This window comes from Corynebacterium sp. ACRQP, assembly GCF_022345915.1.
GTDB classification, from domain to species: domain Bacteria; phylum Actinomycetota; class Actinomycetes; order Mycobacteriales; family Mycobacteriaceae; genus Corynebacterium; species Corynebacterium lehmanniae.
The window spans coordinates 1-57118 of the sequence record NZ_JAKRMZ010000013.1; the positions used below are offsets into that span (position 1 = coordinate 1).

The 57118-nt window shown below is 67.0% G+C and carries 51 protein-coding genes (1 of these 51 cut by a window edge); 12 read left to right on the top strand and 39 right to left on the bottom strand.

From position 1 onward, the window contains the following. Window positions 1-475 precede the first annotated feature (475 nt). From MHY23_RS06425 to MHY23_RS06465, 9 genes are read right to left on the bottom strand one after another with little or no spacing between them, the layout of a single operon-like run. A complete protein-coding gene (locus MHY23_RS06425) occupies window positions 476-2887 on the bottom strand; it encodes an excinuclease ABC subunit UvrA (RefSeq protein WP_239306873.1) in 2412 nt (803 codons plus the stop codon). A gap of 18 nt (window positions 2888-2905) precedes the next feature. Then, entirely contained in the window at window positions 2906-4330 is a 1425-nt protein-coding gene (gene pyk, locus MHY23_RS06430) for a pyruvate kinase (RefSeq protein WP_239306874.1), read from the bottom strand. Further along, window positions 4323-5282 carry a prolipoprotein diacylglyceryl transferase gene (lgt, locus tag MHY23_RS06435; protein WP_239306875.1) on the bottom strand — a complete coding sequence of 320 codons (960 nt, stop codon included), beginning with the start codon at window positions 5280-5282 and terminating at the stop codon, window positions 4323-4325. Before lgt ends, pyk begins: the two co-directional genes overlap by 8 nt. 17 nt (window positions 5283-5299) lie before the next feature. Then, window positions 5300-6118 carry an indole-3-glycerol-phosphate synthase gene (locus MHY23_RS06440; RefSeq protein ID WP_239306876.1) on the bottom strand — a complete coding sequence of 273 codons (819 nt, stop codon included), beginning with the start codon at window positions 6116-6118 and terminating at the stop codon, window positions 5300-5302. A gap of 43 nt (window positions 6119-6161) precedes the next feature. Next, entirely contained in the window at window positions 6162-6842 is a 681-nt protein-coding gene (locus MHY23_RS06445) for a TIGR02234 family membrane protein (protein WP_239306877.1), read from the bottom strand. Window positions 6843-6845: 3 nt separating this feature from the next. Beyond that, a complete protein-coding gene (locus MHY23_RS06450; RefSeq protein WP_239306878.1) occupies window positions 6846-7649 on the bottom strand; it encodes an inositol monophosphatase in 804 nt (267 codons plus the stop codon). Between the two features lie 4 nt (window positions 7650-7653). Then, window positions 7654-8283, bottom strand: coding sequence for an imidazole glycerol phosphate synthase subunit HisH (locus MHY23_RS06455; protein WP_239306879.1), 630 nt, complete (start codon window positions 8281-8283; stop codon window positions 7654-7656). A 27-nt stretch (window positions 8284-8310) separates the two neighbouring features. Continuing rightward, window positions 8311-9609, bottom strand: a complete 1299-nt coding sequence (locus tag MHY23_RS06460; protein ID WP_051106356.1) for an MFS transporter — start codon at window positions 9607-9609, stop codon at window positions 8311-8313. Window position 9610: 1 nt separating this feature from the next. Further along, window positions 9611-9790, bottom strand: a complete 180-nt coding sequence (locus MHY23_RS06465; RefSeq protein ID WP_239306880.1) for a hypothetical protein — start codon at window positions 9788-9790, stop codon at window positions 9611-9613. Window positions 9791-9891: 101 nt separating this feature from the next. Here MHY23_RS06465 and MHY23_RS06470 point away from each other — a divergent pair, with 101 nt between their 5' ends. After that, window positions 9892-10938 carry a YbjN domain-containing protein gene (locus tag MHY23_RS06470; RefSeq protein WP_239306881.1) on the top strand — a complete coding sequence of 349 codons (1047 nt, stop codon included), beginning with the start codon at window positions 9892-9894 and terminating at the stop codon, window positions 10936-10938. Here MHY23_RS06470 and MHY23_RS06475 read toward each other — a convergent pair whose 3' ends face one another. Together MHY23_RS06475 and MHY23_RS06480 are read right to left on the bottom strand one after the other, a co-directional pair. Beyond that, the gene (locus tag MHY23_RS06475; RefSeq protein ID WP_239306882.1) at window positions 10939-11394 is read right to left on the bottom strand and encodes a hypothetical protein; all 456 of its coding nucleotides are present in this window, start codon (window positions 11392-11394) and stop codon (window positions 10939-10941) included. It abuts the gene before it with no gap. 53 nt (window positions 11395-11447) lie between these two features. After that, window positions 11448-12158: a hypothetical protein gene (locus tag MHY23_RS06480; RefSeq protein WP_239306883.1), complete on the bottom strand. Its 711-nt coding sequence runs from the start codon at window positions 12156-12158 to the stop codon at window positions 11448-11450. 268 nt (window positions 12159-12426) lie between these two features. On the opposite strand from MHY23_RS06480, the gene MHY23_RS06485 reads away from it, so the two are divergent. The 6 genes from MHY23_RS06485 to MHY23_RS06510 are packed head-to-tail and all read left to right on the top strand — an operon-like array spanning window position 12427 to window position 20609. Beyond that, on the top strand, window positions 12427-13005 hold the full coding sequence (locus MHY23_RS06485) for a TetR family transcriptional regulator (RefSeq protein ID WP_239306884.1): 579 nt from the start codon (window positions 12427-12429) through the stop codon (window positions 13003-13005). Further along, a complete protein-coding gene (gene glgX / locus MHY23_RS06490) occupies window positions 12998-15166 on the top strand; it encodes a glycogen debranching protein GlgX (RefSeq protein ID WP_239306885.1) in 2169 nt (722 codons plus the stop codon). The genes MHY23_RS06485 and glgX overlap by 8 nt, the downstream gene beginning before the upstream one ends. After that, window positions 15166-16554, top strand: a complete 1389-nt coding sequence (locus MHY23_RS06495; RefSeq protein WP_239306886.1) for an exonuclease domain-containing protein — start codon at window positions 15166-15168, stop codon at window positions 16552-16554. Before glgX ends, MHY23_RS06495 begins: the two co-directional genes overlap by 1 nt. Window positions 16555-16607: 53 nt before the next feature. Then, a complete protein-coding gene (locus MHY23_RS06500) occupies window positions 16608-17189 on the top strand; it encodes a hypothetical protein (RefSeq protein WP_239306887.1) in 582 nt (193 codons plus the stop codon). Between the two features lie 10 nt (window positions 17190-17199). Beyond that, window positions 17200-19557, top strand: coding sequence for a malto-oligosyltrehalose synthase (gene treY, locus MHY23_RS06505; protein WP_239306888.1), 2358 nt, complete (start codon window positions 17200-17202; stop codon window positions 19555-19557). Window positions 19558-19571: 14 nt separating this feature from the next. Further along, window positions 19572-20609 (top strand): GTP pyrophosphokinase family protein, encoded by a 1038-nt coding sequence (locus MHY23_RS06510; protein WP_239306889.1) that lies wholly within the window; start codon window positions 19572-19574, stop codon window positions 20607-20609. Between the two features lies 1 nt (window position 20610). Here MHY23_RS06510 and MHY23_RS06515 read toward each other — a convergent pair whose 3' ends face one another. From MHY23_RS06515 to ilvA, 4 genes are read right to left on the bottom strand one after another with little or no spacing between them, the layout of a single operon-like run. After that, window positions 20611-20979 (bottom strand): RNA-binding S4 domain-containing protein, encoded by a 369-nt coding sequence (locus MHY23_RS06515; RefSeq protein WP_181889609.1) that lies wholly within the window; start codon window positions 20977-20979, stop codon window positions 20611-20613. Between the two features lie 16 nt (window positions 20980-20995). Continuing rightward, window positions 20996-21229: a hypothetical protein gene (locus MHY23_RS06520; RefSeq protein ID WP_181888708.1), complete on the bottom strand. Its 234-nt coding sequence runs from the start codon at window positions 21227-21229 to the stop codon at window positions 20996-20998. Between the two features lie 19 nt (window positions 21230-21248). Next, window positions 21249-21890, bottom strand: coding sequence for a YigZ family protein (locus MHY23_RS06525; RefSeq protein ID WP_181888709.1), 642 nt, complete (start codon window positions 21888-21890; stop codon window positions 21249-21251). Continuing rightward, window positions 21891-23192 carry a threonine ammonia-lyase IlvA gene (gene ilvA, locus MHY23_RS06530; protein ID WP_239306890.1) on the bottom strand — a complete coding sequence of 434 codons (1302 nt, stop codon included), beginning with the start codon at window positions 23190-23192 and terminating at the stop codon, window positions 21891-21893. It lies immediately after the preceding gene. Window positions 23193-23318: 126 nt separating this feature from the next. On the opposite strand from ilvA, the gene MHY23_RS06535 reads away from it, so the two are divergent. The 3 genes from MHY23_RS06535 (at window position 23319) to MHY23_RS06545 (ending at window position 26406) form a co-directional block, all read left to right on the top strand. Continuing rightward, on the top strand, window positions 23319-25169 hold the full coding sequence (locus MHY23_RS06535) for a choice-of-anchor I family protein (RefSeq protein ID WP_239306891.1): 1851 nt from the start codon (window positions 23319-23321) through the stop codon (window positions 25167-25169). A 154-nt stretch (window positions 25170-25323) separates the two neighbouring features. Next, window positions 25324-25863, top strand: coding sequence for a hypothetical protein (locus tag MHY23_RS06540; RefSeq protein WP_239306892.1), 540 nt, complete (start codon window positions 25324-25326; stop codon window positions 25861-25863). A 36-nt stretch (window positions 25864-25899) separates the two neighbouring features. Beyond that, complete coding sequence (locus tag MHY23_RS06545; RefSeq protein ID WP_239306893.1) at window positions 25900-26406, top strand: hypothetical protein; 507 nt, start codon at window positions 25900-25902, stop codon at window positions 26404-26406. 73 nt (window positions 26407-26479) lie between these two features. Here the strand turns inward: MHY23_RS06545 and dnaE are convergent, their stop codons facing one another. The 7 genes from dnaE to lspA all read right to left on the bottom strand — a co-directional run bounded on the left by dnaE (window position 26480) and on the right by lspA (window position 35798). Continuing rightward, the gene (gene dnaE / locus MHY23_RS06550) at window positions 26480-30040 is read right to left on the bottom strand and encodes a DNA polymerase III subunit alpha (RefSeq protein WP_239306894.1); all 3561 of its coding nucleotides are present in this window, start codon (window positions 30038-30040) and stop codon (window positions 26480-26482) included. A gap of 57 nt (window positions 30041-30097) precedes the next feature. Then, the gene (locus MHY23_RS06555) at window positions 30098-31366 is read right to left on the bottom strand and encodes an ABC transporter permease (protein ID WP_239306895.1); all 1269 of its coding nucleotides are present in this window, start codon (window positions 31364-31366) and stop codon (window positions 30098-30100) included. Further along, on the bottom strand, window positions 31367-32104 hold the full coding sequence (locus tag MHY23_RS06560) for an ABC transporter ATP-binding protein (protein ID WP_370645825.1): 738 nt from the start codon (window positions 32102-32104) through the stop codon (window positions 31367-31369). Further along, window positions 32105-33760 carry an efflux RND transporter periplasmic adaptor subunit gene (locus tag MHY23_RS06565; protein ID WP_239306896.1) on the bottom strand — a complete coding sequence of 552 codons (1656 nt, stop codon included), beginning with the start codon at window positions 33758-33760 and terminating at the stop codon, window positions 32105-32107. 114 nt (window positions 33761-33874) lie between these two features. Further along, the gene (locus MHY23_RS06570) at window positions 33875-34369 is read right to left on the bottom strand and encodes a hypothetical protein (RefSeq protein WP_239306897.1); all 495 of its coding nucleotides are present in this window, start codon (window positions 34367-34369) and stop codon (window positions 33875-33877) included. After that, entirely contained in the window at window positions 34370-35251 is an 882-nt protein-coding gene (locus MHY23_RS06575; RefSeq protein ID WP_255713928.1) for an RluA family pseudouridine synthase, read from the bottom strand. Window positions 35252-35288: 37 nt separating this feature from the next. Beyond that, window positions 35289-35798 carry a signal peptidase II gene (lspA, locus tag MHY23_RS06580; protein ID WP_239306899.1) on the bottom strand — a complete coding sequence of 170 codons (510 nt, stop codon included), beginning with the start codon at window positions 35796-35798 and terminating at the stop codon, window positions 35289-35291. Window positions 35799-35870: 72 nt separating this feature from the next. On the opposite strand from lspA, the gene MHY23_RS06585 reads away from it, so the two are divergent. Further along, complete coding sequence (locus tag MHY23_RS06585) at window positions 35871-36809, top strand: hypothetical protein (protein WP_239306900.1); 939 nt, start codon at window positions 35871-35873, stop codon at window positions 36807-36809. Here MHY23_RS06585 and MHY23_RS06590 read toward each other — a convergent pair. Further along, a complete protein-coding gene (locus tag MHY23_RS06590; protein WP_239306901.1) occupies window positions 36806-37384 on the bottom strand; it encodes a hypothetical protein in 579 nt (192 codons plus the stop codon). The genes MHY23_RS06585 and MHY23_RS06590 overlap by 4 nt on opposite strands. 74 nt (window positions 37385-37458) lie before the next feature. On the opposite strand from MHY23_RS06590, the gene MHY23_RS06595 reads away from it, so the two are divergent. Then, complete coding sequence (locus MHY23_RS06595; RefSeq protein ID WP_239306902.1) at window positions 37459-38349, top strand: asparaginase; 891 nt, start codon at window positions 37459-37461, stop codon at window positions 38347-38349. Here MHY23_RS06595 and MHY23_RS06600 read toward each other — a convergent pair. The 16 genes from MHY23_RS06600 to murF all read right to left on the bottom strand — a co-directional run. Beyond that, window positions 38338-39720: a DNA polymerase IV gene (locus MHY23_RS06600; RefSeq protein ID WP_239306903.1), complete on the bottom strand. Its 1383-nt coding sequence runs from the start codon at window positions 39718-39720 to the stop codon at window positions 38338-38340. The two genes, MHY23_RS06595 and MHY23_RS06600, sit on opposite strands and share 12 nt — an antisense overlap. A gap of 43 nt (window positions 39721-39763) precedes the next feature. After that, window positions 39764-41062, bottom strand: a complete 1299-nt coding sequence (locus tag MHY23_RS06605) for an HNH endonuclease signature motif containing protein (RefSeq protein WP_239306904.1) — start codon at window positions 41060-41062, stop codon at window positions 39764-39766. Window positions 41063-41510: 448 nt separating this feature from the next. After that, the gene (gene ileS, locus MHY23_RS06610; RefSeq protein WP_239306905.1) at window positions 41511-44687 is read right to left on the bottom strand and encodes an isoleucine--tRNA ligase; all 3177 of its coding nucleotides are present in this window, start codon (window positions 44685-44687) and stop codon (window positions 41511-41513) included. 241 nt (window positions 44688-44928) lie between these two features. Next, window positions 44929-45894: a DivIVA domain-containing protein gene (locus MHY23_RS06615; protein ID WP_239306906.1), complete on the bottom strand. Its 966-nt coding sequence runs from the start codon at window positions 45892-45894 to the stop codon at window positions 44929-44931. A 126-nt stretch (window positions 45895-46020) separates the two neighbouring features. Then, entirely contained in the window at window positions 46021-46332 is a 312-nt protein-coding gene (locus tag MHY23_RS06620; RefSeq protein ID WP_239306907.1) for a YggT family protein, read from the bottom strand. 18 nt (window positions 46333-46350) lie between these two features. Next, on the bottom strand, window positions 46351-46863 hold the full coding sequence (locus MHY23_RS06625; protein WP_181888727.1) for a cell division protein SepF: 513 nt from the start codon (window positions 46861-46863) through the stop codon (window positions 46351-46353). Between the two features lie 38 nt (window positions 46864-46901). After that, window positions 46902-47600 carry a YggS family pyridoxal phosphate-dependent enzyme gene (locus MHY23_RS06630; protein WP_239306908.1) on the bottom strand — a complete coding sequence of 233 codons (699 nt, stop codon included), beginning with the start codon at window positions 47598-47600 and terminating at the stop codon, window positions 46902-46904. Continuing rightward, window positions 47593-48318: a peptidoglycan editing factor PgeF gene (gene pgeF, locus MHY23_RS06635; protein WP_239306909.1), complete on the bottom strand. Its 726-nt coding sequence runs from the start codon at window positions 48316-48318 to the stop codon at window positions 47593-47595. The genes MHY23_RS06630 and pgeF overlap by 8 nt, the downstream gene beginning before the upstream one ends. A gap of 14 nt (window positions 48319-48332) precedes the next feature. Continuing rightward, window positions 48333-49517: a cell division protein FtsZ gene (gene ftsZ / locus MHY23_RS06640; protein ID WP_181888730.1), complete on the bottom strand. Its 1185-nt coding sequence runs from the start codon at window positions 49515-49517 to the stop codon at window positions 48333-48335. Window positions 49518-49650: 133 nt separating this feature from the next. Further along, on the bottom strand, window positions 49651-50298 hold the full coding sequence (locus MHY23_RS06645) for a cell division protein FtsQ/DivIB (protein WP_239306910.1): 648 nt from the start codon (window positions 50296-50298) through the stop codon (window positions 49651-49653). A 2-nt stretch (window positions 50299-50300) separates the two neighbouring features. After that, on the bottom strand, window positions 50301-51722 hold the full coding sequence (gene murC / locus MHY23_RS06650) for a UDP-N-acetylmuramate--L-alanine ligase (protein WP_239306911.1): 1422 nt from the start codon (window positions 51720-51722) through the stop codon (window positions 50301-50303). Then, window positions 51719-52801: an undecaprenyldiphospho-muramoylpentapeptide beta-N-acetylglucosaminyltransferase gene (murG, locus tag MHY23_RS06655; RefSeq protein ID WP_239306912.1), complete on the bottom strand. Its 1083-nt coding sequence runs from the start codon at window positions 52799-52801 to the stop codon at window positions 51719-51721. Before murG ends, murC begins: the two co-directional genes overlap by 4 nt. Before the next feature lie 7 nt (window positions 52802-52808). Beyond that, window positions 52809-54209, bottom strand: a complete 1401-nt coding sequence (locus tag MHY23_RS06660; protein ID WP_239306913.1) for an FtsW/RodA/SpoVE family cell cycle protein — start codon at window positions 54207-54209, stop codon at window positions 52809-52811. A 51-nt stretch (window positions 54210-54260) separates the two neighbouring features. Beyond that, window positions 54261-55685: a UDP-N-acetylmuramoyl-L-alanine--D-glutamate ligase gene (gene murD, locus MHY23_RS06665; RefSeq protein ID WP_370645826.1), complete on the bottom strand. Its 1425-nt coding sequence runs from the start codon at window positions 55683-55685 to the stop codon at window positions 54261-54263. Continuing rightward, on the bottom strand, window positions 55661-56761 hold the full coding sequence (mraY, locus tag MHY23_RS06670) for a phospho-N-acetylmuramoyl-pentapeptide-transferase (protein WP_239306915.1): 1101 nt from the start codon (window positions 56759-56761) through the stop codon (window positions 55661-55663). Before mraY ends, murD begins: the two co-directional genes overlap by 25 nt. 36 nt (window positions 56762-56797) lie before the next feature. Beyond that, a protein-coding gene (gene murF / locus MHY23_RS06675) for a UDP-N-acetylmuramoyl-tripeptide--D-alanyl-D-alanine ligase (protein ID WP_239306916.1) crosses the window boundary here: on the bottom strand, window positions 56798-57118 show its end. It continues 1200 nt past the right edge of the window; the window shows 321 of its 1521 coding nt (coding positions 1201-1521); the start codon falls outside the window, past its right edge; the stop codon is at window positions 56798-56800.

The window sequence follows — 57118 nt, forward strand, 5'->3', positions numbered from 1 at the left end:
ACATGAGACTGGAAGCTAACCAGTAACCCCACAAAACGCTTGAGTGGAGACCGCTACCGGATCCCCACTCAAGCGCTACCACGAACTCACCACACCGCTACCATTTCGATCTTCTAAACACTATGCCGCTGCATAGCCAACGAGGCCGAACCAACCTCCCCCGAGACGGACCAGGCATCGCCAAAAACTATGCAGCTGCATAGCGGAATCAGCCCGAAAGACTATGCCGCTGCATAGTGATTCGAGCCGCTTGCCCGCTCGGTTTTGTACGAATTTACATGCGACAATACTTATACGCTTCTGACCTGCACCTTTAAATCTGGACAACCGTCCCAATTGTCAACTTTTGCAGGTTTCGTTTAGGCAACCGATCTAACGAACCATAGAAAACGGAGGCTCCGCGACTATGCAGCTGCATAGCGAAGGACTACCCCCACAGCACTATGCAGCTGCATAGCCCCCCACCGACGGCGACCTACGCCGAACGCTCGGCCAGCACCTTTCCGGTTGCGGTATCACGCTCCGCCAGCTCGGCGGGGGTGCCGGTGGCGACCACCTGACCGCCGTCGGCGCCGGCGCCGGGGCCCATCTCGATCACGCGGTCTGCCTGCGCGATGACGGACAGGTCGTGCTCGACCACGACCACGGTTTGGCCCGCGTCGACAAGGCTGTTGAGTTCCTTGACCAAGAGCGCCACGTCGGCCGGGTGGAGGCCGGTGGTGGGCTCGTCCAACAGGTACACGGTGTGGCCCCGGCGCGAGTTGCGGGAGCGCTGCAGCTCGGTGGCCAGCTTGATGCGCTGCGCCTCGCCGCCGGAAAGCTCCGGCGCGCCCTGGCCCAGGCGCAGGTAGCCCAGCCCCACCGCCTGCAGGGTCTCTACGGCGCGCAGGATCTTGGGCTCGTCGGCGAAGATGTCCGCGGCTTCGTCGACAGTCAGCTCCAGCACCTGCGCGATGGTGAGGCCCTCCCAGGTCACCTCGAGGGTCTCGTCGTTGTAGCGCGCGCCGCCGCAGTCCGGGCAGGTGGTGTACGAGCCGGGCAGGAACACCAGCTCCACCTCGATTTTGCCGGCACCGCCGCAGGTCGGGCACTGCCCCTGCTTCACGTTGTAGGAAAAGCGCGACACGGTCCACTTGCGCCGTTTCGCCTCGTCGGTGCTGGCGAACAGTTTGCGCACGCCGTCGAACAGCCCGGTGTAGGTCGCCAGCGTCGAGCGCGGGGTGCGCCCGATGGGCTTCTGGGTGATCTGCACGACTCGGCTGACCGCGTCGAAGCCTTCTTGCCTATCGACGGTCCATCCGGCCTCCCCCGCCAAGTCGTCCTCTTCCTCGACAACGGTGGACGCGGCGTCGCGCAGCACCCCGGCGAGGACGGTGCTGACCAGCGTCGACTTGCCGGAGCCGGACACACCGGCCACGGCGGTGAACTGGCCCATCCCGAAGGACACATCCAGTCCCTCGATGGAGCGGGCCGACACACCGGACAGACGCAGTTCGCCGGTGGCGGACCGTGGGTCGTCGTTAAGCGAAAGTGCCCGGTTCGCCAGCGCCTTCGCGGTGGGTGCGTCGCCGGTGTAGTCGCTGGTGGGGCCGGAGTAGACCACCTCGCCGCCGCGCTCGCCGGCGAGCGGGCCGACGTCCACGAGCCAGTCGGTCTGGGCGACGAGTTCCATATCGTGCTCGACCAGCAGGACCGAGTTGCCGGCGTCGATGAAGCGGCGGCAGATGTCCAGCACCGCGCCGCGCTCGGCGGGGTGCAGGCCGGCGGACGGCTCGTCCAGCACGTACGCCACGCCGAACAGTCCCGAGCGCAGCTGGGCGGACAGGCGGATGCGCTGCAGCTCGCCGGCGGACAGGGTCGGCGCGGGTCGGTCCAAGCTCAGGTGCGCAAGCCCCAGGTCAAGCGCGGACTGCAGCGCGGGCAGGATCTGCTTCAGCAGCAGGTCCTCGGCCGAACCCTCGGACGGCTCCTGCGCGGCCAGCACCTCGTGGACTTGGTCGAGCGGCAGGGAGCCGAGCTCGTCGATAGGCATCCCCGCGTAAGTGACCTTGAGCGCCTCCGGGTTGAGGCGGCGGCCGTGGCAGGTCTCGCACACGCGCGACTCCATGTAGGACAGCACGCGTTTGCGCAGGGTGTCGGACTGGGTCTCGGCGAGCGTGTTGGTTAGGTACGACGCCACGGAGCGCCACGTGCCCTTGTAGTTGCGCTGGATCTGGTCCTCGCCGCGCAGCGGCTTGACGGTGACCACGGGGCGCTCATCGGTGAACAGGATCCACTCGCGGTCTTCCTTCGGCAGGTCCTGCCAGGGCGAATCCAGGTCGTAGCCCAGCGTGGCAAGGATGTCGTGGAAGTTCTTGCCGGCCCACGCGCCCGGCCAGGCCTGAATTGCGCCGTCCTCGATGGACAGTGTCGGGTCCGGCACCATCGATGCCTCGGTGGGCTCGTGCACCACGCCGGTGCCCTGGCACGTCGGGCACATGCCCTCAGGCGTGTTCGGGGAAAACGAGTCGGAGTACAGCCCCTTCGGGTTGTCGCCCGCGCGCGAGTACAACAGGCGGATGCTGTTGGACAGCGCGGAGACGGTGCCCACGGTCGAGCGCGCGCCGCCGCCGGAGGTGGACTGCTCCAGCGCCACCGTCGGCGGCAGGCCCTCCACGGAGCCGACCTGCGGGTCCACCGCCGAGCCGATCAGGCGGCGGGCAAACGGCGCCACCGATTCGAGGTAGCGGCGCTGGCCTTCGCCGTGGATGGTGCCGAAGGCGAGCGAGGACTTGCCGGAGCCGGACACACCGGTCACCGCGACGAGCGTGCCGCGGGGGATGTCCACATCCACGTTGCGGAGGTTGTGCAGGTGGGCGTCGCGAACTTCAATTCCGGTTTCAGGCATGCCCACCAGCGTAACCACTTACGGGTTGCGCGTGTCCTCGCCGAGCTGGTGCACGTGGATGGTGTTAGTCGTGCCTGCGACACCCGGCGGGGTGCCAGCGACGACGACCATGGTGTCGCCCTCCTTGTACTGCTCCATCGCCAGCAACTGGCGGTCCACCACCTTGATCATGTCGTCGGTGCTGTGGACCTGCTCGCACAGGAACGTCTCCGCGCCCCACGTCATCGCCAGCTGCGAGCGCACCTGCTGCACCGGCGTGAACACCAGAAGCGGCAGGTCCGGGTGCAGGCGCGCCACGCGGCGGGCGGTGTCGCCGGAGGTGGTGAAGGTGACAATCGCGCGCGCGTTGAGGCGGTCGGCGATGTCGTGGGCGGAGTAGGACACCACGCCGCGCTTCGTGCGCGGGATGTGGTTCAGCGGCGGCACGTTGCCCATCTGCTCCGCGGAGCGCACGATACGGCTCATGGTGCGCACCACGTTGTGCGGGTCCACGCCCACGGACGTCTCACCGGAGAGCATGACGCCGTCGGCGCCGTCGAGCACCGCGTTGGCCACGTCGGAGGCCTCGGCGCGGGTCGGGCGCGAATTCTCAATCATGGAGTCGAGCATTTGCGTGGCGACGATCACCGGCTTGGCATTCTCACGCGCAATCTGGATCACACGCTTCTGCACCGCCGGGACCTGCTCGAGCGGGATCTCCACGCCCAGGTCGCCGCGGGCAACCATCACTGCGTCGAACGCGAGGATGATGGACTCCAGCGCGTCCACAGCCTCGGGCTTTTCAAGCTTTGCGACGACAGGCACACGCCGGCCGACCTCATCCATGATTTCGTGGACCAGCTCCACGTCAGCCGGGGAACGCACGAACGACAGGGCGATGATGTCCACGCCGAGCTCGAGTGCGAAGCGCAGGTCCGCCTTGTCCTTCTCGCTCAACGCCGGAACGGAAATGTCCATGCCCGGAAGCGACACGCCCTTGTTGTTGGACACCGGGCCGCCCTCGGTGACGCGGCAGACCACGTCGTTGCCGTCGACCTCGGTGCAGACCAGGCCGACCTTGCCGTCGTCCACGAGCAGGCGGTCGCCCGGCTTCGCGTCCTGGGCGAGCTGCTTGTAGGTGGTGGACACGCGGTCGTGCGTGCCCTCGACATCGTCCACGGTGATGCGGACGGTCTCGCCGGTCTCCCAATAGGTCTTGCCGTCGCCCTCGAAGCGGCCGAGGCGGATCTTCGGGCCCTGCAAGTCGGCCAGGATGCCCACGGCGTGGCCGGTCTCGTCGGTGGCCTCGCGGACCCAGCGGTAGTTCTGCTCGTGGTCCGGGTAGTCGCCGTGCGAGAAGTTCAGGCGCGCCACGTCCATGCCGTCGCGCACTAGTCCCAAAATCGCATCCTTGCTGGCCACTGCCGGGCCGAGGGTGCAGACGATCTTTGTCCTTCTATCCACGTGTACCAACCTCACCTTCGTAGGTGCCATTCGTGTTCTCCAGCGCCCCACGGTACTCCCGATCCTGGGAGTCTGCCGTGGACGAACGGTTGTACTCCGGGTCCACCTCCTCCGGGGTCTCCCTCCCCTTGTGCAGCATGAAGAAGATCACCACAGCGACGATGAACAAAATCGCGGAGACCCACGTGTTCACGCGCAGGCCGAGGATGAGGTTCGCCTCGTCGCGGCGCATGAACTCGATGAAGAAGCGGCCCAGCGTGTAGCCGGCCACGTACAGCCAGAACACGCGGCCGTGGCCGAGGCGGAAGCGGCGGTCCGCCCAGATGAGTACGAAGAACACCGCCACGTTCCAGATCAGCTCGTAGAGGAACGTCGGGTGCACGCTCGCGACCACCTCGCCGGTGGAACGTCCCGTCAGCGGGGCGTACTGGCCGGCTTCGTTGACGCGGTAGTAAATGTCCAGCGCCCACGGCACGTCGGTCTCCGCGCCGTAGAGCTCCTGGTTGAAGTAGTTGCCCAACCGGCCGATGCCCTGGGCGAGGATCACCGACGGCGCGATCGCGTCCGCAAGCGGGGCAATCGGCAGCCCCTTGCGCCGCATCATCACCCACACCGCCAGCGCGGCGAGCGTCACCGCGCCGATGATGCCAAGGCCGCCGGCGGTGATGTTGAACGCCTGCCAGGGGTTTTTGCCCTCGCCGAAGTACTTCTGGTGGTCCGTGATCACGTGGTACAGGCGCCCGCCGATGATGCCGGCGGGGATGATCACGATCGCCGCGTCCCACACCGTCTCCGGGTTGCCGCCGCGGGCCTTGTAGCGCCGCAGCGAGACCGCCATCGCGACGATGATGCCGGTGATGATGCACAGTGCGTAGGCGCGGATGGGAATGGGACCGAGGTGCCACACGCCCTGCGGCGGCGACGGGATGTTGGCCAAGTTCAGCGTTTGCACGCCAAACAGTGTGCCATTTAGCGTCGCGACGGGCACGCGGGGTGCTGGCCCGCGGTGGCCAGCGAGCGCGTCGCGGAGAGCACGTCCCCCGCCGCCATGACGGCCTCCGCCGCAAGCACCGCGTCCGCGCCGCAGGAGGCGGCGTTGATCAGATCGCGCGGGGTGGCCACGCCGCCCAGGCTGATCTTGATCACCTCGCTGGGAAGACCCGGCGCGATCTCGGCGAACGCGTTGCGGTTGAGGTTGTTGGTGTCGAAGGTCCAGGAGTTGACCGCCACCACGGACACGCCCGCGCGCAGCGCACGGTCCGCCTCCTCCGGGGTGCGCACCTCCGCCACGGCGGCCATGCCGAGCGACTCGGCGCGGTCCAGCAGCGCCTCGAAGCGCGCCTGGTCCAGGATGCCCACCTGCAGCGGGATGGCGTCGGCGCCGTAGCAGCGGGCTTCGTGGATCTGGTACGGGTCCACGATCACGTCGCGGCACACCATCGGCAGCTCCACCGCTGCCCTGGCCTGGGCCATGTCTGCCAGGGAACCGTCGAAACGCAATCGCTCCGTCTGGCACGCGATGAGGTGGGCACCGCCCGCTTCGATGTTCTGGGCGAGCGTCTCGACGCTCGAATGCCCGGCGCCAGTGGGGCCGAAGACCGGAGAGTTGCGCTTAATCTCCACGATCACGCTGCAGCCATGACGCAAAAGCGCCGCCCGGGCATCCCGGGTCGGCGCCATATCGCGCGAGCGCGCTTTAATCTCTTTGAAGGAAACGGCGGCCTCACGCTTGGCAACGTCGCGAAGCACACCAGCGACAACGTCGTCGAGTGTGCTCGGAGCCGGCATGGCTACCTCCCAGTTGCAAGGGGTGGGCCTGTCAGGGATAAGGCTAGCGGGTGCCCTTAGAGGATCGGAAATCCGGATCAGTCGGGTCGATGTCCGCGCTGATCGCGTCCCACAGCACGCGGCCGGACTGGGGGTCCTCCTCCAAGTCCTCGCGCACCTTCTCCCGGCGCACGGTTTCCTTCTCGTACTTGTTCTGCCGCGGCGAATCCTCGCCCGGCCGCGCGACCAACAGCACCCCGCCAGCCAGGCCCAGCAGCGCGGCCGCGAGCGCCAACCCGGGGCCGGCAACAATCGTGGTGGCGGAGGTGATGTCCGCCCACTGCGCGATCGCCGGCGCGGAATTGCCCTGCTGCGCCTCGTCCGCGCCAGCGGTCAGCAGCGCGTGCACACGCTCCGGGTCCGCCCCGCCGAGCAGCAAGCGCACCGCCGGCACCGCCAGGCCAACGGACGCCGCGGTACAGATGGCGCCGATGACGCGGCGGCCGAGGCGTCGCAAAGCAAATGCTGCGACCATGCCGGCGAGCAGCAGCACCGCAATCGCGCCGGTTTCCGTGGACCAGTCCGCGCCGTTGACGCTGGCCTCGCCGCCGCCGGAGATGTCGTCGACGAACTCCGCGCGCACCCACGCCATCCGCGAGCTGATCCAGCTCAGCGTGCCCGCGACACCGAGCGCGAGAGCCCCTTTGCGGGCGGCCTTCTTGTCGGGTTTTGCGGCTGTAGTCATGCGTTAGTCCTCCTCGCCCGCATCAATTCGTACATTCCGGACCGCCTCCATCACCGCGGCGTGGGCCTTGGCGGTGCCCACCACCGCCCCGACTTTGCCAGGCTCCCACGGCGTGCCGTCGCCGGCGGTGGCCACGGCCCCTGCGCTGCGGGCCAGCAGGATGCCCGCGGAGTTGTCCCACACGTGCGGCGAAAAACTCACCGCGGCCTGGTAGATGCCTTGGGCGGCGAACGCTAAGTCGATGCCCACCGAGCCGGAAATCCGCGGGCGCAGGTGCGCCCGGGTCAGCTCCCCTGCCAGATCCAGGCGCTGGTTGGACGGCATGCGCCTGCGGTCGCGGGAGAACAGGGAGCCGACGCCGACGTGCGGCGCGGACGCGGCCTCGTTCACCGGCGGCAGCGCGGCGCCGTTGAGGTGGACCGGCTCACCGTCGATGGCCGTCATCCGCATGTCCAGCAGCGGCGCGTCCACCACCGCCACCACAGGCTGCCGCTCCACCAACAGCGAGACCAGGATCGCGCAGTTGGGGTTGCCGGTGGAATAGTTCGACGTCCCGTCGATGGGGTCCACCACCCAGCAGGCGTGCTCGTCCAGCTCTCCGCCTTGCTCCTCGCCGAACACGCCGATGCCGGTGGCGCCGGTGAGCTTGTCGCGCAGCAGCTCTTCCACCGCCAGGTCCGCTGCGGTGGCGAAGTCGCCGGAGCCCTTGTGCAGGGCGGGTGCGGCGCCGAGCTCGTTGACGAAGATCTCGCGGGCGGCGTCAACCGCCGCCTCCGCGGCCTTGAGGTGCTCCGTCACATCTGCCATCGTGCTACCCCAGCTGCGCGATCCAGTTGCGCAGCACGCCGGCGCCGGCCGCACCGGAGGCTTCGGGGTGGAAACGCGCCGCCCACAGCGGGCCGTTTTCCACCGCGGCCAGCACTTCGCCCGCCCAGCTCAGCTTCGGATAGGCGATGAACTCGTCTTCTTTCAGCTCGAAATCGCGTGCCCCGGTCGCGGCGTTGAACACGAATTCCTGCGCGCCGTCGAGCATCTGCGAACCGTCCGCGGCCGCAACTGCTGTGCGCTCGACGGAAGCATCAAGCTTTACGACGCCTCCCGGCCACTCCCCGAACCCGGCCGCGCCGTCCGCGGCGCGCTCGAACAGCGCGTCCATCGCGGCGCCGACGACAAGCACGGGGCGCGAACCGGCGAGGCGCTGTCCCACCACGCGGTCCACCTGGGTGTTGCGCAGCACCCGCAGCGCCTCGGCGGCGTCGCCGGAGGCGGCCACCACCAGCCCGTCGGCGGCGACGGCGCTCGCCGGGTCCGACGTGATCTCCGCGTCAACCCCCTCAGCCCGCAGCGCGTCACGCAGCGCGCTGACGGCGGGGTCCGCGCCCGCAAACGGGTCGAACACTGCCACAGCCGCGGCTTGTTGGCCGGAGGATGTCTCGCTCATAGGTGCGTAGTCTAGCTCCCGCGCCGGTTACTGGCGCTTGCGCGGGTAGGGCCGCGGCACCTGCACCGACTTCAGGCGCGCGGACAGGTTGTTCACTTCCACCACGCGGTGGCGGCCCAGCTGCCGGTCCAAAAGCGTGATAGCCAGGCCGATGGTGATCACCGCAGAGGCGATGCCGAACACCGGGGCGAACGCCATCTGCGCCACGAGCATGCCGTAGAACGTGGAGCCCAAGCCGGTGCCGCCGTCGAAGCCGATGTTCCAGATCGCAGAGGCCTCCGACGTCTTGTGGCGCGGCAGGCGGTAGAACAGCATCGTCAGCGCCTCGTTTTGCACCCCGCCGAAGCCAGCACCGTAGAACAGCGCGGCGATGAGCATCGTCCACGCCGGCAGCTCCATGGACAGGATCATGGCCATCAGCGCCACACCGACAGCCGCGATGATCTGGCACGGGATGACGACGGAGCCCGGGTAGCCGCGGCGGTCCATAATGCGGCCGGCGACGTAGCGCGCGACCATCGCAGCAAAGTTGAGGACGGCAAGCATCACGCCCGCCAGCGCAGCGCCCGACACCGGGTCGAGCTCGCGCATGGACACCGGCAGGAAGTTCGTGATCGCGCCGTATGCGGTGGTGACAAACATCAAGGCGAGCGCCGGCACGAGCGCGAGGTGCCACATGGGCACGCGCACGCTTTGCTGCGTTTCAGCGTCCGGGTCCGCCGGTGGGATGGGCGGGATAGCCAGGCAGGCCACCAGCGAAACCGCGCCGATAGAGGCGGCGATCACGTACACCGCGTCGTAGCCGATTTTGTCCACCAACGCCAGGCCGGACGGCAGCGCCACCATCTGCGCCAGGCCCACGACCATGCCGAAGATGCCGGTGGCGCTGCCCAGCAGGCGTAGCGGCACGAGCTCGGCGATGATGGCGGCTTCCGCCACGGACAGCGCACCGAAGCCGATGCCGCGGATCGCGCTGACGGTCAGAAGCGGTACGGCGTCCATGCCGAGCATGTAGCCGAACGCCGGGATGCCCAGCAGCAGCGAGGAGATGGCCAGCACCCAGCCGAAGCCGAACGTCTTCAGCGCCTTTGGGGTGAAAATTTGGGTGATCACGGTGGCGAACATGAACACGCCGGTGGACAGCCCTGCCAGGGAGGCCGGCTGGCCAGCGTCGATCACGGCTGTGGGGACCACAGGCAGCAGCAACGCCCACGCCGCGAAGGCCGAGGCCACCGCAACGAGCACCGGGATCAGGCCCCGGGCGCGCCACACATTGGTCAGCGATTCAACTTCCCCACGGGTCAGCGGCTGTTTGGACCATGCCATCTCACATCACCTCCATAAGCGCGAGGGCTGCGAAGAGCAGGGCCATGACAGCCAGAAGCGCTAACACGGCGGTAACCGCGCGCGGTGCTCCGCGTTGGTAGCTGGACCACACTCCGCCGACGAGAATCCCCGCCACAAGGCTGAGCACCACCACCAAAATCGGATTCCCGACAGCGGACACCGCAATGACCTCCTTCACAACCGAGTCGATTCCGCCGACATTGTAGACGCTGCATCGAAATCCACAGCCGCTGCCGTCGGGCGGGGCGTTATGCTCGCTGTATGGGAAAGCACGCTGCACCGGTGGGCCGCCAGCGCCCCGGCGAGGTCACACTCGAGCGCGCCGCCGCCGTATTGGAGGGCCTCGGTTTCAATCCGCTGGTGCGCCCCGACCGCCTGGTTATCGGCGCGCACGCTTTCACCGTTGCGCTGTGGATTGACTACGCCCGCCCGATGGCGCTGGTCATCGACACCGCAGAGCGCATCCCCACCGACTTCGAGCACTCTGCGGCACTCGCCCGCTTCATCAACACGTGGAACCACGACCGGGTGGGCCCGTGGGCAAGTTTCCGCCTCATGGAGTCCGGGGATTTGTGCGCGCGCATGCGCCGGGGCGTGCACATCAAGCATGGGCTTAGCGACGATCAACTGGCCGCCGAACTCGCCGACACCCTCGAGCACGCCGCCGCGTTTTACCGGCAGCTGCGCGAGCGCTTCTTGGACGCGAGCCTGGACCAGCCGCTGCCGCCGCAGCTCATGCGTGCCCAGGACACGGAGGTGCTGCTGGGGCGGCACTCGTCGCTGCGTCACCTGCCCCGCGGGGGACGTCGCGAGGTGTCCACAGCACCGGAGCTCTTCAAAGACGTGGACGGACCCGCCGGCGTGATCGCGCCGGTGGACATACGTGATCTGACCGCCGCGTTGGACGAGTTGGAGTTCCGCTACGGCGTCGGCGAGGACGGCGTGATCGCCACCGGTGTCAACGGTGTGGCGTTCGCGCTGACCATCGACGGCGAACCGGGGCCGCGCTACGCCCGCGTGACCGGCATGTGGGACACCGGCCGCGACGCGCTCGAGGCGTTCTTGCCGCTGTGGTTGGTGTGCAACGACGTCAACGAGCGCACCTGCGCCACCGCCGCCTACCTGCACGAGTTCGACGGCGCCGCCCACATGCACGCCGAATCAACCATGCTCGTGGCGGAAGGCGCAGCGCCGGAGCAGGTCGGCGAGTTTGTCGTTTCGGCGATGGCGGCGTGCCTTGCTGCCATCGACCACGTCAGCCAGCAGACGGCTGGCCATTCCGTGGTGGATTGGCCGGGCAGGCGCTAGCTAGCGCTCTTCTTTGGCGTAGGCCAAAAGGTTGGCGGTCCAGTACACCAGCACTGCCGCGAACGGGCCCGCCGCCCAGGCAGCACCTGGGCGCACGGGCGGCACCATGGTCAGCGTGTCGCCGTCCGAAAGCGCATCGGGCGACGGGAGGGGGTGCACAAGCCCCACTAACCAGCCGCCGAAGATGTAGAGCGCGACCGCGGCTACAGCGCTGACGATGCCGGCCCAAAGCAGCCACGCCACCGACCCGCGGACTTTCCCGCGCTTCGCGGCGATCAGCGCGACTGCCGCCACGACAACACCGGCCAAGGTGGTCAGCAAAGCGAACGAGCCGAAGCCCGCGAACTCGGCGTTGACGGGGCTTTCCGCCTGGTCCACGCGCAGCCCGCCGCCTTCGACCACGCCGATGTAGGCCGGGCGCACCAGCGCCCACACCCCGCCGCCGAGGATGCCCAAAACGCAACCGAGCGCCAGGAGCCCAGCTCCGGCGCTCAGTGCGGATCTACGGATTAGTTGCACAGCTTCCAGCGGCCGTCTTCCTTCTGGAAGATCATGGTCGAGGTTTCCTCGCCCTGGTCGCTCTTCGCGGTCAGGCTTGCGGACGCGCGGTCGCCGTCGATACGCACATCGTCCAGGCTGACCTCGGTCTCCGGCAGGTCGATGCCCTGGCCCTGCTCCTCGGCAAGACGGCTGGCTTCCTGCACCTGCTCCAGGCTCATGCCCTGGCGCTCAAGCTCCTCGAGCATCGGCTCGGTCACGGCCTTGCAGGAGTTTTCCAAGATGGTCGGGGTCCAGTCCGCGAACGAGCCCGGGTTCAGCACGGCACGGGCGGTGTCTTCCATCTCCCGGCGGTCGTCCTCGCTGCCTTTCTCACCGTTAGCCAGCGGCTCGTTGGTGTTTTCCGGCATGCCGTTTTCAAACGGGTTGGCCAGTGTCGGCGGCTGCTCCTCGCCGTCCTGCGCCTGGTCGGACTTCTTCTTGTCGTCCTTGCTTTCCTTCTTCTTTTTTTCCGTCTCGGAGCTCTTCGAAGTCTTTTCCGTCTTCTTCTCGGACGCGTCAGACTTCTCGGATTTTTCCGCAGAGGCTTCCGTGGAAGAGTTCGCGGCGGATGCCTCAGGTGCCTCGGCGGCGGTGGAAAGGCCGCCGGAGGTGCCTTCGTCATCAGACCCGCACGCGGCGAGCGGGAGCACGAGGGCGAGCGCCGCCGTCGTTACTGCCATGCTCTTCTTCGTTTGCAACTTCACGGTATACCTGTACCTCTCGTTGTCGGACCCGCCCGGTAATTCGGCACGGGTTGGCACCAGCGACTGTTTCCTTCTTCGTTTTTCGGTATCAACAATGCAGTCGCGGTGAAGACCTGTCAGAAATAGTACCAACTACTCACTGTCGCTCCCGTTGGACATCTATACAAGCATTCTGGAGGGTTTCTGTGAGTCCGCGTAAAGCCTTTTTGGTCACTCGAAGACGTCACGCGTCTATGTTGGAGGAATGCAGTTAACCCGTGAGCGCATCACCGGCGCGGCGTTGGCAATCCTCGCCGAGTACGGGCTCGCGGACGTGTCCATGCGCCGGGTGGCCACCTCACTTTCGGTCGCGCCCGGCGCACTGTACTGGCACATCGCGAACAAGCAGGAACTCATCGCCTCCATGGCGGAAGAGATTGTGCAGGAGCTTTTGTGCGGCCCCCTGCCGGACCCCGCACGCTTAAGCGGCGAGCTGCGCGAAGCGCTCCTTTCCACCCGCGACGGCGCGGAGGTCGTGGTCGCGGCGGTCAGCCAGCCCGGCTCGCAAGTGCAAAAAGAGTTGGAAACCAGGTTCGCGGCGTCGGTGAGGTCGTGGCTGGGCGAAGCTGCGTCGACAAGCGATGTGCGCGTCGCAGCCCGCGGGTTGCTGCGGCTGACCCTAGGCGACGCGGCGGTGCAGCAAGCCGCCGCGCAGCTGGCGCAGGCGACCGGGGCGGATGAGGAGTCGGACGGCGCGGACGAGCACGCCGCGGCGGTGGCCTTCCTGCTCGACGGCCTAAAGCAAAGTGTCTCAGCGGGCACTAAGCTGTGGCCCCATGAATGAGACCATCGTCTGGCCCGGTTCCTCCTACCCCCTGGGCTCCACGTTCGACGGCGCAGGCACGAACTTTGCGCTGTTCTCCGGTGTCGCGGAGAAGGTGGAGCTGTGCCTCATCGACGACGACGGGGCGGAGACCCGCATCCCGCTGGAGGAAGTGGACAACCACGTCTGGCACGCCTACCTGCCCGGCGTGAGCCCGGGCCAGCGTTACGGCTACCGCGTACACGGGCCGTGGGACCCGCATAACGGTAAGCGCTGCGACCCGAACAAGCTGCTGGTGGACCCGTATGCGCGCGCCTTCGACGGCGAGTTCGACCAGCACTCCTCGCTGTTTTCCTACGACGTGCACGCGGACGAGCCGGGCACGGGTCGCAACGAGGAGGACTCGCTGGGCCACACGATGCTGTCCGTGGTGATCAACCCGTTCTTCGACTGGGGCGACGACCGCGCGCCGAAGATCCCCGAGGGCGAATCCGTCATTTACGAGTGCCACGTCAAGGGCATGACGCAGACTCACCCCGGCATCCCGGAGGACCTGCGCGGAACCTATGCCGGCATGGCGCACCCGGTGATGGTGGACTACCTCAAAGACCTGGGCGTCACCGCGATTGAGCTGTTGCCGGTGCACCAGTTCCTGCAGGACGACCGCCTCAGGGACCTAGGCCTGCGCAACTACTGGGGCTACAACACGTTCGGGTTTTTCGCCCCGGAGAACAACTACGCCTCCTCCACCGCCCCGGGCGACGCGGTCGCCGAGTTCAAGCAGATGGTGCGCGCGTACCACGAGGCGGGCATCGAGGTCATCCTGGATGTGGTGTACAACCACACCGCCGAAGGCAACCACATGGGGCCCACCATCGCGTTCCGCGGCATCGACAACGAGGCGTACTACCGGCTGGTGGACGAGGACAAGTTCCACTACATGGACTACACCGGCACCGGAAACTCCTTCAACGTGCGCTACCCGCACTCGCTGCAGCTGATCATGGATTCGCTGCGCTACTGGGTCACGGACATGCACGTGGACGGCTTCCGCTTCGACCTCGCCTCCACGCTGGCCCGCGAGTTTTCGGACGTGGACCGCCTGGCCACCTTCTTCGACCTGGTGCAGCAGGACCCGGTGGTCAGCCAGGTCAAGCTCATCGCCGAGCCGTGGGATGTGGGCGAGGGCGGCTACCAGGTGGGCAACTTCCCCGCCCTGTGGAGCGAGTGGAACGGCAAGTACCGCGACACCATGCGCGACTTCTGGCGCGGCGAGGACTCCACGCTCGGCGAGTTCGCCTCGCGCCTGACCGGCTCGTCCGATTTGTACCAGCACAACGGCCGCCGCCCCACCGCCTCGATCAACTTCATCACCGCCCACGACGGGTTCACCCTCAACGACCTGGTCAGCTACAACGACAAGCACAACGAGGCCAACGGCGAGGACAACCGCGACGGCGAAAGCCACAACCGTTCCTGGAACTGCGGCGCGGAAGGTGACACGGACGACCCGGAGGTGCTGGACCTGCGTGCGCGCCAGCGCCGCAACTTCCTCACCACCCTGCTGTTGTCCCAGGGCACCCCGATGCTCGCCCACGGCGACGAGATCGCGCGTACCCAGGGCGGCAACAACAACGTCTACTGCCAGGACAACGAGATCGCCTGGATGGACTGGTCCACGCTGGAGGAAGCGTCCGACCTGCACGACTTCACCCGGCGGCTGATCGAGCTGCGCCGCGAGCACCCGGTGTTCCGCCGCCGCCGCTTCCTCGCCGGCGGCGCGCTGGGCGACGATGAGCACGACCGCGAGATCGCGTGGCTCACCCCTGAGTGCACACTGATGACGCAGGACGATTGGAATACCCCGTTCGGTCGTGCTCTGATGGTGTTCTTGGACGGCGACGCCATCGCCGAGCCGGATGCGCGCGGACAGCGCGTGGTGGACGATTCCTTCCTGCTGATGTTCAACGCCCACTACGAAGACATCGACTTCACGGTGCCGGGCGCCGAGTTCGGCGACGAGTGGGAGGTTGTCGTGGACACCACCGAGCCGCTCGGCGTGCGCGAGAACGCGGAGCCGGTCCAGCCCGGCGCGGCTGTGACCGTGGGCCAGCGTTCCACCGTGGTGCTGCGCCGCACCCAACCACCCGCAGGCGAAGGAAATTCGGAGGCCAGCCACTAATGATCACTGCGCACGGCGCAACGTTGACCGTGACCAACGAGGCACTGACCCTCACCCCCACCCCGCTCGCGGCGTCGCTGCGCGGTGGCATTGTGTCCCGCGAGGTGGCCATCGCCGACATCGCCGGCACCACCTCCGTTACGGGTGACGCGTGGACCCGCTCGCGCGTGGACATCGACACCGGCGGCGACACCATGGCCATCTGGTTCGCCCCCGGCGACGATGAGGGCCCGGCCGAGCTTTTAAAGCTTCTCGACGACGCAAGGCACGGCCACGCCCCCGCCACCGGCACCGTGGCCGGCGGCGCCGGCATCCCGGGCTTTTCCTTCGTCGGCTTCGACGTGGAGACCGCGAACCGCCGCTGGGGCTCGATCTGCCAGATCGGCCTGGTGAAGATCGTCGACGGCGAAGAGGTGGACCGTGCGTCCTGGCTGTGCAAGCCGCCGGCGTCGCTGTCGCAGTTCGAGGAGGGCAACGTGGCCATCCACGGCATCACCGAGCAGGACGTCGCCGACGCGCCGGACGTGTGCGACTGCATCCCGAAGATGGCCGAGTTCGTCGGCGACCTGCCACTAGTGGCGCACAACGCCCAGTTCGACGCGTCCGCGCTGCGCGACGCCTGCCAGGCCTCCGACATCGAGGTGCCCCAGATGCTGTTCGCCTGCACGCTCGCCCAGGCGCGCGCCACCAAGCTGGACGTGGCCAACCACCGCCTGCCCACCCTGGCGGAGCACTTCGGCATCACGCTGGACAACCACCACGACGCCTGCGAGGACGCCGCGGCCTGCGCCGGCGTGATGGTGGGCCTGGCGCGCCAGGCCGGCCACACCGGCAGCCTGATGAGCTTCGTGCACGACTCCGGCTTCACGCTCGGCTCAATCGACGCCGCGCGCGTGACCCCGGTGTTGCGCGACCGCTCCGGCGCGGGCCGCGCGATGCAGGCGGAGAAGGCGGCCCAGGGCGGAGTGTCCGCTGCCGTGGCTTTCTCGGCGGCGCCGCAGGGGTCGAATCAGGCGGGACCGGCGAAGCCGTCGCAAAGCAAAGGCTCCCAGCGGCCCTGGCAGTCCGTGGCCACCCCGGACACCGTGCCGGAGCCGAACGCCGACGCGGACCCGAACGCGCCGCTCTACGGCAAAAACGTCACGCTGACCGGCGAGTTCGAGCCGCACGACAAGGGCGAGCTGTGGCAGAAAATCGCCGAGCAGGGCGCGCAGGTGGGCAAGAACGTGACCAAGAAGACCACCGTGCTGGTGGTCGGCGAATGGGCGACGGTGACCTCGAAGGAAAAGCGCGCCCGGGAGCTGCAGGACAAAGGCCAGGACATCCAGATCTGGCAGGCCAGCCAGCTGCTTGAGGCGCTGGGGCTAGACGAACAACCGCCGTTTTAAAAAAGTTTCGGCCTCGAGGGAACCGGGGCGGGTGCGGCTGCGTCTAAGTAGCCATGCAGCTTCTTCAACCAGCACCCGTATCCGCCACGGCGGTCACCTTGCGGCTTGCACGTTTGGACAGCGCGGAAACCCGCGCGTGCATCGCCGCCGGCTTCGGCGCCTCCACCGCATTCATCAGCCTGTCGCCCGGCCTGGTGTGCGTGTTCGACTCTCCCACCGCCACCGGGCTGACGCACCAGGAGGTCGGCGCCGCGGGCGTGAGTGCCCACCAGCTGTGGAACGCCGCGGCGGCCCAGCTGGTCTCGCGCGCGCAGCGCGAGCACGGCGTGGAGTTTCTAGTGCGCTGCCCCAGCGCCGCGCTGGACTTTGAGACGCTCCCGCGCGGCTTCGAGGTGGACGGCCACGGCGCCCCCGCTGCCTGGTGGCTTGCCCACCCGCAGCCGTTTACCCTGCTGCACCGCCACTTCGAGGCCGTGCTGCGTCCGGAGACTGGGCTGACCTACGCCACCCGCGACGGGCGCGAGCTGTTCGTCTTCGACGCTCACGCCGAGGATGTGGCGCGGTGCCTGCCCGGCGCGGACGTGCTGAGCTACTCCGTGGGCTTTCCCCTGCTGTACGGCGACCAATCCCGCTAGGGTGTGGGGCGTGAAGCGCCCGATCACCTCCACCTACCGCCTGCAGCTGCGCGGCCCGCACGCGGATCCGCACGGCCGCGAGTTCGGCTTCGCCCAGGCCGCCGAGCTCGTGCCCTACCTGGCCGAGCTCGGGGTCTCGCACCTCTACCTCTCCCCGATCTTCGCCTCCGCGCCGGAGTCCAACCACAACTACGACGTGATCGACCCGACCGTGGTCAACCCGGAGCTCGGCGGCATTGACGGGCTGCGCCTGCTCGCCCGCGCCGCCCACGACGCCGGGCTGGGTCTGGTGGTGGACATCGTGCCCAACCACCTCGGCGTGGAGGTGCCGCGGCGCAACCGGTGGTGGTGGGACGTGCTGAAACACGGCCGGGCCTCGGACTTCGCGCACTTCTTCGACATCGACTGGGCCGATGACAACGGCGCGGGCGGCAAGATCGCGCTGCCGGTCCTCGGCGCACCAAGCGACACGGATGCGCTGAAGCTGGAACACATCGACGGCGAGGACGTGCTCACCTACTACGACCACGTCTTCCCGCTCGCCCCCGGCAGCTACGCGGGGCTTTCCGACGACCCTGCCGCCGTGCACGAGAGACAGCACTACCGCCTGGAGTTTTGGCGCGACGGCATCATCACCTACCGCCGTTTCTTCTCCATCAACGGCCTGGCCGGCGTGCGCCAGGAAGACGAGGACGTCTTCAACGCCACCCACGCCTGCCTTAGGGAACTTGTGGGCGAGGGGCTTATCGACGGCGTCCGCGTCGACCACCCCGACGGCCTGACCGACCCGTTCGGCTACCTCACTCGTCTTCGCGAGCTCATCGGCCAGGACACCTGGCTGATCGTGGAGAAAATCCTCGCCGCGGACGAGCCCCTGGACCCGCGCCTGAACATCCACGGCACCACCGGCTACGACGCGCTGCGCGAGTTCGACGGCGTCTTCGTCGATGCCGGCGCGGCGGACAGGCTTGGCGAGCTGGCGCGTGAGTACTCGGGCTCCGCCTGGGACGCCGACGCGGTGGAGGCAGCCGAGTGGGAGCTCAAGGCCCGCATCGCCGAGGAGGAACTCGCCGCGGAGGTGCGCAGGCTCGCCCGCGCCGTACGCCGCGACAGCCGCGCAGATACCGAGCTTGCCGAACTCACCGAGGTGCTAGTGGCGCTGGTGTCGCGCATGCCGGTCTACCGCGCCGACTACCGCTCCCTGTCGCGGGTCACCGCAACACTCATCGCGCAACTGGCAGAACTCGGGCACAACCCGGCCGCGCTGGACACGGTCGCCGCAGCGCTCGCCGCCCGCGGCGAGGCCGCCCACCGCTTCGCCCAGGTCTGCGGCGCGGTGATGGCCAAGGGCGTGGAGGACACCCTGTTCTACCGCGCGTGCCGCCTGGTGGCGCTGCAGGAAGTCGGCGGCGCGCCGGGGCGTGCCGGGGTGAGCCAGGCCGAGTTCCACCTGCTGCAGGAGGAGCGTGCCTCGCTGTGGCCGCGCACCATGACCGCGTTGACCACCCACGACACCAAGCGCAGCGAGGACACCCGCGCCCGCATGCTCGAGATCGCGGAGCTGCCCGACGAGTTCGCCCGACTGGTCCGCGACGTGTTCGCGCTGACCCCGCCGCCGGACGAGGCCACCGGGTACTTCCTCATCCAGAACATCCTCGGTGCCTGGCCGCGAGACGGCCGCGCAACCCAAGCATTCACCCAGCGCCTGAAGGCCTACGCCGTCAAGGCCGCGCGCGAGGCGGACCGGTTGACCAGCTGGTACGACAACAACGAAGCGTTCGAGGCCGAGCTGACAGGCTGGGTCGCCCGCCTCACCGACGGCCCCGCCACAGCCCTGCTCGCCGACTTCGCCCGCGAACTCGACCGCGGCGGTGTGGCCGTCTCCCTCGGCCGCAAACTCCTGCAGCTCGTCGGCCCCGGCATCCCGGACATCTACCAGGGCACCGAATTCCTCGACTTCTCGCTGGTGGACCCGGACAACCGCCGCTTCGTCGACTACCAGGCGCTTGGTGCTGGTGAGGGGGCACCGGAGGACGTCGATAAGCAGCGCATTGTGCGCGCCGCCATGCACCTGCGACGCGAGCGCCCGCAGCTCTTCCTCGAAGGCGGCTACCGCGCGATCTTCGCCGCCGGTCCCGCGCGCGAGCATGCGGTGGGCATGGTGCGCACACTTGACGACGCACCACAGGTCATCGCCGTAGCCACCCGCACCCCACTCGCCTTAGAGCGCGCCGGCGGCTGGCGCGGCACCACCCTCACACTACCCGAGGGCACCTGGACGGACCGGCTGACCGGGCGGGAATACTCCGGCACGGTGGAAATGGCGCAGCTGTGCGCCGAACTGCCCGCAGTGCTTCTGACCATGTAAGCTAACCCGCCGTTATGAGCACAGCAAAGCCCGCGAAGCCCCGGAACAAGGCGATGGACGACACCATCGCCCGCCTCGGGTCGACCTACTTTGCCTGGATGCGCGAACACGAGGACGCCGCGACGACGTTTAGGCACGCACTGCACGAACTCATGCGCGACGCCGGCATCAACTTCGACCGCGTGGACGCGCGCGTGAAGTCCTGGACCTCGCTGAAGGAAAAGGCGCGCAAGACGCGCGACGACGGCGAAATGGTCTACCCCGACCCGTGGCACGACATCAAGGACATCATCGGCGCGCGCATCACGGTGCTGCACTCCACCGAAATCCCGGCCGTGCAGCGCCTGCTCGCGGACCAGTTCGAGGTGCTGCGCAGCGTGGACAAGGCCGAGGAAACACGCGTGGCCGGCGGCTTCGGCTACGGCTCCCACCACATGATCATGCGTGTCCAGGAGCAGTCCGAAGGGCTGGAAGAGTACGTCGGCCAAGTCTTCGAGGTGCAGATCCGCACCGTGCTGCAGCACGCCTGGGCGGAGTTCGAGCACGACATCCGTTACAAGCGCGCCACCAAGGACCTGGACCCGCAGGTGGACCGCGCCTTCACCCTGGCGGCGGGCCTGATCGAACTGGCGGACCAGCAGTTCGACCAGATCGCCGCGCTGGCGAACCCGGAGGACCCGGCCGACAAGGTCAACACCGAAGTGGACGCGGAGATTTCGCCCGAGACCTTGCCAGGCATCCTCACCGTCCTGCTGGGCAACCAGTTCCCGCTCTCACGCGCCGGCGACTACCGCTTCTGCACCGAACTTCTGCGCGCCCACGGCATGGAGCACGTCTCCGACGTCGCGGAGCTGACCAACCCGGCGGACATCGAGGCGATCTCGAACTCGCTGTCCTACCCCTTCGTGCCGGGCCAGGTACGCATTGTCGACGACCTGCTGCTCAACCGCTACGGCACCGAGCACATCGAGCGCACCTGGGACGCCGGCAACCGCCCGCAGGTGCGGCGCAAGCGCCTGACCAGCCGTTTGGGTCTGCTGCGCGGCGAGTAGGTCAGCTGCGCCGGCCCATCAGCCGGTCGATCTCGCGGCGCTCCTTCTTCGTCGGCCTGCCGGTGCCGCGGTCGCGCACCGGCGGGGCGGCGAACAGTTCGCGCGGCGGGGGCGGCGGCGAGTGGTCGATGTAGCAGGAGCGGGCAACGGGCGCACCGACGCGCTTGCTCACCGTCGCGGCCACCTCGAGGATGTACTCGCGGTGGTCCTTCCACACGCGCACAGTCTCCCCCGGCACGACCTGCTGGGCGGGCTTGACGGCCTTGCCGTCGATTTTCACGTGCCCGGCGCGCACCGCGTCCGCGGCTTGGCTGCGGGTTTTGAAGATGCGCACGGCCCACAGCCAGGCGTCGATGCGCACCGCCGCCATGGTTGGCTGGGTCAAGCTAGTACTGGTCCTTGTGGTTGACGATTCGCTGCACCTTGTTCCAGTTGGTGAACCCGCCGGCGACAGCCACGACGAGGCCGAGGAACAGGAAGGTCCAGGAGCTGAAGATAAGGCCGAACGCGATGCCTCCGGCCACGCCGCCGCCGGCCCACAGGACGGCGTTGCGGGAGTACTGGCGCACGGCGGCCTTGCGCTGTGCGATCGGGTCATTGGGGCGCGGCTGCATCGTCATGAGGCCTAAGTGTAGCGCCTTACGCGCCGCGTTCGACCCAGCGGTAGCCGGCCTCTTTCATCTCGGCGCCGCCGTGGGTGACGGCGGCGAGCAGCGCGTCCACACGCTCGCGCTCCCCCGGTGCGAACGCCAGGGTGTAGGCGGCGGCGCGTCCGTATTCCACGTCCACGACGTCGATGCCCGCGGTGCGCAGCTCGGATTCGATGCGGCCGGCTTCGGCGTGCGGGAAGTCCACGGTGCCCAGCTCGCGGACCTCGCGCGTGACGCGGGTGACCTGCTCGAGCGTGTCGGCCACGGATTCTGTGTAGGCGCTGACCAGCCCGCCGGTGCCGAGCTTGATGCCGCCGAAGTACCGGATCGCAACCGCCACCACGTCTTGCATGCCGGAGCCTTTAAGCACCTCCAACATGGGTTTGCCGGCGGTGCCGGAGGGCTCGCCGTCGTCGGAGGAGCGCTCGATGGGCTGCGCGCCGTCTTGGTGCACGATGAACGCGGAGCAGTGGTGGCGCGCGTCCGGGTACTCCTCGCGCGCGGCGGCGATCACCGCACGCGCTTCTTCTTCAGTGGTCGCGCGGGCGACCCAGCCGATGAAGCGGGAGCGCTTGACCTCGAACTCGTGGGTGACCAGCTCCGCCGCGGGGCGTACGTATGCCTGCTCCATCTAGCCCGCCACGATGTAGTCGTACTCCGGCGTGCCCGGCTCCAGGCGGCGGCAACCGATCGGCGAATCCTCCATGCGCTCCAGCAGCGGGCCTAAGTCCTCGGCGTGGGCGAGCTCGATGCCCACGAGCGCGGCGCCGGTTTCTCGGTTGTTCTTTTTCAGGTACTCGAACAACACAATGTCGTCTTCCTCGCCCAGGATGTCGTTGAGGAAGTGGCGCAGCTGGCCTGCCTCCTGCGGGAAGTTGACCAAGAAGTAGTGGCGCAGCCCCCGGTGCACCATGGAGCGCTCCATCACCTCGGCGTAGCGCAGCACGTCGTTGTTGCCGCCGGAGATGATGCACACCACGGTCGAGCCGGGCGCCAGCTCCCCCAGCCCCAGGCCGGCCACGGACAGCGCGCCGGCGGGCTCGGCGATGATGCCTTCGTTTTGGTACAGCCCGAGCATCTCCGTGCACACGGCACCCTCGTCCGCGGTATAGAGCTCGGTGGCGTCGCGGTGCGCGTTGAAGACCTGCCACGGGATCTCGCCGATGCGCTTGACCGCGGCGCCGTCCACGAACGGGTCGATGGTCCCCAGGGTGACGGGCTCGCCGGCCTCGCGCGCTGCGCCTAACGACGCCGCGCCTATCGGCTCCACCCCAACCACCTTCGTCGCAGGCGACATGTCGGCGAGGTAGGACAGCACGCCGGAGAGAAGCCCGCCGCCGCCCACCGGCACCAGCACCGTGTCCAGCTCTTTGCCCAGGCTGGCTAGCTGCGCCACGATCTCGGCGGCGACGGTGCCCTGGCCGACGACGGTGTCGCGGGAATCGAACGGCTCAATCACTGTCGCCCCGCGTGCCGCGGCGTCCTCGCGGGCGGCCTGCGCGGCCTCATCGAACGTGTTGCCCGTGACCACAAGCTCGATGGCGTCGCCGCCGTGGACGCGGATGCGGTCGCGCTTCTGCTTCGGGGTGGGCTTGGGCACGAAAATCTTGCCCTGGATGCCCATCGCGCGGCAGGCGTAGGCCACGCCCTGGGCGTGGTTGCCTGCGGACGCCGCCACCACCCCGGTGGCGCGGGCCTCCTCGCCCAAGCGGGAGATGCCGTAGTAGGCGCCGCGAATCTTGTACGAGCGCACGTCCTGCAGGTCCTCGCGCTTGAGGTAGACCTCCACGCCGTACTGCTGCGACAGGCGCGGGCAGTACTGCAGCGGGGTCGGCGAAATCACCGATGAGATCCGGCCCTGCGCGAACCGGATGTCGGCTGCGTGGACTTCCTCGAAGGCGGAGTCGGACGTGTTCGGTGTGGCTGTGCGCATGGTTAGCGAGTCTACAACTGCCCCGCTCGTTCACTCCCCCTTCACCTCGCCGTTACTTCGTGCCCACCTTCAGGCTGTACACAAGAACGCGTACTCGTTTTTGCAGCGTCCCCGAAAGGTCCACCCATGTCTGGAAACCGTATGTCCCGCACCGGCCTCGCCGCCGCGTGCGCTACTGCCCTCACCCTCGGCCTTGTCTCCCCGGCAACCGCCGCCGTTGTTGCGGAGCCGGTGAAGGACCTTGCCGACGGCGCCACCGCCGATATCTCTGTGCTGGGTTCCTACGGTGCGGGCGCGTTTAATGAGTCCGCCGCCGAAATCGTCGCCTTCCACGCCGACTCCAAGCGCATCCTCACCGTCAACGCGCTGTCCGGCAAGATCGACGTCCTCGACGCGGCAGACCCCGCCAAGCCCACCAAGGTCGGCGAGGTCTCCGGCGGCGAGAACACCACCATCAACTCCGTCGCAGTGCGTAACGACGGCCTCGCGGTCGCCGCCGTCGAGCCAGAGAACAAAACCGACGCCGGTGAGCTGATCTTCTTCGACGCCGGCGCCGAGAAGCCCGGCACCGTGCTTGGCCGCGTGGGCGTCGGTGCCCTGCCGGACATGGTGACCATCACCCCGGAGGGCGACTACGCGCTGGTGGCGAACGAGGGCGAGCCTGCTGAGGATTACTCGGTTGATCCGGAGGGCAGCGTATCCGTCGTAAAGCTTCCTGCTTCTGTTGAGGCCGCAACGCAGGCCGACGTGCGCACCGCAGACTTCCGCGCCTTCGAGGGCACCCTGGCGGACAAGGGCGTGCACATCTACGGCCAGGTGGGCGCCTCCACCACGGAGGCGCAGAACCTCGAGCCGGAGTACATCGCCGTCGCAGGCGGCAAGGCATACGTGACGCTGCAGGAGAACAACGCCGTCGCCGTGGTGGACATCGCCTCTGCCACCGTCGAAGATGTGTGGCCGCTGGGCTACACCGACCGCCGCGAGGTGCCGATGGACATCTCCGACAAGGACGGCAAGATCAACATCCGCACAGCGCCGGTCAAGGGCATCCTGCAGCCGGACTCCATCGCCGCCTACGAGGTCGACGGCACTACCTACCTGGTCACGGCCAACGAGGGCGACGCGCGCGACTGGGAGGCCTACTCCGAGGAAGAGCGCATCAAGAAGCTGGGCGGCAAGAAGCTGGCCCCGATCTGCGAGGGCTACGCGGGCATGACCGCCGACGAAATCGAAGAGTTCCAGGCCGACGAGAACGCGGGCCGGTTGAAGATCACCACCGCATTCGGCCTGAATGAGGAGAAGAACTGCTACGAGGACCTCTACACCTACGGCGGCCGCAGCTTCTCCATCTTCACCGCGGACGGCAAGCGCGTGTTCGACTCCGGCGCTGAGTTCGAGGAAATCACCGCGAAAATTCTTCCGGAGTACTTCAACACCAACCACACGGACAACGAGTTCGAGTCCCGCTCCGATGACAAGGGCCCAGAGCCGGAGGGCGTCACGCTCGGCGAGATCAACGGCCGCACCTACGCCTTCATCGGCTTCGAGCGCCTCGGCGGCGTGATGGTCTACGACATCACCGACCCGGCGAAGCCGGCCTACACCGCCTACATCAACAACCGCGACTTCTCCATCAACATGGAAGAGCTCGCAGAAGAGGGCGACGACGCCGTGAAGGCCGGTCTGGAGAAGGTCGGTGACTTGGGCGCCGAGGGCCTCACCTTCGTCCCGGCGAAGGATTCCCCGAACGGCGAGAACCTTCTCATCGTGGGCAACGAGGTCTCCGGCACCACCACCGTGTTCCAGGTGGACTCCCTCATTGAGGCACCCGCCGAGCCCGCACAGCCGGGCACGAATGGTGAGGGCAGCTCCCTTTCCAAGGGCGGTGTGATTGCCATCGCACTTGCTGCCGTGGCCCTTGTCATGGGCGCACTCGGCGCACTGGGCAACGTTGTGAACTCGATGTTTGCCAAGTAAACCCAAAGCGGCGGCCGACTGTTGTCCATGAAATTAACGCCGCCGCTTCACTACATTTTTAACGATAAACCTGCTAGGTTCATCGGGGTGTCATGTCGGGCACAGCGCCCACATCGACTGTTTTGGATCTTCTACGAGGAGAATTAGAGAACATATGAAGCGTATTTCCACCGCAGCCGTGGCTGCCGCTACCGCCCTGTCCCTGGCCACCGTCCCGGCTATGGCTCAGGAGAACACCGCAGCTGCAACCACCACCCCGGCTGCAGCCACCACCTCCCCGGCAGCCACCACCTCCCCGGCAGCCACCACTCCGTCCCAGCCGTCTGAGACCACCACGCCGGCTACCACCCAGCCGTCCCAGCCGTCTGAGACCACCACCCCGGCAACCACTGAGCCGTCTCAGCCGTCTGAGACCACCACCCCGGCAACCACCCAGCCGTCTCAGCCGACGACCACCACCACGAAGCCGCAGCAGCAGAAGCAGAGCTCCGGTTCCTCCCAGGGCACCCTGGTCGGCATCTTCTCCGGCACCCTCGGTGCCGTGCTGACCACCTCGTTGATCGTGTTCTCCGACCCGCGTGGCGCGAACAAGATCATCGACATGGTCAACGCTCAGTTCGGTCTGGGTCTGCCGCACCTGCACACCCCGAAGGTTGAGCTGCCCAACTTCCAGCTCCCGAACCTCCCCTTCTAGCCAATCCGCTCTCTTTCGCCTGAGGAAGGTCAATCAATGAAGTCCCGTTTCGTAGCCGTGTCTTTCGCGGCAACCGCAATCGCAGCCGGCTCCCTCGCGGGTGCCGCAGCCGCCGCCGAAGCTGATACTTCGACGACGACCACGTCCACCACTGCCGAGCCGTCCACCACGGCTACGCAGGATTCCAAGACGACCACCACGGCGCCCTCTACGACCAACGAGCCGGCCCCCACCAAGAAGTCCCCGGCGGTGGTTGAGCCGTCCGGCACCGCCACCACCCCGGCTACTACCACTACGCCGGCCACCACGACGGCCACCACCAAGGTGACCGGCCCCGACGCCCTGACCAATACCACGACGCCGACCTACACCCCGCCGGCATGGCTGCAGCCGTCCTCCTACGAGGAGCAGGCGCTCGAAGTGATCGGCAAGATCTCGCTCTGGGTCACTGCACTCGCAGCAGCGATCAGCTCCCTGATGGTGGTTGTGGGCGCTGTCCCGGGCCTGAAGGAAAACCTCAAGCAGCTGACGGGCAAGAACTAAGAGCCTGTAGCACAAACGCGAAGCCCGCCCGGTTTTACACCGGACGGGCTTTCCGCTTCTCTAGGGCCAGGCGCTAGCCCAAGATCCCGGCGCCCAGGGTCGCCTTCAAGTCACCCATCAAACTGGCTGAGCGGTTCACACGCAGGTGGTCGCCCAGAATCATCAGCTGGCTATGTTCGCCGTTGACGAGATTCAAATAGACGTCGGAGTCGCCGGCGTTGTTCACCAGCACCCCCTTGAGTTTTGCGATGTTTTCCGCGGTGCACTGGTCCGTGCGCATAGTCAACCGCAGCGGCAGGCCCGCACCGTTTCCGGGGCCAAGCTCGGGCACCTTCACGTCGTCACCGAATAGGCTCATGCGGTCGTCGCGGATGGACACGTGCGCCTTGACCAGGATGATGTTGTCCTCCACGATCTGCGGCGCGACCAGCGCGTACACTTTGTTGAACAGCAGCACATCCACCTGCGCGCCGTGGTGGTCCTCGATGGTCACAATCGCCCACGGCGAGCCGTCCTTCTTGGAGAAACGGCGGTCCACGGTGGAAATCAGGCCGCCGATGGTCACCTCTGCCCCGTTGCGCATCTCTCCGGAGAGGATGGTGGTCAGCTGGGTATCCGTCTGCGCGTCGATAGCTTCCTCGAAGCCGTCGAGCGGGTGTCCGGAGACATACAGGCCAAGCATCTCCCGCTCGAGTGCGAGTTTGTGTTTGCGGTCCCATTCATCGTCGGGCACTTCGATGGTGAACGCGGAGTTGTCGGCACCGTCTTCCCCACCGAAACCGGCGAAGAGGTCGAACTGCCCCTTGTCCGCCGCCTTCTTTGTGGCGAGGACGGAGTCGACGGCGTCTTCCTGGATGAGCATCAGCCCCTTGCGCGGGTGCTCCAGCGAGTCGAACGCGCCGGCCTTGATCAGCGATTCTGTGATTCGCTTGTTGCAGGCCGCCAGCTCGATCTTGTCCAGGTAGTCGGAGAAGCTGGTGAACGCTCCTTTTTCCTTTCTGGTCTTCTTGATGGACTCCACCACTTCCACGCCGACGTTGCGCACGGCGGCAAGCCCGTAGCGGATGTCGTCGCCGACAGCCATGAAGTTCTCTTCGGACTCATTGATGTCCGGCTGCAGCACGCTAATGCCCAGGTGACGGCAATCCGACAGGTAGATCGCGGACTTGTCCTTCTTGTCGCCCACGGAGGTCAAAAGCGCAGCCATGTACTCAGCGGCGTAGTTCGCCTTCATGTAGGCCGTCCAGTAGGACACCAGCGCATAACCTGCGGCGTGGGACTTGTTGAACGCGTACGACGCGAACGGCTCGATGGTGCCCCACAGCGCGTCCACGGCCTCCTTGGAGTAGCCGTTGGAGAACATGCCGGCGGAAAACGTCTCGTACTGCTTCGCAAGCACCTCCGGCTTCTTCTTACCCATGGCCTTGCGGAAGCCGTCTGCTTGGCCGGCCGTGTAGTTCGCCACCTTCTGCGAGATGTTCATGATCTGCTCTTGGTAGACGATCAGGCCGTAGGTTTCGTCCAGGATCTCCTTGAGCGGCTCTTCCAGCTCCGGGTGGATCGGCGTGATCGGCTTGCGCCCGTTTTTGCGGTCCGCGTAATCCCAGTGGGCGTTCACACCCATCGGGCCCGGGCGGTACAACGCCAGCGACGCGACAATATCGTTGAAGCCGGTCGGCTTCATGCGTTTGAGCAGCTCCTGCATGCCGCCGGAATCCAGCTGGAACACGCCCAGGGTCTCGCCGCGTGAAAGCAGCTCGTAGACTGCCTGGTCGTCGGTGTCCAACGCCTCGAGGTCGATGGTTTCGCCGCGGTTTTTCTTCACGTTCTCCAGCGCGTCGCCGAGCACGGTGAGGTTGCGCAGCCCCAGGAAGTCCATCTTCAGCAGGCCGATGGCCTCGCACGCCGGGTAGTCCCAGCCGGTGATGATCGCCCCGTCGGCCGGGCGCTTCCACATCGGGATGTGCTCCATCAGCGGCACCGACGCCATAATCACCGCGCACGCGTGCACGCCCGCCTGGCGCACCACGCCCTCGAGACCGCGCGCCGTCTCATAAATCTTGGCCACGTCCGGATCCGTCTCAATCAGCGAGCGGACCTCCGCGGCCTCGGTGTAGCGCTCGTGCTCCGGGTCGGTGATGCCGGACAGCGGAATGTCCTTCGCCATGATCGCCGGCGGCAGCGCGCCGTTGATGCGGTCCGCCATTTGGAAGCCAGGCTGGCCGAAGTTCACCTTCGCCGAGTCCTTAATCGCCTGCTTCGTCTTCACCGTGCCGAAGGTGATCACCTGGGCGATCTTGTCCTCGCCCCAGCGCTCGGCGGCGTAGGTGATCATCTCGCCGCGGCGGCGGTCGTCGAAGTCGATATCGATATCCGGAGCGGACGGGCGCTCCGGGTTCAGGAATCGCTCGAAGAGCAGGCCGTGCTCCATCGGGTCGATGTTGGTGATCGTCAGCGCATACGCGACCAGGGAACCCGCCGCGGAACCACGGCCCGGACCGACGCGGATGCCGATCTCGCGGGCGTGCTTAATCAGCTCCGCCACGATGAGGAAATACGACGGGTAGCCCTTCATGTCAATGACGTCGATCTCGTAGCTCGCGCGCGTGAGGTACTCCTCCGGCACCTCTCCCCCGTCGAAGCGATCCTCCAGCCCGCGCTGGACTTCCTCGCGCAGCCACGTGGTCGGCGTGTGCCCCTCCGGCACATCGGCGATCGGCATACGGTCGTGCGGGTGCTCCTCCCACAGCTCGCCGTAGTCGCCGACGCGCTCCGCGATCCACAAGGTGTTGTCGCAACCGTCCGGCACCGTGGAATCCCATAGCTCGCGCATCTGCTCCGCAGACTTGATGTAGTAGCCGGTGCCGTCAAACTTGAAGCGGTCCGGATCGAGCAGCGTCTTGCCGGTCTGCACGCACAGCATCGCCTCGTGCGCCGGCGCCTGGGACTCGAGCACGTAGTGGCAGTCGTTGGTCACCAGCGGCGGCAGATCCAGAGCCTGGCCGATGCGCAGCAGGTCCTCGCGCACGCGCCGCTCGATGTGCAGGCCGTGGTCCATCAGTTCCAGGAAGTAGTTGTCCTTGCCGTAGATGTCCTGCCACATCGCCGCGGCCTCCAGCGCCGAGTCGTACTGGCCCAGGCGCAGGCGCGTCTGCACGTCGCCCGACGGGCAGCCCGTGGTGGCGATGATGCCGTCCGCGTGCTCCGCAATCAGCTCCGCGTCCATGCGTGGCCACTTACCCAGCTGCCCCTCGTAGGAGGCCAACGACGACAGCTTGAACAGGTTGCGCAAGCCCGTCGCGTTTTCCGCCAACATCGTCTGGTGCAGGTACGCGCCGGACGCGGAAACGTCGTCACGCTTCTGATCCGGGGTGCCCCACAGCACGCGCTTCTTGTTGAAGCGGGACTCAGGGGCCATGTACGCCTCGATGCCGATGATCGGCTTGACCCCGGCATCCACCATGCGCCGGTAAAACGCGTTCGAGCCGAACATGTTGCCGTGGTCGGTCATGCCCACCGCGGGCATGCCCTGGCGCACCACTTCGTCGGCGAGCATGTCCACCTTCGCCATGCCGTCCAGCATGGAAAATTCGGTGTGGTTATGCAGGTGCACGAAGGAGGATTTTTTGGCCATGCGGCTCATCTTAGACGGCGCGCCGACACGCGCGAATCCCCTCGAAAACCAGTGCGGTTACTCGTACCGGAGGGCGTCGATAGGCTGCATCTTCGCCGCCTTCGAGGCGGGGTACGCGCCGAAGAACACGCCTGTGGCGAGCGAGAACAGCAGCGCGAAAATCACGGCGCTCAGCGGCGGCCACGTCAAGTCCAGCACCGCGGAGCTTGCGATCATGCCGATCGCGCCGCCGAGGATCACACCGATGATGCCGCCGATGAGGCAGACCAGCATCGCCTCGACGATGAACTGCACACGGATGTCATTCTGCGTCGCACCCAGGGCCTTGCGCACACCGATCTCGCGGGTGCGCTCGGTGACCGTGATGAGCATGATGTTCATCACGCCGATGCCGCCGACGAGCAGCGAGATGCCGCCGATGGCGGACAGCACCGTGGACAGCGTGCGGAAGATCGTGGTCAGGCCCTCCAGGCTCGCGGAGATGTCGAAAACCTCAGCCTCGTAGTTCTCGTTGCCTGCGTACTTGCGGTCCAGGTAGGACTGCAAATCGTTGCGGAAGACCTCCGGGTCTTCTTCAGGAGAGGAGCGCACGCTAAACGACGGCGTCCAGCTGGCGTCCACCCCTACCCTGTCAGCCGCGGTGGCCGGAATGAAGATCTCCGCGGCTGCGGACTGCCCGAACGCGGGGTCCTTCTCCGCCCGCTCCAGCACACCGACGATGGTGAACACGCTGGTGGTGCCGTCCACGTCCACGTCGAAGCGGGAGCCGAGGGCGGCGGCAGAATCGCCGTCGAAAAGCGCCTCGACAAGCTCCGGCGAGACCACCGCGACGGGGCGGCGGCCGTCGAGCATGTCCTGCGTGATGCCGCGCCCGTACTGCACCTTCAGGCTGCGCAGGTCTAGCGAGCCGGTCAGCGCGGGGTTGATGCCGACGGAGACGGAATCGTCGCCGGTGCTGGCCTCGCCCTGGCCGGAGACGTCGATGTCCACGCCGCGGATCCGGTCGCCGAATGTGGAGGACAGGTCGTTGAGGTCGTCCAAGCTCATGCCGTCGCGCTCCTCCGACGGTGGGGCCATGCCGAAGCCCGCGAACGGGTCGTCGCTGCCCTCGCCCTCCTCGGGGCGCTCGTGGATCATGACCGGGTAGGTGGTGGTTCCGGCGTCTTCGAGGCCGCCCATGACGTCGTTTTCCAGGGCGCGGCCGAGCGTCATAATGATGATCACGGCCATGATGCCGATGATGATTCCCAGGAGTGTCAGCAGCGAGCGCAGCTTGTTCGTGTTCAGGCTGGACATGGCCAGCCGCATGGATTCGCGGATGTTCATCTAGCTCGCCCCTCCCGGTTGACGCACGCCGGCGATGCGGCCGTCCATCATTTCCACCACGCGTCCGGTCTCTTCGGCGAGCTCCGGGTTGTGGGTAATGAACACGATGGCCTTGCCCAAGTCCTGGTTCAGCTCGTGGAACAGGTCCATCACCATGCGGCCGGTCTTCGAGTCCAGCGCGCCTGTGGGCTCGTCCGCGAGAAGCAGATCCGGGTCGTTGGCCAGGCTGCGCGCGATGGCCACGCGCTGCTTCTGGCCGCCGGAAAGCTCGTTCGGATTGTGGTGCAGGCGGTCGCCCATGCCCATCCGGTCCAGCAGCTCGGCGGCGCGCTCGTCGCGCTCCTTGCGCTCCACACCGGCGTACATCATGGGCATGGCCACGTTCTGCAGCGCGTCCATGCGCCCGATCAGGTTGAAGTTCTGGAAGATGAAGCCGATGTTCTTGCTGCGGTAGGACGCGAGCTCTTTGTCTTCCTTGGCGTAGACCGGCTCGCCGTTGAAGGCGTAGGCACCCTCCGTGGGCCTATCCAGCATGCCGATCAGGTTCATCAACGTGGACTTGCCGCAGCCGGACGGGCCGACGATGGAGACGAACTCGCCCTGGTCGGCGTAGAAGTCCACCCCGTGCAGCACCGTCAGTTCGCTGGGTTCGCCCTCGTTGTAGGTTTTGACCACATTGCGCATGTCGATGAGCAGGCCGGAATCGGCCATGCCGCCGTGCTTGGAAGCCTCCGTCATCTACTGCTGCCCCTCGGCGGCCTCGGCGGCACGACGGGTGCTGGTGACCGTCACCGTGGCCGTGGTGCGCTCTTTCTTCTCCCGCGCCTGACGCACCTGGTCCGGGTTGAAGTTCGGGTCCGTGATCTCCACGCTCTCGCCAAGGCGGCCCTGGTACTCATCCGGCCAGTTGATCACGATGTCGCCCGGCTTGAGCTCGCCGCCGGTGACTGCGACGTCCACGTCGTTGGAGGCGCCGGTCTTCACCTTGCGCTCCTCGACGGTGCCGGATGTGGCGTCGTCGCCGTCCGTGGCCAGCACGAGCACCTTCTGGTCGTTGTCCTCGCCGTAGACGGCGTCCAGCGGCACGTTCAGCGCGTCCTTCGCCTCGGCGGTGATGATCTCCGCTCGGGCGGAACCGCCGAGCAGCAGGCCTTCCTTGTCGCCGGTGACCTCGATCTCCACCGGGAAGGTCACCTCGCTGGACTTGTTGTTGCCCTGCTGCGGCATACCTTGCATCGGGTTCTGGTTGCCGCTGGCAACGGAATCGGACGCCGGCGCGATACGGGTGACGCGGCCCTTAAACGTCTTCTTGCCGGTGGCGGTGGTGGTGAACTCCACCCGGTCGCCCTCCTTGACGTTGGGGACGTCCGACTCGCGCACGTCGGTGCGGATGACCAAGCGGGAGTCATCCGCGATGGTGAGCAGCTTGCCCTGCGGGATGTCGCCCTCGCGCACGTCCACGCTGGTAACCAGGCCCGCCATCGGGGCGTAGATGGTGGATTCGCGCACCTGGTACTCCAGGGTGCCGTCACCGTCGCCGAGCTGGGCAGTTTCCGCCTGGCGCGTGGCGGAATCCAGCTGCGCCTGCAGCTGGTTACCCTCCTGCGCCGCCGCGGACCGCGCCGCAGCTAGGCCCGCCTGCGCGTCCTGCAGCGCGGCCCTGGCCTCTTCGACGCTCAAGCCCGCGCCCACGGCCGCGCCGCCGCCAGCACCGCCGCCAGCGTTCTCTCCCGTCAGCTGCGCGAGCTGCTCGGGGCTCAGCTGTCCAGGCTGGCCGGGCTGCTCCGGAGCCGGCGCGGCCGGCGCTGCCGGTGGCTCCGGTGGCTGCGGCGCGGCCGGGGGCGCTGTCCTGATGCCGAGGTTCGAGGAAATGCCGCCGGCTGCGTGCTCGACGGCCGCGATGCCGCGGTTGACAATGCGGGCTCCGCCGTTCGCGGCCACGGCCGCGTCGTACGCCGCCTGCGCCTGGTTGACCTGCGCCTGGGCGGCACGGATGGCCTCGTTAGTGCCGTTGTTCACGCTCTCCTGGTGGGCGTTAAGCGCCGCGCGGGCCTGGTCCACCTGCGCTTGGGCGTCCGCCTGCGCGTTGGCCTGCTGCTTTTGCTGGACCTCCAGCTGGCGTTCCAACTGCTCCGAGTTCATGGATGCCAGGAACTGCTGCGGCTGCACACGGTCGCCCGCCTTGACTGCCACCTTTTCCACCTCGGACTGCACCGGGGTGGAGATGTTCACGGAGCGGATCGGCTCGATCGTGCCGTTGACCACAACGCTGTCGGATACGCCTTCGTTGGTGGCCACGGTGTAGTCGCCGGGGTTCAGGCCCGCCCCCTCGGCACCGTCGTCGCTGCCGCCGCCGAATCCGCAAGCGCCGAGGAAGAGTGCGGAGGTTGTCACCAACGCAAGCCCTGCTCGGGTAAGACGCTTGTGTCCGGTTGAGTTTTCGGTAGAGGAAGTCAAGAGCTCTCCTTGCCTAAAGGTGCAAAACGGGCCTGCGTACAACTCCGCAAACTATACACCCCAACGTGTCGCAGAAGGAGTGATGGAAAACGCTCCCCACACCGCATCCGCTGGCAGCATTTCCACAGCCAGGACCGTGTCCGTGGCGTTAATCCGCTCTAGTTGCGTGCGCGGGGCAAACACTACTGCTCCGGCGATTGGGGAGGTGGTGGCGGACCGGAGGACGTCGATACGCATTTTGCCTATCGACGCCTCCGGGACCACCACCGGAGCCACCCCCGGAACCACCAGCGCGCTCACGCGCGGGGCGGGCTCGAGTGCCGCGGCAGCATCGTCGGGGTCAAGCGGCCGGTCGAAGGTGACCAACGCGAAGGAGGCCTCATCGTGGTCGAGAGTTGCGGCGGCGCGCTGGACGTACTGCTGCGCGGTCTCCCCCTCCTCCGGGCCGAGCTGGTCTCCTTGCAGCACTGGCGGGGCGGGCGGGTTGGCCTCGCCGACGAGCCAGAACCCGGCCACGAGCGCGAGCACCAGGGCGAGTGCGCGCATCTAGCCGTTCCGCACTTTATCCAGCGCTGTGCGCAGATCCTTCGGGTACTCGGAGGAGACCTCCATGTACTCGCCGGTGCGCGGGTGGGTAAAGCCCAGCTTGGTGGCGTGCAGCCACTGGCGCTTCAGGCCCAGCTCCTTGGCCAGGTTCGGGTCGGAGCCGTACATGGGGTCGCCCACGCAGGGATGCCCCACCGAGGACATGTGCACGCGGATCTGGTGTGTGCGCCCGGTTTCGAGGTGGATGTCCAAAAGACTCGCGCGGCGGAATGCCTCGATGACGCTGTAGTGGGTCACGCTCGGGCGGCCGTCCTGGGTGACGGCGAACTTCCAGCCTGCAGACGGGTGGCGCGCAATCGGCGCGTCAATGGTGCCCTCGATCGGATCCGGCAGCCCCTGGACCAGCGCGTGGTAGGTCTTGTCCACCGTGCGCTCCTTGAAGGCGCGCTTGAGCACGGAGTAGGCGGGCACGCTCGCCGCCACGATCATCACGCCGGAGGTGCCCACGTCCAAGCGTTGCACAATGCCCTGGCGCTCCGGGGGCCCGGCGTCCGGCAGGGTAAAGCCCATCGCCTGCAAACCTCCCACCACGTCCGGGCCTTCCCAGCCCAGCGTGGGGTGCGCGGCCACGCCCACCGGTTTGTCCACGGCGATCACGTCCGCGTCCTGGTAGAGGATCTCCAGTCCCTCCACCAGCTCGGTCACCGGCTGCGGGGCGCGCTTCGGCTCAGGCAGGGTGACTTCCAGCATCGCGCCTGTGGCGACGCGGTCGGACTTTTGGGCGGCAGCTCCGTCGACATGCACATCGCCCTCCGCCGCCATCTCGGAGGCGACGGAGCGCGACACACCGAAGAGTTTGGCGATCGCCGCGTCCACCCGCATGCCCTCAAGCCCCTCCGGCACGGGCAGGGCCCTGAACTCACCGCCCACGTTCGCCTCCCTTCATCTCCGCCGCGAGCGTGCCCAAAATGAACACCACCACCCCGACGGTGATCGACGCATCGGCCAAGTTGAACACCGCGAAGTTTCCTACGGAGATGTAGTCCACCACGTGGCCGAACCAGAATCCGGGGTCCCGGAACAACCGGTCTGTCAGGTTGCCCAGCGCGCCCCCGGCCACCAGCGCCAGGCCCAGCGCCTCCCACTTCGAGGTCATGCGCGGCCCGAACCACAGCGCACCCAGCACGAAAGCCAGCTGGATCGCGGTGAACAACCAGGTGAGGTTCTCCCCCATGGAAAACGCCGCGCCGGAGTTGAACAGCAGGTAGAAGCGGAACCAGTCCCCGATCACCGGCTGCGGAACGCCGGGCTCCAGCCAGTTCAGCATCAGCTGCTTGACCAGCTGGTCCACGGCTCCGACCGCGAGCATGACGGCCACCACCAGCCCGAGGTAGCGCGGGGTGCGTTGTGCTGTCGTGTCCTGCTTCATCGCCGAACCACTTTAGCCGGTCGTACGCAGCCTGCCTGTATTCCGCTGCGCGGGCCAGGTAGCTTTTGAAGAATGTTCCGCACCCTCCGCAGTATTGCCGCCGCCGCCACGCTCACCCTCGCGCTCACCGCCTGCTCCTCCGCCGAGGACGATCCGGTGGCTGGGGTGCCGGCATTTCCTATCGACGCCCCGTCGGTCACCCTGGTCAACCCCGGCGAGAACCCGGAAGAGGTGCGTTACTCCCCTGACGCGGAGTGGGACACCGCGGTCGCCGTGTCCGCCGGCGTGGACCAGCACGTCGCTGCCCCGGGCGAGGCCGAGGTCGCGGATGCGCCCGCCGGCGGCAACGTGAACAAAACCACCCTGCCGCTGACGGTGACCGCCGGCGAAGCCCCGGCCCCGGAGGGCGACGAGGAGGACGCAGATTCCCGCATCGACTTCGTGGTCGGCTCCGGCAAGCACTCCGACCTGGATATCGGCCAGGACGTCGCCGCTTCCGAGGGGTTCCGCATGAGCTGGCGCGCCGACGACACCGGCCGCATCTCCACCCTGAAACTGCTCGCGCCCGCCGACGCGCCGCAGCGCGGCCTTCAGCTTGTCGAGCCCACCCTCATCGCGCTCATCAACAACTCCGTCGTCTTCCCCGACGAGCCCATCGGTCCCGGCGCGACCTGGACCGTGGAAGGCCGCGTCGCGGGCGACACCGCAATGACGCGCACCACCACCTACACGCTGGTCTCCCGCGACGGCGACACGCTGACGCTGGACACGAAGGTTGAGGAGCACCCCCAGAACAACAACGTCACCATCGACGGCCCCGGCGAGCTCGAGGGCGAAAGCGTGCAGGTGGATTTCTCCCGCACCACCTCCGAGGGCCAGATCGTGGTGGACCTGTCGCGTCCGCTGCCGGTGTCCGGCCAGACCGCCTGGACCACCCGCCTAATCTACGGCGGAGACGACAAAGCGCGGGTGGTCCAAGACATCACCCGCGCTGTGCAGTACGGCGCTTAGAGCGCCGGCGCTTCGGCCGGTGCTTCGGCCGGCGGCTGCTCGGCCGGCGCCTCGGGGGCTGCCGGCGCACCGGTGTTGCACATGTCCGGCACCTGCTCCGGGGGCAGCGTGTTGCTGACCAGGAAGCAGGCCCAACTCTTGGAGATCTTCCAGTTGCCTTCCTCGTTGATGAACTCCACGTCCTCCGCCAGCTGGGACTCAGCGTCCGGGCGGGTGAAGTTCACGGTGGCGAGCACGGAGTTGGCGGTGTAGCCCGGCAACACCGGGTCGACCACCTGGAAGTTCGCGCCGGATTCCTGCTGCGACTGCGTCATCAGGTCGAACAGCTCCGGCGTGGTCTCGCCGCCCTGCACGGTGTTCGCTCGCTCGGCGATCGGCAGGTTCGGGTCGGCAGCGCGCTGCAGCACGGCGTTGAGCTCTTCCGCCGTCGGCATTTCGGCCACCGGGGCGGCCTCGGAGGAGGCCGCCTGGGATGCGGCGGTAGTTTCAGTCGTGTCCGAATCCTCGGAGCAGGCCGTCAGGCTCAGCGCAAGCCCCGCGACAGCTGCGGCTGCGACAAGTTTCGGTGTTTTCACGTGTTCTCCTTGCGTAGCGTAAATCTCTCGCTTCACGTTACTGCACACCCGCAACTTTCTGGCACTCTGTGTGCATGAACGTGTTAGTCATCTCAACCGGCGGCACGATCGCCTCCACTGCAAACGCCCGCGGCGCGCTCGTGCCCACCCTCACTGGCGAGGAACTCGTCGACCGCTGCGGCACCACGCGCCGAGTGCGCGCCATCGACGTGGCCAGCCTCGATTCCTCGTCCATGGGCTTGGCTGAGATCGACATGTTGCGCGAAACCGTGCGCACTTCGCTTCTCGACGACTCCGCCTCCCTCGTCATCACCCACGGCACCGACTCCATGGCCGAAACCGCCCTCGCGCTGGACCTTGTCCACGCCGACCCCCGCCCCGTAGTACTCACCGGCGCGATGCGCTCCGCCGACCATGCGCACCCCGACGGGCCCGCCAACCTGCGCGGCGCGATCGAGGTGGCCGCCACCCGGCGCGACACCGGCGTGCTCGTCCACTTTGCCGGCGAGACCCTCCCGGCGCGCGGGTTGATGAAGACGCAAACCACCGCCGAGCACGCCTTCACTCTCACCAGCGGCTCGCCTCTGCCCCGCCCCATGTCGGTGCCTCCCGCGCCCCTGGCCGGGTTGAACATCCCTATCATCCGCGCGTGGGCCGGCGCCGACGACGCTCTCATCCGCGCGCTCGGGCCTATCGACGGGCTCGTCTTAGAAGCCCTCGGCTCCGGCAATGTGTCGGCGTGCATGGGCGGAGCCGTCGCAAAGCTGCTGCGTCGCGGGGTCCCTGTGGTTGTCGCCACGTCGGTGACCTACGGCGAGGTTTCGTTCGCGTACGGCGGGGCCGGCGGCGGCTCCACCCTCGGCGATCTTGGCGCGCTGCCCGCCGGCTACCTCAGCGCCGGCCAGGCCCGCATCGCGCTGGCCACCGCGCTGGCCAGCGGCGTGAACCCGAGCTCACTGTTGTGAGAACCAGTCCTCCCACGCCAGCGAATCCAACGGGTCCGCCTGCTGGAGCTGCGGGTCGTCCGCGCGCAGGCTCTTGATCCTGCCCGGCCCCGTCGCCCGCGTTTCAAACCGCACCGTCACCCAGCCCTTGCCGGCGCCCTGGACCCAGCCATGGCCGTACTCCGGGTGGTAGACGTCCTGGGTCGCGCGCCACACCCCCTGCTCCGGAGCGGTCTCCTGGTGCACCTCCGTGTCGAACTGCGTCTCATGGTCGCTCACCCCGGTTTCATAGTCCGCCGACACCGGCGCCGGCTTCACAATCGCCTGGTCCAGCTCCGGAAAGAGCACATCCTGCAACGTGTCCTCCAGCCCCGAGTACGACACTCCCACCAACCGGATCGGGCCCACCTCGTCCGGGTAGCGCACGATACGGAAGGCAGTGGCCAGCAGCGTCTCCGCGTCATCGGTGGCGTACGGCAGCGTCGCCGAACGCGACTCGATGCGGAAGTCCGCCATCCGCAGCTTCACCGTCACCGTGCGCGCCCCGCGGCCGTCCTTGCGCAGCCTGCGGTGCGACTCCGCAGCCGCCCGCTCCAACGCCGCGTCCACCTCCGGCGGGGTGGTCAGATCCTGCGGGTACGTGTGCTCCGAGGAGATCTGTTTCGACTCCGCCCTCGGCGCCACCGGCCGCTCGTCCACGCCCCGCGCCAACCACCACAGCTGCTTGCCCACCGCGCCGCCGATGGCGATGTCCAGCTCTTTCTCGCTGAGGTTGGCGAGGTCACCGATCGTTTCAATTCCGGCAGCGAGCAGCTTCGATTCCGTCACCGGGCCCACACCCCACAGCTCGTTGACCGGCATCGGGTGCAAAATCTCTAGCTGCCGATCGTGCGGGATGACGAACACCCCGTCCGGCTTTGCCCGGCCCGAACCGATCTTTGCGTATTGCTTTCCCGGACCGGCCCCGATCGAGCTGGGCAAGCCCGTCTCCTCTTTGATGGCTGCACGCAGCTCGTTCGACCACTGTTCCACATCCTCCGGGCTCGCCCCGACCAAATCTTCCGGCTCCATGAACGCCTCGTCGATGGACAGCTGCTCCACCACGCCCACGTGCCTGCCGATTACCTCGAACACCCGCCGCGACGCCGCCACGTAGACCGGCCTGCGCGGCGCCACTAGCACCGCCTTCGACCCCACCAGGCGCGCCGCCCGGTGCGTCGGCATCGCCGAGCGCGCCCCGTACTTGCGTGCCTCGTAGCTGGCGCCTGCGACCACGCCGCGGCCCGTTACTCCCGCCACCAGCACTGGGCGTCCTTTGAGCGTCGGCCGGGTCAGCTGCTCGCAGGAGGCGTAGAACGCATCCATGTCGATGTGCAGCACCCAGCGGTTCATGTCCACCACTGTGCACCACCGGGACCGCCTAGTTCCAATCTCCTCACCCGGCGAACGAATCTCCGGTGACGTACTCCATCCGCCTCGGCTGCTTTCGATTACGCGAGACGAACCGGGCACCGTTTTTGAACGTGAAGAACAAGTCGCTCCCCTGGCGCTCGATGGTGATCACTCCGTGGCTCACCTGGGAGTGGCAGCTCGAGCACAGCGGGATCAGGTTGTCCAAGTCGGTCATGCCTCCGTGCTCCCACTCCTTTATGTGGTGCATCTCTATGAAGCGCCTATGCGAACATCCAGGCATGGCGCACTGATACCCCCAGATCGCGAGCAGTGCCTGCACCTGGCCGTCTGTAGCGAACCTCCGCGAACGTCCGACGCGGATAGTCAGTCCCGTGTCATCCAGCAAGTGCAAACGCACCATCGCATTAGCGAGGTAGCTGCGCACGTCCTCAGAAGGTGCCGAGCGGTTCTCCGGCATCCAACACTGTCCGCTCTGACTCACCATGAGGTTGACCTGCACACCGGGGCTGCGAAGCGGACTCTTCGGGTTGGCGCGGACCATGTCGATCATCGACAACAAAGCCCCGTACACGTCCTGTTTTTCTGGAGGCCCGTAACGCGACACCGAACGCACGATGTCGTCCATAGTGATCTTCGTGCGCTTACGCGGAGCGCGGTCCTGCTCTGACGGGACGGCGTCTTCGGTGGCAGCTGCATCGTCGATAAGCTTCTGCACCTTCTCCGGATCCTGCAGATCATCCGGGTCCACATCCTCCAGACCGAAACTGGCCAACTGTGCCACCTTCAACGCAGTCAGAAGTTTTTGGCCGGCTACCGCGGGAAGCCTCGCCTCGAAGGCGAGCATGCCGTCATCGCACTCGCGGGCGCGAGCGAAAGGTTCAGTCGGGTCCTCCTCTTTGGGCCTTGCCCCGGCGAGCAAAAGCTGGAGATCAGCAAACGACATGCTCAGTGCTAGTTTGACGTGCTGTTCCTCGTTGTGCTCGTCCAAATACGGGAGAAGGAAGCGAACAGTCGAATACGGCATCACCCCTGATTCGAATGCGTCGTACAAACGCCTGAACTTCCTCAGCCCCCGTGCCACGCGCACATACTCGAACGCAGTGGCCTGCGGGAGGTTGAGCTCGCTGCGCAGCCACGTTGCCGTCGACTTCTCCCCGTACTGCTCCGCGAGCTCTTGTTCGTCGAACTGTCCCACCGCATCGAGCATTAGCGCCCGGTGGTGATTCGCCGACAACTGATTGCATTTGATCTGGTCCTCGAGCACCTCTGCCGACAGGCCACCCGTTCGACCTTCCGTCCGTTCGTCCACCGCAATTGTCATGGTTAATCCCCTCGCTCATGAACATTGACACCTTTATATAACGCTCATGTGTTCGAGTCAATGGCTCTGCGGAAAATGTCCACTGAAGTGGACAACGCATGCGTCTTAACTGATTTGGAATATCGAACATAGGAGTCATTAACTATGCAACTGCATAGTGAACACCCCGCCCCGCATACCCCGTGAGACTATGCCGTCGCATAGTGGGCGCCTCCCCAAAATCGGCTAGAAAAACTATGCAGCTGCATAGCCGACGCCACTCTCCAAGCGCCCCACCTGAACACCCCAAAAGACTATGCCGCTGCATAGTGGGTACCACCCCACAGTTGGTTAGAAAGACTATGCCACTGCATAGTGCCCAAAAACGATGGCCTATCCGCCCACCCCTGCTCAGCAGGCAAAAGGGCCCCACCCTGCACGAGTGAGGCCCCAGGTTCCCCAGTAGAACCTAGCCGTTCTTGCGAACGGTGGCGGTGACGCCGTCGACGATGTCGTGGCCCTCGACGGGCTCGGTGACCACGTCGAAGGACGTCGCCAGGGTCTCGGCGGCGATGTGGTCCGCGTGGGTGCGGGCCCACGCTTCCTTCTCAGCCGGCACGGCCAGCACCACGGCGATGCGGTCGGAGACCTCGAAGCCCTCGTGCTTGCGGGCGTCCTGCAGGCCGCGGATCACGTCTGCGGCCCAGCCCTCGGCCTCGAGTTCCTCGGTGACCTCGGTGTCCAGGACGACTAGGCCGACGGTGCCGTCGGCGTCGACACGCGCGGTACTGTCCGGATTCTCGGCCACCAGGCGCTCGGTGTAGAGCTCTGGGGTGAGCACAATGTCGCCGTCGACCACCACGTCGTCGCCTCGGCGCTCGTAGTTGCCGGCCTTGACGTTCTTGATGGCGCGCTGCACTTCCTTGCCCAGCGACGGGCCAGCCACCTTCGCGTTGACCACGACTTCGAAGGATCCGGCGGAGTCAACGTCGTCAGTCAAAACGACGTCCTTCACGTTCACCTCGTCGCGGATGGTGGAGCGGAACGGCTCAAGCTTGGCGGAATCCGGCAGCGCGACGGTGAGCTTCGGCAGCGGCAGGCGGTTGCGCAGCTTGTTCGCCTTTCGCACTGACGACGCCGCAGAGCAGACCGCGCGGGTCGCATCCATGGCGGCGACCAGGTCAGCGTCGGCCGGCAGCTCGGTCGCCTGCGGGTAATCCGTCAGGTGCACCGAACGGCCGCCGGTAAGCCCGCGCCAGATCACCTCGGAGACGTACGGAAGTAGCGGCGCCACCGCGCGGGAGACGACCTCGAGCACCGTGTAGAGGGTGTTGAACGCCTCCGGGTGCGCCTCCTGGCCCTCCCAAAAACGGTCGCGGGAGCGGCGCACGTACCAGTTGGTCAACGTGTCGGCGTAACGGCGCACCTCGTCGCAGGCGTCGGCGATGCGCGTGTCGTCCAGCGCCTCCCCCACTGCTGCGACCAGGTCGTGCGTCTTGGCTAGGATGTAGCGGTCGAGCACGTTATCCGAGTCCACGGACCACTGCGCGTCCTCCGAGGAGTACAGCTGCAGGAACGTGTAGGCATTCCAGATCGGCAGCAGCGCATGGCGCACTCCCTCGCGGATACCTTGCTCGGTGACGATCAGGTTACCGCCGCGCAGGATCGGCGAGGACATGAGGAACCAGCGCATGGCGTCGGAGCCGTCGCGGTCGAATACCTCCATGACATCCGGGTAGTTGCCCTTCGACTTGGACATCTTCAGACCATCGGAGCCCAGCACGATGCCGTGGGCGACAACCTTCTTGAACGCGACGCGGTCGAAAAGCGCGGTGGACATGACGTGCTGGAGGTAGAACCAGCCGCGCGTCTGGCCGGAGTACTCCACGATGAAGTCGGCCGGCTGGCGGGTCTCAAACTCTTCGCGGTTCTCAAACGGGTAGTGGTACTGCGCGAACGGCATGGAGCCGGACTCGAACCAGCAGTCCAGCACGTCCGGCACGCGGCGCATCATGGACTTGCCGGTAGGGTCGTCCGGGTTCGGTCGCACCAGCTCGTCGATGTGCGGGCGGTGCAGGGACTTCGGACGAGTGCCGAAGTCGCGCTCCAGCTCGTCCAGGGAACCGTAGACGTCCACGCGCGGGTACTCCGGGTTGTCGGAGACCCACGCCGGCACCGGCGAGCCCCAGTAGCGGGTGCGGGAGATGTTCCAGTCGCGCGCGCCCTCGAGCCACTTTCCAAACTGGCCGTCGCGGATGTGCGACGGGATCCACTCGATCTCCTGGTTCAGCTCCACCATCCGGTCGCGGAACTCGGTGACCTTCACAAACCAGGCCGGCAGCGCCATGTAGATCAGCGGTTCGCCGGAGCGCCAGGAGTGCGGGTAGGAGTGCACGATGGTCTGGTCGCGCAGCACGCGGCCCTTGGCGCGCAGGTCGCGGATGATGTCGCGGTTGGCGTCGAAGACCAGCTTGCCCTCGTACTCCGGCACCAGCGAGGTGAACTTGCCGTCGGCGTCGACGGGGATGACCAGGTCGATGCCGTACTCCTGGCAGGTGAGCATGTCGTCCTCACCGAAGGCGGGTGCCTGGTGGACGACGCCGGTGCCGTCCTCGGTGGTCACGTAGTCCGCGTTGAGGATCATAAACGCGTTGTCGTGGTCGCGGAAGTAGTCGAAGACCGGTTCGTATTCCAGGCCCTCCAGCTGCGCGCCGACGTAGGTGGCCACGACCTCGTACTCGCCGAGCTCCTTCGCGTAGGCGCCGAGCAGATTCGTCGCCAAGAGCAATTGCTTATCGACGAAACCTTCGGCCCCGTCCGCACCGACCTTAACCAACGAGTACTCCACCTCGGGGTGGACCGCGAGGGCCAAGTTGGACGGCAAGGTCCACGGGGTCGTGGTCCAGGCGATAGCGGAAGCGTCGTGAAGCTCAGGGTGCTCGGCCCAGGTCTTCTCCGCGGCGTAGCCTGCGCGCCCGCCTGTAAACGGCAGGGTCACGGTGACCGTGGGGTCCTGGCGGTCGCGGTAGGAGTCGTCCAGGCGGGTCTCCTGGTTGGACAGCGGAGTGTGCTCGGCCCAGGAGTACGGCAGGACGCGGAAGCCCTGGTAGATCAGGCCCTTGTCGTAGAGCTCCTTGAACGCCCACATGACGGACTCCATGTACTCCGGGTCCATGGTCTTGTAGCCGTTTTCGAAGTCCACCCAGCGAGCCTGGCGGGTGACGTAGTCCTCCCACTCGCCCGCGTAGTGCATGACGGACTTGGCGCAGTACTCGTTGAACTGCTCCAGGCCCATGTCCTCGATCTGGGCTTTGTCGGTGATGCCGAGCTGCTTCTCCGCCTCCAGCTCTGCGGGCAGGCCGTGGCAGTCCCAACCGAACACGCGCGGGACGTGGTAGCCGGACATGGTGCGGAAACGCGGCACGATGTCCTTGACGTAGCCGGTGAGCAGGTGGCCGTAGTGCGGCATGCCGTTTGCGAACGGCGGGCCGTCGTTGAACACGTACTCCTCGCAGCCCTCGCGCTGCTCCAGGGAGGCCTTGAACGTGCCGTCCGTGTTCCAGTAGTCGAGGACGACGCGCTCCATCTCCGGGAAACGGTCGCTGCCGCCGGTCATGTCAACCTTGGGGTAGACGTTGCCAACCATGACATCACTCCTTCAGCCGTGCAGGGACGCATTGCTGCGCGGTACCACCCTGCTTGGGGCGCGTGATGCGCCCCCACTTCGTTGCTGTGAAGGAAGTTACGTCTTCCGTGGTTGACGTCCGGGTCTAGTAAGCAAAAGCCGTTCTTCCGGAAACGCTCCCCGGTGATGGCCGGATCATAACGTGTTACGAGTAACGCCCAGCATCGTACAACGATGCTGGGCGTTTGTGAAGAGTCAGCTACTACTTCTCGTTCGGCGCGGTGGTGGAGCGCGACTCGAGCTCCTCCAGCTGGGACTCCAGCAGCGTCTTCAGACGCGTGCGGTACTCGCGCTCGAAGGTGCGCAGCTCGGCGATGCGGTTCTCCAGCGCGGTCTGCTGCTGCTTCACCGTGTTCATGATTTCGGTGTGCTTGCGCTCGGCGTCTGCCTTGAGCTTGTTCGCCTGCTCCTCCGCCTGGCGGATCTGCGCCTCAGCGCGGGAGTTGGCCTCGTTGGTGGTCTCCTCGGCCTTCTTCTGCGCGTCGGCGACCATCTGCTTGGAGCGAGTCTCCGCGTCCTGCAGCTGGGTGCGGGAGCGGGTCTGCGCGTCCTCCAGCTGCTTCTTGGACTTGGACTCGGCATCGGCGATCTCGCGCTCTACCGCGGCACGGGCGTCGGCGAGCATGGAGGACGCCTCCGCCTGCGCGTCGTTGGTCAGGCGGTCCGCCATCTCCTGCGCCAGGCCGAGCACCTTGGCTGCCTGCACGTGGGTGTCAGCGGAAACGTCGCTGCGGGCCGGCTGGGACGCGGCAGCGGCCGGAGCGGTAGCCTGCTTCGGAGCCTTCGCGGCCTCCTCGGCCTGCTTGCGGGCCTTTGCAGCCTCGTCCTTGGCGGAGCGGGCCTCAGCCTCAGCCTTCTCCTGCGCCTGCTTCGCGGAGCGCAGCTGCGCCTCGAAGTCGGCGCGGACCTTCTGCTCCACCTCGCGGCGGATAGCGGCCTCGTCGACCTTCTCGGTGTCCTCGGAACGCTTCACCGGGGCTGCAGTGACAGCGCCCTGGCCGCCCTCCTCCAGGCGGGAACGCAACTCGTCGTTCTCATCCTGCAGCTGTGCAAGCGTGTCCTCCACGAGGTCGAGGAACTGATCCACCTCGTCCTCGTTGTAGCCTCGCTTGCCAATCGGCGGCTTGCTGAAAGCGACATTGTGCACGTCTGCTGGTGTCAGCGGCATTTGCGTTCCCTTCGATAATCGTGTGAGTACTCGCTCGCGCGAAGCATTATCTGCTGAATTGTAACGGTTTCGTTCGACGAGTGTAGCCCAGCCTAGCCGTAAAGCCGGGCTAAAGCTCAAGTAAAGCTATCGCAGCGCCGGATTAATCAGCACGGCACCGACGAGCATCTGGATGAGCATGAGGATGAAAAACAGGACAATGACGCTCACGTCCAGGCCCACACCACTTCCGCCGAGCCTCAGAGGCGGAATGAGTTTGCGCAGCGCATTCACCGGCGGATCAGTCATCCGGAAGATGGGTTCGGCCACCATGATGAACCAGTGCGGCGGGTCGAACTGCTTGGAAAACGCCTGCACCATCTCAATGATGATGCGCACGATAACCAGCAGCGAGTACAGACCCACCAGGGCGTAGATGATTGCTCCAAAAAGTGCCACGGCGAATCACCCTACCGGCTAGCGCAAGCCGGCAGCACGCTTCAGGTCGTCCTTCTCCAGCTTCGCGTTCTCCGGAACGATGGCAAACAGGCGCTTGCGCGTGTCGACGCCACGGGACAGGTTGTGCATGCTGCCACGCAGCGCGAAGCACAGGCCGGCGGCGAAATCGACGATGCGCTTCGCGTCGGCGGTGTCCAGGTCGGTCAAGTCCATGACCACAGCGTCGCCGTCGCGGAACGGCTCGCCGATCTCCTTGGCGTCGTTGTAGTTGCGCGGCGCCGCGGTGACGATGTGCGTCGTGGAGCGGTAGCTGGGGCGGACGGTTTCACGGCCGTAGTCGCGCGCGGCGGGGCGGTCCATGCGCGAGGGGCGCTCGGCGCGCTCCACACGGTCTGCGCGGTCCGCGCGGTCGTAGGCGGTGGAACCGGCGGCGTTTGAGCTGTACTGCGGGTCGTCGTAGTAGGCGTCGTCCTCGGCGTTATCCACGGGGCCGAGGCCGAAAAAATCTTTAGCACTGTCGAAGAAGGACATGCGGGCGGCTCCTTTTATGGGGTGATTCGCGGTGGATTTCAGAGTACGGGCCGGGGCCCGAGGAGGGCTGTTCCGACACGCACGATATCGGATCCGCACTCGATCGCGTCGACGAAATCACCGCTCATACCTGCGGAAAGTCTCAAGTTGCGCTTGAGTTTCGCGGCGTAGTCGTCCGTCAACGAGCGCGCCTGGGCGAACACCTCGCGGGGCTGCGAATCCAACGGCGGCACAACCATGAATCCGGCCATTTCGAGGTGCTCGGATTCCTCCACCGCTGCCACGATCGCGGGAACGTCGTCGAGGTGTGCGCCGCCGCGGGCAGTGTCGCCGTCGTAAGACAGCTGCACCATGCACGGCAGGGTCTCGCCTGTGCGGTCGCCGCGCTCGAGCGCCAGCGCCATGCCGCGGTCCAGCCCGTGGGCCAGCTTCAGCGAGTCCAGCGAGTGCACCTCCGAGGCCCAGCGCGCCACCGAGTTTGCCTTCTTGGACTGGATCTGGCCGATCATGGCGATGCCGCAGCGCCCCTCAAGCGCCGCCGCCTTGTCGCGGGCCTCCTGTTCCCGGTTCTCCCCCACCAGCACAACGCCGAGCGATGCCAGCTCGATGATGCGCTCCACCGGGTGGAACTTCGTCACCGGCGAAAGTGCCACGCTGCCTTCTTCACGGCCGGCGGCGCGCTCCGCGTCGCGGATCTGTTGGCGGACAGTGTCGAGGTTTCGTGCGAGATCAGACATTTGGCATCCAAATTACGCCAGCCTGGCGCCCGGTCACACCTTCGCGGCGGTGGGAAAAGAAGTCCTTGTCGGTGATGGTGTCGCGCGGGTCCGCGTCGATGTGGGTCACCCCCAGGCTCATCAGCTGGCGCACCAGCCCGGCGCGCACGTCGATGCCGGGGGTGCCCTTCCTTGTGCGGGTGCGGGAACCGGGCAAATGCTTCTCGACGTCTAAAGCCATCCCCTCCGGGACCTCATACGACTCCCCGGCCGCGGCAGGCCCCAGCAGCACCTGGATGCGCGACGGCTCAGCGCCGAGGCCCACCATCGCCTCGACGGTGTTTTTCACGATCCCGTTGCGCGCGCCCATCCGCCCGGCGTGCGCCGCGCCGATGACGCCGGCGGTGTGGTCCGACAGCAGCACCGGGGTGCAATCAGCCACGAGCACGCACAGGGCCAGGTTCTTTTCTCTGGTGACGATGGCGTCGGTGGCTTCCACGGGGGTGGCCGAAGGTCCGTCGATAAGCGTGACTGTGTTGGTGTGCAGCTGCTCCATCCACACGAAGCGCTCCTCGGGCAGGCCAAGTATTTGCGCGAGCCGGGCGCGGTTCGCGGCGACATCGGCGGCGTCGTCGCCGACGTGGGTGCCCAGGTTGAACGAATCGTAGGGGGCAGCAGAAACCCCGCCCGCGCGGGAGGTGAACACCATGCGGACGGGGCGGGAGGAAAGATCTGGCATGCCTGCCAGCTTAACTAGCGCATGAAGTCCGGCACATCGACGTCATCGAAGCCGCCGTCGAAACCGCCGTCGCGGGGCTCGCGGGGCTCGCGCTCACGCTCGGTGAACAGGCCGCTGCGGGTGGACGGCTCGTAGCGGTGGCGCGGCTGGTACTCCTCCTTGGCCGGCTCGGCCTCCACGACCTTGGTGGAGGTCTGCTCCGGCTGCGCCTGCGGCGCTTCCTGCTCAGCGGGCTCGGCCGGGCGGGCGTTGGCCTTCTCGTCGAAGCCGGTGGCGATGATGGTCACGCGGACCTCGTCGCCCAGGTTGTCGTCGATGATCGTGCCGAAGATGATGTTGGCGTCCTCGTCGGCCTTCTCCTCGACGATGGAGGCCGCGTTGTTGACCTCCATCAGGCCCAGGTCGGAGCCGCCGGCGACGGAGATGAGCACGCCCTTGGCGCCCTCCATGGTGGTCTCCAGCAGCGGGGAGTTGATGGCCTGCTCGGTTGCCGTCATCACACGGTTGTCGCCGCGGGCGGAGCCGACGCCCATCAGGGCGGAGCCGGCGTCGGCCATGACGGAGCGCACGTCCGCGAAGTCGACGTTGATCATGCCCGGGATGGTGATGAGATTGGTGATGCCCTGGACACCGTTGTAGAGCACCTCGTCCGCCGCGCGGAAGGCTTCCATCATGGAAAGCTCAGCGTCGCCCAGCTGCAGCAGGCGGTCGTTCGGGATGACGATGACGGTGTCGCAGACTTCCTTGAGGTTCTCGATACCTTCAAGCGCCTGGCGGGTGCGGCGCTTGCCCTCGAAGGTGAACGGGCGGGTGACCACGCCGATGGTCAGCGCGCCCATCTTCTTGGCAATGCCGGCGACCACCGGGGCGGCGCCGGTGCCGGTGCCGCCGCCCTCGCCAGCGGTGACGAAGACCATGTCGGAGCCCTTCAGGGACTCCTCGATCTCCTGCTTGTGGTCTTCGGCGGAGGTGCGGCCAACCTCGGGGTTCGCGCCGGCGCCGAGACCGCGGGTGGCCTCGCGCCCGATGTCGAGCTTCGTGTCGGCATCCGTAAACAGCAGCGCCTGGGAGTCGGTGTTGATGGCAACGAACTCGACGCCCTTGAGGCCTTCCTCGATCATGCGGTTGACGGCGTTGACGCCGCCGCCGCCGACACCGACGACGCGGATCATGGCGAGGTAGTTGGCGGGAGAGGTCATGGTGGTGGTCTCGCCTTTCACAAGTTGGTTTTTGCAGTTGCCAACCATCTTGTGTGAAAGCGCGCGGATTTTTGTTTTCTGGTTCGGCGTGTCACAACCCTAAACCTGTACTTTAGGGTTGTGACCTGCGGTTTTAGCGCGAAGTGACCAGTTCCGGGTTGGAAATGTTGAATGTTTTTCCGTCCAACTGCAGCACCGTCTCAAGCGCGAGCGCCTTGTTGCGGTTGTCCTCCGATGCGCCCCACGTGACTGTCCTGTCGCCGTCCAGTTTGAGCACGAAGCTGTGGTCCCCGTCGCGCGTCAGCTCGCGGACCTGCGGGCGGGCCGGGTCCGTGATCGCGGAGGCGACCTCCACGGCCTTCGGGAGCTGGTCCTCGCTGATGCCGACGAGCTGCACCGCCCCCACCGGCGGCTGGGCAACCACGAAATCCTTGCCTTCGCTGTTGATGAGGTGCGGCTCGCCGCCCTGGTCGATCCAGGCCACCGGGGTGTGCTCGACCACCGTGACGTCCACCGCGTTCGGCCAGTTGCGCTTCACCGTCACCGTGTCCACCCACGGGTTGCCCGCCACCTTCTGGGCGGCCCCGCGCACGTCGACACGCCCCATCGGGGTGCCCGGCTGCACGCCGGACAACCCCTCGATTTCTTCCGCTGGCAGGTTCACTGCGCCTTCAACGTTGACGCTGTCCACCGGCATAGCCGGGGTGAACGGCAGCGCCGCCACAACCGCGAGCACAAGTGCGACGCAGCCGGCAACGATGGCGATCGCGCGGCGAGACATCTTTACGCCTCCTGCAGTGCGGCGAGGATCTCGTCCGCCAGCATGGTCACGCTGCCCGCGCCCATAGTGAGCACGAGGTCGCCCGGCTTCGCCACCGACGCCACGGTCGCAGGCGCCGCGGAGAAGTCCGGCTCCACACACACTGGCGCCGTCATCTTTTCGGCGATGATCCGGGAGGTCACGCCTTCCACCGGCGTTTCCCGAGCGCCGTAGATGTCCAGCAACACGCATTCGTCGCTAAGCGAAAGCGCTTCGGCGAACTCGCCGGCGAACTCCTGGGTGCGCGAGTACAGGTGCGGCTGGAAGCAGACGACAACGCGGGCGCCGTTGCCCTCGGCGGCGACCTTGTCGCGCGCGGCGGTGAGCACGGCGGCGACCTCCGTCGGGTGGTGGGCGTAGTCGTCGTAGACGCGGGTGCCGCCCACCTCTCCCTTGAACTCGAAGCGGCGGCGCACGCCGGTGAATTCGCTGAGCCCCTGGGCGAGTTTCGCCGGGGCGGCGCCCACGAGCACGCCGGACAGCAGCGCGGCCGCCGAGTTGAGCACCATGTGGCGGCCCGGGATCGCCAGCGTGTACATCACGTCGCCGGAGATCCGGTCGGTGCGCAGCTGCGCCTCCACCACGGTGCGCTCGCCCTCCTGGCGCTCGCCGGTGATCACCGCGGCCGCCGGGATCTTCGGGTGCCGGGCGGCGGCCTCGGCGGTGCCGTAGCCGGAGACGGTCAAGCCGCGCTCGAGGGCGCGCTCGCCGCAGGCGGCGGCGTTGTCGTCGTCGAGGCAGACCACCAGGTGCTTGGCAATGTCCGCGAATTCGTCGAACACCTGGAAGTACTTCTCGCGGGTGCCGTAAAAGTCAAGGTGGTCGGGCTCAATGTTGGTGATCACCGCGACGTCCGGCGAGTAGCGCAAAAACGAGGCGTCGGACTCGTCCGCCTCCGCCACGAACACGTCGCCGTGGCCGTGGTGCGCGTTGGTGCCGGCCCGGTTGAGCTGGCCGCCGATGGCGAACGAGGGGTCCTCCCCCGCCGCCTGCAGCGCCACCACCGCCATCGACGTCGTGGACGTCTTGCCGTGCGTGCCCGCGAGCAGCAGCTGGGTCGAGCCATCCATCAGCTCCGCGAGCAGGTCGGAGCGGCGCAGCAGCGGGATGCCCTCGCGCTTGGCGCGCACCAGCTCCGGGTTGTCCTGCGGAATGGCGGCGAAGCTGGTCACCACGGCGGTGGGCAGCTCACCGGACAGCTCCAGGTTGGCCTCGTCGTGGCCGAGTGCGACCTTGGCACCCTTGGCCTTCAGCGCGCGCACGGGGCGAGAATCCTTGGCGTCGGAGCCGGTCACAGTCGCGCCGCGGTCCAGCAGGATGTGCGCCACGCCGGACATGCCGGCCCCGCCGATGCCGATGAGGTGGACGCGGGAGAGATCTGTCATTTTGTGTCCTTTCCAGCAGCCGCGGCAATCCGCGCGGCCAAGTCCTCGGCGACGCTGCCCGCGCCCGAATCCTCGAGTGCTGCGCGCATTGTCGCGCGGGCGGCGGGTTCTTTCAGGGGCAGCAGCTTGTCGACGAGTACGTCGCCGCTCAGCGCCGCATCGTCGATACGCAGGGCCGCCCCAGCGTCGACGAGGTGGGCGGAATTGAGTCCCTGCTCGCCGTTGCCGTGCGGCAGCGGGATGTAGATGGCGGGGATGCCGGCGGCGGAGTTCTCCGCGACCGTCATCGCGCCGGAGCGGCACACCACCACGTCGGCGACGGCGTAGGCGGCCTCCATGTCGTCGATGTACGGCACGGCCGTGTAGTAGTCGTGCGCTGCCGGCGCGTCGTTCTTGCGGCCGTAGGCGTGCAGGATCTGGTACCCCGCGCCGGTAAGCCGTTCCACCGCGTCGGCCAACGCCGCGTTGATGCTCACCGCGCCCTGCGAGCCGCCGGTGACCAGGATGGTCGGCCGGTCTTCCTGCAGGTTCCACATGCGCAGGCCCCGCTCGCGCTTCGCGCCGTCCGGATCCACGCCCACGCCGGGGCGCACCGGCACGCCGACGACCTCGCCGTCCATGCCGGAGTTGGGCACCGCGTTCAACCCGGTGCCGCCGATTTTCACGCCCAACTTGTTGGCCATGCCCGCCAGGGCGTTGGTCTCCAGCACGAAAAACGGCAGGCCAAGCTGCTTCGCGGCCAGGTACGCCGGGCCGGAGACGTATCCGCCGGTGCCGAAGACGGCGGAAGCGCCGCAGCGCTTCATCGCCTGCTTAGCCTGGCGCACGCTGCGCGCCAGCTTGAACGGCACGGACGCGAGCTTCCACGGCTTCTTGCGCGGGATCGGCACGGGGTCGATCAGAGAAAGCTCGAAGCCGCGGGCAGGCACGATGGTGGTTTCCAGGCCTCGTTCAGTACCGAGGGCGACCACGTTGGCCCCGTAGGCGTCGCGAAGCACCTCCGCGACTGCGAGTGCGGGCTCGATGTGGCCCGCGGTGCCGCCGCCTGCGATGACGACGCTGAAGGTTTCGGTAGTCATAACTCTCCTAACGGCGCGGCGTCCGGCGGTGCGGCTGCCCATGGTAGGCCGCGGCGACCGGCTGGGTCACCGGCGTGCCGTAGCGCTCGCGGCGCGGCGCGGCGGACGGCGCCGGGCGGCGCTGCTTGAGCGCGCGGGGCTCGCCGATGAAGAACATGCGGTCGAACAGGGGGCGGCCGTAGTTCTGCATGGAAGAAATCGCGTCCGGCTCGTGGCGCGCCACCGAGGCCAGCACACCCATCGCGCCGAGGGTGAACACGGCCGAGGAGCCGCCGGCGGACAACATGGGCAGCTGGATGCCGGTCACCGGCAGCAGGCCCACCACGTAGGCCATGTTGATGAAAGCCTGGGAGACCACCGTGGCGGTCAGGGACGCAGCCATGAGCGTCTGGTACTGCGTCTGCGCGCGCAGCGCGGTGCGCATGCCGAAGAAGCCCAGCAGCGCGAACAGGGTGATGACCAGCGCGCCGCCCCACAGACCGAGCTCCTCGCCGATGACGGCGAAGATGAAGTCGTTGCGCGCCTCCGGCAGGTAGAACCACTTCGCGCGGGACTGGCCCAGGCCCACGCCGAAAATGTGGCCGTCCGCCAGTGAGAGGAAGCCCTGGTGGGACTGGAACGCGATGCCCTGCGTATCATCGAAGTGGCCGCGCAACGCGTCGAAGTAGACGTGGAAGCGGTCAGAGCGGAAGCTGCCGGAGAGGAAGATCACCACCAGGGCCACCAGGCCCGAGGCCACGACGACGCCCACGGCCTTCAGGGACACGCCGGCAAAGAGCAGGATGAACGCCACCACGACGGCGAGCGACAGCGCCATGCCCATGTCTCCCTGCATGGCGATCAGCCCGACGCAGATGATGGAAACGGTGAGGAACGCGGCAAACCCGTTGTTCGGGGTGCTCAGGCGGCGCGGGTCCTTGTTGGCCAGGATCTTCGCGCCCCACATGGCGATGGCCACGCGGGCGAACTCGGAGGGCTGCAGGCGAAGCGGGCCGGCCACCAGCCAGGACTGCGAGCCCACCTCTGCGCGGCCAGTGCCCAGCGGCGTGAGCACGGCGATCAGCAGCAGGACCGCAATGATCATCAGCCAGTTGCTCAGGCCCCGCAGCCGCTCCGGCGGGGTCTTCAGCGCCGCCCAGAACGCGATGAGGCCGAGCACGACCATCACGAACTGGCGCGCCGCCAGCGACCACACGCTCGCGCTCGCGGCGAACGAGGTCGCCATTGACGAGCTCATCACCATGACCACGCCGAGACCGGCGAGGAAGAGCACGATGCTGCGGATCATGGTGTAGTCGATAAGCGGCCGGGAATCGAGCGCATCCCGGATGCGCCTGACGCCTGCGCTGAGCTTCGATGGGGCGTCCGGCCGTGGTGCGCGTTGCCGGGGTGCGCGTTGAACCGTCATGCTGCCCTTTCGATTGGAACCGCGGAAGAAAACCTCAACCTTGAGTTGAGCTTACTTGTTGTGCGGGTCCCAGTGTCGCATTGCGGCAGCCGCGAATGCGTCGCCACGCGCAGACATACCGGAAAACATGTCCAAGCTCGCGGCGGCCGGCGCCAAAAGCACGGTGTCCCCCGGCTGCGCCTGCGTGGCCGCCCACGCGACGACCTCGTCCATCGCCTGCTCCGGGTCCTGCGCATCGGAGACGAACACGGGCACCTCCGGCACGACCTGCTCGAGCGAGGTGCGGATCAGCTCCCGGTCCACGCCCAGAAGCGCCACCGCGCGGAACTGCGTGGCGTGCGCCTTGACCACGGCGTCCACGGACGCGCCCTTGAGCTGCCCGCCGGCGACCCACACCACGGTGCCGGCGCCGGTGAGCGCCGAATCCGCCGCGTGCGGGTTGGTGGCCTTGGAGTTGTCCACCCAGTCCACCCCGCCGCCGGAGTGCACGACCGCACCGCGATGGCCCTCCACCTGGTACACGTCCAGCGCGCGCTGGATGTGCTCAGGGCTGGCACCTTGGGTCAGCGCCACCGCCGTGGCGGCCAGCGCGTCTAGGACACCTGCGGCACCAGCGGGCTCGATGCCGTCGGCTGATGCGACATCCACCGTTGTTCCGCCAAGCTTTGCGACGATGCGTCCGCCCGCCACACCAACCTGGCCGTCCGACGGCTCGCCGAGCGTGAACCCGACGATATCGTCGCGCCCCGTGGCGGCGGCTATCCGCGCGACCTCGGTGTCGTCGATGCCTGCGACCGCCACCGGCGCCTTGAGCACCTTCGCCTTGGCCGCGGCGTAGTCGGCGAAGCTGCCGTGCCAGTCGATGTGGTCGTCGGCCAGGTTCAACAGCACGCCCGCATCGGGCACGAGCTGGGAGGACCAGTGGAGCTGGAAGCTGGACAGTTCAGCCACCAGCACGTCCAAACGCTCCGGCGCGAGCATCGCCTCCCCCACCGCGACGCCGATGTTGCCGCACGCGCCCGCGCGCAGGCCGGTGTCTTTGCCGGCCTCGATCATCATCTGTGCGAGCATGCCGGTGGTGGTGGTTTTGCCGTTCGTGCCGGTGACCACCAACCAGGTGCGGCGGTCGCCGAACACGCCGGCGCGGTCCAGGCGGAAGCACAGTTCCACATCGCCGATGACATCGATGCCAGCGGATGCGGCGTCGACAAGCAAAGGCGTATCCGGCCGCCAGCCGGGCGAGGTGACCACGAGGCCGACCTCGCCGAAGCGGGCGCGGGCCTCGTCGCCGGTGCAGGCGTCGTAGCCGGACGCTGCGGCGCGGGCGCGGCCGGCCTCGCTGTCGTCGACGACGGTGAAGCGGGCGCCGGCGCGCTCAAGCAGCTGCGCCGCCCCGAGCCCCGACACTCCGGCGCCGGCAACCAGGGTGTACTCCGGCAGGATTGCGTGCGTCACAGGTTCGCCCCGTTCAGCCATTCGCCGTAGAACACAGCCAGGCCGAGCATGAACGCCATGGCGGAGATGATCCAGAACCGCACCACGACGGTGGTCTCGTGCCAGCCGCCGTTTTCAAAGTGGTGGTGGAACGGCGCCATGCGGAACACGCGCTTGCCGGTGGACTTGAACGACGCCACCTGGATGACCACCGACGCGGCCTCGAGCACGAACAAGGCGCCGATGATGATCATCAAAAGCTCCGTGCGCGAACCCACGGACAGGCCAGCCACCAGGCCGCCGAGTGCGAGCGAGCCGGTGTCGCCCATAAAGATCTTCGCAGGTGCTGCGTTCCACCAGAGGAAGCCCACGCAGGCGCCGAAGCCGGCGGAGGCCAGGATGGCCAGGTCCAGCGGGTCGCGGACGCTGTAGCAGCCAGCGGCGGCCACGGCGTCGCAGGAGTTGCGGAACTGCCAGAAGGTGATGCCGACGTACGCGGCCATCACCAGGGCGGTGGTGCCGGAGGCGAGCCCGTCCAGCCCGTCGGTGAGGTTCACCGCGTTCGACCACGCGGCCAGCAGGATGTAGATGAAGATGAGGAAGAACACCGTGCCGATGGTCCCCCCGCCGAACGTCAGGTCGATCGTTTCGATGTCGCGCACGAAGCTTAAAAACTGCGAGCCCGGGGTCAGTCCGTTGTCGTCCGGGAAGCGCAGGATGAGCACGCCGAAGATCAGCGAGATGGCCAGCTGCGCCACCAGTTTCGCGGTCTTGTTCAGGCCCAGGTTGCGCTGCATGAACAGCTTGATGCCGTCGTCCGCGAAACCGACCAGGCCCAGGGACAGGGTGAGAAACAGCACGATCAGGCCGGTGGCGGTAAACGCCGTGTGGCCCGTGACCAGGGCGACGAGGCTGCCGCCGAGGTAGCCCATGGTGATGCCGGCGAGGATGGCGATGCCGCCCATCGTCGGGGTGCCGCGTTTGCGGGCGTGGGACGCCGGACCATCCTCGCGGATCTCCTGGCCCATGGCACGCCGGTTGAAGTACCGGATGAGCGCAGGGGTGAGGAAGATCGAAACCAAAAAGCTGATGATTCCGGCGCAGATAACTTGAACCATGGAAGTTGTACCTTGCTATTTCTCTACGTCGAGTGTCTACCTAAGCGTATGCCCTTGCAGGAGCGCTTCCGCCACCACCCACAGCCGGGCGGCGTTGGAGGCCTTGACCAGCACAACATCCCGGTCGCCGCGCTCGCGCCAATTGTCCTCCCCCGCCGGCGCAGACGCCAGCAGCTCGCGCACGGCCTGCGCGGCCTCGTCGGTGTCGGCGACGGCGGTGGTGCGGATGCCTTGGTCCTCGGCGCGCTGGGTCAGCGCAGCCATTGCGGCGGACTTGCCGACGGCCACAAGGTGCGTCACGCGGTAGCGCGCCAGCTCGTCCGCGAGCAGTGCGTGCTCCTGTTCGGCGCCGGCGCC

Excerpts from the sequence above, each read along its gene's own strand:
- MHY23_RS06595 (WP_239306902.1), top strand. The coding sequence starts at position 37,459 with ATGAACGTGTTAGTCATCTCAACCGGCGGCACGATCGCCTCCACTGCA.
- MHY23_RS06445 (WP_239306877.1), bottom strand. The coding sequence starts at position 6,842 with ATGACTACAGCCGCAAAACCCGACAAGAAGGCCGCCCGCAAAGGGGCT.
- MHY23_RS06570 (WP_239306897.1), bottom strand. The coding sequence starts at position 34,369 with ATGCGCGCACTCGCCCTGGTGCTCGCGCTCGTGGCCGGGTTCTGGCTC.
- murC (WP_239306911.1), bottom strand. The coding sequence starts at position 51,722 with ATGACAGATCTCTCCCGCGTCCACCTCATCGGCATCGGCGGGGCCGGC.
- ftsZ (WP_181888730.1), bottom strand. The coding sequence starts at position 49,517 with ATGACCTCTCCCGCCAACTACCTCGCCATGATCCGCGTCGTCGGTGTC.
- ilvA (WP_239306890.1), bottom strand. The coding sequence starts at position 23,192 with ATGCGCACAGCCACACCGAACACGTCCGACTCCGCCTTCGAGGAAGTC.
- dnaE (WP_239306894.1), bottom strand. The coding sequence starts at position 30,040 with ATGGCCAAAAAATCCTCCTTCGTGCACCTGCATAACCACACCGAATTT.
- MHY23_RS06625 (WP_181888727.1), bottom strand. The coding sequence starts at position 46,863 with ATGTCCTTCTTCGACAGTGCTAAAGATTTTTTCGGCCTCGGCCCCGTG.
- MHY23_RS06460 (WP_051106356.1), bottom strand. The coding sequence starts at position 9,609 with ATGGCATGGTCCAAACAGCCGCTGACCCGTGGGGAAGTTGAATCGCTG.
- MHY23_RS06660 (WP_239306913.1), bottom strand. The coding sequence starts at position 54,209 with ATGACGGTTCAACGCGCACCCCGGCAACGCGCACCACGGCCGGACGCC.
- lspA (WP_239306899.1), bottom strand. The coding sequence starts at position 35,798 with ATGAAGCAGGACACGACAGCACAACGCACCCCGCGCTACCTCGGGCTG.
- MHY23_RS06615 (WP_239306906.1), bottom strand. The coding sequence starts at position 45,894 with ATGCCGCTGACACCAGCAGACGTGCACAATGTCGCTTTCAGCAAGCCG.
- MHY23_RS06470 (WP_239306881.1), top strand. The coding sequence starts at position 9,892 with ATGGGAAAGCACGCTGCACCGGTGGGCCGCCAGCGCCCCGGCGAGGTC.
- MHY23_RS06515 (WP_181889609.1), bottom strand. The coding sequence starts at position 20,979 with ATGGCGGCGGTGCGCATCGACGCCTGGCTGTGGGCCGTGCGCATCTTC.
- MHY23_RS06535 (WP_239306891.1), top strand. The coding sequence starts at position 23,319 with ATGTCTGGAAACCGTATGTCCCGCACCGGCCTCGCCGCCGCGTGCGCT.
- MHY23_RS06520 (WP_181888708.1), bottom strand. The coding sequence starts at position 21,229 with ATGACGATGCAGCCGCGCCCCAATGACCCGATCGCACAGCGCAAGGCC.
- MHY23_RS06560 (WP_370645825.1), bottom strand. The coding sequence starts at position 32,104 with ATGACGGAGGCTTCCAAGCACGGCGGCATGGCCGATTCCGGCCTGCTC.
- MHY23_RS06525 (WP_181888709.1), bottom strand. The coding sequence starts at position 21,890 with ATGGAGCAGGCATACGTACGCCCCGCGGCGGAGCTGGTCACCCACGAG.
- MHY23_RS06510 (WP_239306889.1), top strand. The coding sequence starts at position 19,572 with ATGAGCACAGCAAAGCCCGCGAAGCCCCGGAACAAGGCGATGGACGAC.
- MHY23_RS06645 (WP_239306910.1), bottom strand. The coding sequence starts at position 50,298 with ATGTCTCGCCGCGCGATCGCCATCGTTGCCGGCTGCGTCGCACTTGTG.
- MHY23_RS06485 (WP_239306884.1), top strand. The coding sequence starts at position 12,427 with ATGCAGTTAACCCGTGAGCGCATCACCGGCGCGGCGTTGGCAATCCTC.
- MHY23_RS06450 (WP_239306878.1), bottom strand. The coding sequence starts at position 7,649 with ATGGCAGATGTGACGGAGCACCTCAAGGCCGCGGAGGCGGCGGTTGAC.
- MHY23_RS06455 (WP_239306879.1), bottom strand. The coding sequence starts at position 8,283 with ATGAGCGAGACATCCTCCGGCCAACAAGCCGCGGCTGTGGCAGTGTTC.
- mraY (WP_239306915.1), bottom strand. The coding sequence starts at position 56,761 with ATGGTTCAAGTTATCTGCGCCGGAATCATCAGCTTTTTGGTTTCGATC.
- MHY23_RS06540 (WP_239306892.1), top strand. The coding sequence starts at position 25,324 with ATGAAGCGTATTTCCACCGCAGCCGTGGCTGCCGCTACCGCCCTGTCC.
- MHY23_RS06545 (WP_239306893.1), top strand. The coding sequence starts at position 25,900 with ATGAAGTCCCGTTTCGTAGCCGTGTCTTTCGCGGCAACCGCAATCGCA.
- MHY23_RS06425 (WP_239306873.1), bottom strand. The coding sequence starts at position 2,887 with ATGCCTGAAACCGGAATTGAAGTTCGCGACGCCCACCTGCACAACCTC.
- MHY23_RS06575 (WP_255713928.1), bottom strand. The coding sequence starts at position 35,251 with ATGCGGGTGGACGCGGCGATCGCCAAACTCTTCGGTGTGTCGCGCTCC.
- MHY23_RS06600 (WP_239306903.1), bottom strand. The coding sequence starts at position 39,720 with ATGAACCGCTGGGTGCTGCACATCGACATGGATGCGTTCTACGCCTCC.
- MHY23_RS06605 (WP_239306904.1), bottom strand. The coding sequence starts at position 41,062 with ATGACAATTGCGGTGGACGAACGGACGGAAGGTCGAACGGGTGGCCTG.
- MHY23_RS06555 (WP_239306895.1), bottom strand. The coding sequence starts at position 31,366 with ATGAACATCCGCGAATCCATGCGGCTGGCCATGTCCAGCCTGAACACG.
- murG (WP_239306912.1), bottom strand. The coding sequence starts at position 52,801 with ATGACTACCGAAACCTTCAGCGTCGTCATCGCAGGCGGCGGCACCGCG.
- MHY23_RS06440 (WP_239306876.1), bottom strand. The coding sequence starts at position 6,118 with ATGCCGGCTCCGAGCACACTCGACGACGTTGTCGCTGGTGTGCTTCGC.
- MHY23_RS06500 (WP_239306887.1), top strand. The coding sequence starts at position 16,608 with ATGCAGCTTCTTCAACCAGCACCCGTATCCGCCACGGCGGTCACCTTG.
- MHY23_RS06480 (WP_239306883.1), bottom strand. The coding sequence starts at position 12,158 with ATGGCAGTAACGACGGCGGCGCTCGCCCTCGTGCTCCCGCTCGCCGCG.
- MHY23_RS06585 (WP_239306900.1), top strand. The coding sequence starts at position 35,871 with ATGTTCCGCACCCTCCGCAGTATTGCCGCCGCCGCCACGCTCACCCTC.
- MHY23_RS06630 (WP_239306908.1), bottom strand. The coding sequence starts at position 47,600 with ATGTCTGATCTCGCACGAAACCTCGACACTGTCCGCCAACAGATCCGC.
- MHY23_RS06495 (WP_239306886.1), top strand. The coding sequence starts at position 15,166 with ATGATCACTGCGCACGGCGCAACGTTGACCGTGACCAACGAGGCACTG.
- ileS (WP_239306905.1), bottom strand. The coding sequence starts at position 44,687 with ATGGTTGGCAACGTCTACCCCAAGGTTGACATGACCGGCGGCAGCGAC.
- pgeF (WP_239306909.1), bottom strand. The coding sequence starts at position 48,318 with ATGCCAGATCTTTCCTCCCGCCCCGTCCGCATGGTGTTCACCTCCCGC.
- glgX (WP_239306885.1), top strand. The coding sequence starts at position 12,998 with ATGAATGAGACCATCGTCTGGCCCGGTTCCTCCTACCCCCTGGGCTCC.
- murD (WP_370645826.1), bottom strand. The coding sequence starts at position 55,685 with ATGGCTGAACGGGGCGAACCTGTGACGCACGCAATCCTGCCGGAGTAC.